This is a genomic window from Aeromonas schubertii (genome assembly GCF_000820105.1).
Lineage (GTDB): Bacteria > Pseudomonadota > Gammaproteobacteria > Enterobacterales > Aeromonadaceae > Aeromonas > Aeromonas schubertii.
On sequence record NZ_CDDB01000028.1, the window covers coordinates 110475 to 158632 of the forward strand.

The window sequence follows — 48158 nt, forward strand, 5'->3', positions numbered from 1 at the left end:
CCGTCACCGGGCTGTCGCGCTCGGGCAAGACGGCCTTCATCACCGCCCTGGTCAATCAACTCGAGCACGCCGCCCTCGATGCCCGCCTTCCCCAGTGGGAGGTGGCGCGCCAGGGGCGCTTGCTCGGGGCGCGCCGGGTGCCTCAAGTCAACCACCATATTCCCACCTTTCCCTACGAGCGGGGCATGCACTCCCTCTATGGCTCGCCCCCCGCCTGGCCACAGGCAACCCGGGGGGTGGCCGAGATCCGGCTCGAGCTGCGCTATCAGAGCCGTCATCTGCTGCGCCGCCAGCTGGCCGAGAGCAGTACTCTCTATCTGGAGATTGTCGACTATCCCGGCGAATGGCTGCTCGATCTCCCCCTGCTGGAGCAAAGCTTCGAGCAGTGGAGCGAGCAGGTTCGTCTCCAGCTCGAGGAGAGCGCCCTGCGTCAGCTGGCCGCCCCCTGGCTGGATACCCGCTGGCAGCCCGATGGGCCCCTCGACGAGGCGCAACTGGCCCAAGTGGCCGAGGCCTATACCCGGTGGCTGCATCGCTGCAAGGAGGAGCTGGGGCTGCACCTGATCCAGCCCGGCCGTTTCGTACTGCCGGGCGAATATGCCGGGGCCCCCATGCTGCAGTTTGTCCCCTGGGTGTGGCCTGCGCCCGCGGGGGAGTGTCCGGCAGGCTCTCTCTATCACACCCTGCGCGAGCGCTTCGAGCACTACAAGCAGCATCTGGTCAAGGGATTCTATGAGGAGCACTTCGCCGGCTTCGATCGTCAGATAGTGCTGGTCGACTGCCTGCAGCCCCTCAATGCCGGTCCCGGCAGCTTTGCCGACATGCAGCAGGCGCTCTCGCGCATCATGGAGAGCTTTACCTACGGCAAGAGTAACTGGTGGCGACGCCTCTTCTCCCCGCGCATCGACAAGCTGCTGCTGGTGGCCAGCAAGGCCGATCACGTCACCCCGGAGCAACATCCGGCGCTGCTCTCCCTGCTACAGTCCCTCATTCGTTCTGGCCGAGGTCAGGCGCGCTTCGAGGGGATCGAGACCGAGTGCATGGCGCTCGCCTCGGTGCGGGCCACCGAGGTGGGGCAGGGGCAGAGCCAGGGGCGTACCTTTCCTGCCCTCAAGGGAGAAGATCTGGAGGGGCATGCCCTGCTGCTCTTCCCCGGTGAGGTCCCCGCCACTCCCCCCTCTGCCGCCTGGTGGCAGAAGGGCAGTTTCGATTTTCACTCGTTTCGGCCCCTGCAGATGGATCCTCACAAGGCCATGCCCCATATTCGTCTCGATGCCGCGCTGGAGTATCTGCTCGGCGACAAGCTCACCTAAGGAGTCCCATGATCCAGGAAAAGCCCCGTGGCAAGATAGTCCTCGATACGTTATCTCCCGAGCCGGAGCCCGCCCGTCCGGCGCCCGCCACCCGGCTGGAGGAGGCGAGCTTCGCCCCTCTCGAGGAGGAGGTCGGGCAGACCCTTCGCCACCCGGTGCGTCCCCGTCGCCGTCACCGCTTGCTCGCCTGGGGCGCCGCCGGAATTGGACTCCTCTCGTTGGCCCAATATGGTCACTTCCTGTGGCAGCAATGGTTGAGCGAGCCCCTTTGGGGCGGCGCCTGGCTGATCGCATCCGGGCTGGTCTTATGCGGCGCCTCGCTGGCGCTGGGGCGCGAGTGGCGCCGCTTGCGGCGGCTGAAGAAGCGCCAGGACGTGCGCTCGCGTGCCGAGGATCTGCTGGCCCATCAGGGGGTTGGACAGGGCGCCACCCTCTGCGAGCAACTGGCCCGGGAGTCGGGTGAGCAGGGAAGCGAGGGGTATCGGCGCTTCTGTGATCAGCTGGAGGCCACTCACAGCGATCGGGAGGCGCTCACCCTCTACAGTCAGCTGGTGCTCGCCGAGCGGGATCGCCAGGCTCGGGGGCGGGTGGTCAAGTGGGCCGCCGAGGCGGCCGTCATGGTCGCCGTGAGCCCGCTGGCGGTGGTGGACATGGCCCTGATCCTGTGGCGTAACCTGCGCATGATCGACGATATTGCCGATGTCTACGGGATTGAACTCGGCTACTGGAGCCGCATTCGCCTCATCCGTCAGGTGCTGCGTAATCTAGTCTATGCGGGCGCCACCGAGTTGGTGACCGATGTGGGCATGGATGTGCTGGGGGCCGATCTGGCCGGTCGGCTCTCGGTGCGGGCGGCTCAGGGGGTGGGGGCCGGCCTGCTCACCGCCCGCCTTGGCATCAAGGTGATGGAGAGTTGCCGCCCCATCCCCTGGCTGGGAGAGGAGAGGCCTCGTCTGGCCAGTTATCGCAAGGCGTTGGTCGAGAAGGTGACGGGTTACCTGACCCGGCGCGGTGAAGCGCCAGAATAGCCCTGTAACAATTTGGTTACATCACGAAAGGGCAGCCACCGTCGACGGGTGGCTGCTTTTTTTTCGGTCGAATCGTTAACCTGACAACTAAGGGGGTGTCAGCCCCACAAGATCAGGATGATGTGATGAAAGGAACCCAGTACCACGCCAGGGAGAGTGGCCCGGATGGCCGCATCCCCTGGAGCGCAGAGGAAAATGCCACCTGGCATACCCTGATAACCCGCCAGAGCGAGGTGTTGCCGGGACGGGCGTGTGACGAGTATATCGCCGGCCTGACGCGCCTGGCGCTACCCACCGGGCGCATTCCCCAGCTCGGCGAGATAAGTCGGGTGCTGCGCGAGAGCACTGGTTGGTCGGTGGCGGCGGTGCCGGCGCTCATCTCGTTTGATCGCTTCTTCGCCCTGCTGGCGGATCGACACTTCCCGGTCGCCACCTTTATCCGCACCCCACAAGAGCTCGACTACCTGCAAGAGCCCGACATCTTTCACGAGATCTTCGGCCACTGCCCCTTGCTGACCAATCCGGCCTTCGCCCACTTCACCCATGTCTATGGGCGCCTCGGCATGGCGGCAAGCAAGGAGGAAAGAATCTTTCTGGCTCGCCTCTACTGGTTTACGGTGGAATTTGGCCTGCTACAGACCCAAGATGGTCCCCGGATCTACGGTGGCGGCATCCTCTCTTCCATCGGTGAGACCCGCTATGCCCTGAGCCCGACGCCGAGAGTCGAGCCTTTCGATCTGCTGGAGGTGCTGCGCACCCCGTATCGCATCGATATCATGCAACCTGTCTACTTCATGCTGGATCGGATCGAAACCCTGTTCGAGTTGGCCGACAGCGACATCATGGGGAGGGTGCGCGAGGCGATGCGTCTCGGGCTGCGTCCTCCCCTCTATCCCCCCAAGCCGGTAGAGACCGGTAACAAGGAGTTGAACCTATGAGTGAACTGGCTGCCGAGCGCTGTGAGGCGTGCCGTGCCGATGCCCCAAGGGTAAGCGATGCCGAGCTTGCCGAATTGATGGGAGGCATCCCCGACTGGCAACCCGTGGTGGAGCAGGGGGGGCTGATGCTCAGGCGCGAGTTTGCCTTTCGCAACTTCAAGGAAGCGCTCGCCTTTACCAACCGACTGGGAGAGCTGGCCGAGGCCGAGTTCCACCATCCGGCCATTCTCACCGAGTGGGGCAAGGTGACCGTCACCTGGTGGACTCACAAGATAGGGGGGCTGCATCGCAACGACTTCATCATGGCGGCGCGCACCGACGGCCTGCTTTAAGGCGTAAACGGTCAGGGCCTGACGGCAAATCGCCGTCGGGCCCGCATTTTTTCCGGTCAGGGCTCGCCCCGACAAGAGTGAGTCTGTATCATCCGCCGTTATTGAAAAGTCAGTAAGGAATTGACCCTCACATGCGTCTCGAAGTGAGTTGTGAAGACCGCCTGGGGCTGACCCGGGAGCTGCTTGACCGCCTGGTGGAGCGTAATATCGACCTGCGTGGCATCGAGATCGACACCTCCGGCATCATCTATCTCAACTTCCCCGAGCTGGAGTTCTCCGATTTTCAGCACCTGATGCCCGAGATCCGGCGCATCCCGGGTGTCTATGACGTCAAGACCATTCCCTATATGCCCTCCGAGCGGGAGCATCACGAGATCCAGGCCCTGCTCAAGGCCCTGCCCGATCTCATCTTCTCCCTGGACGTGCGCGGTCGTATCACCCAGGCCAACCAGGCGGCCCTGAGCGCCCTCGGCACCACCATAGAGGAGCTCAGGGGCGGTGCCCTCGGGCACCACATCAAGGGTTTTGCCTTCAGCCGTTGGTTGGAGTCGAGCGATCCCAGGGCCCAGACCTGCAAGCTGGGGCTGGGTGGAGAGGAGTACCTGGCCGATCTCATCCCTCTGTTTGTGGACGAGGAGAAGGGGCGCCAGGCCCTGGCCGGCGCCGTGGTGGTGCTCAAGTCCGCCCGTCGCGTCGGGCTGCACTTCAGTGCCCTGCATGCCGACGAGATCGGTGGCTTCGAGCACATTCAGGGCCAGAGCAGCCGTATGAAGCAGGTGCTGGTCGAGGCGGCCAAGCTGGCGATGCAGGATGCCCCCTTGCTTATCATGGGGGAAACGGGCACCGGCAAGGAGCTGCTGGCTCGCGCCTGTCATGGCGCCAGCCTGCGTTCGAGCCACCCCTTCATGGCGCTCAACTGCGCCGCCATGCCCGATAACGTGGCCGAGAGCGAGCTCTTTGGTTATGCCCCCGGCGCCTTTGGCAACAATACCGAGGGCAAGCGCGGCGTGCTGGAGCTGGCCAGTGGCGGCACCCTGATGCTCGACGAGATCGGCGACATGTCACCGCACCTGCAGACCAAGTTCTTGCGGGTGCTGCAGGACGGGGTGTTTCGCCGGGTGGGTGACGAGCAGGAGGTGCAGGTCAATGTGCGCTTCATCTGCACCACCCAGAAGAACCTGCGTGAGCTGGTGGCCGAGGGGCGGTTTCGCGAGGATCTCTTCTATCGCCTCGACGTGCTCACCCTGAACCTGCCCCCGTTGCGCGAGCGCAAGGCCGATATTCTGCCCCTGGCCCAGCACTTCGTGGCGCGTTTTGCCAGCGAGCAGCAACGCAGCCGGCCACGGCTGACCCGTAACCTGGGTGACGTGCTGCAGGCCTATCGCTGGCCGGGGAATGTGCGCCAGCTGCGTAACTGTCTCTATCGGGCCATGACCCTGCTGGAGGGAGACGAGCTGGGTCCCGAGCAGATCGAGTTGCCCACCGAGAGCGAGCCCATGCCCGTCATCGACGAGTGGTTCGAGGGGGATCTGGATGAAGCGGTGAAGCGTTTTGAGCGCCGCCTGCTCGAGCGGCTCTATCCCGCCTTCCCCTCCACCCGGCAACTGGCCAAGCGCCTTGGGGTCTCTCATACCGCCATCGCCAACAAGCTGCGGGACTATGGTCTCGGCAAGAAATAACCGCTTCGTGAGGGGCGCGGTTCTCGCGCTCCTCATGACCGGAGCTGTCCATGCCGAGGTGCCACTGAGCCAGGCCGAGCGCCGCGGCGTGGCAGTCTGTGATGTGGTGCTCGATATCCTCGCCTATACCCGCTGGCCCCGCTCTCATGACTCCTTGCGGCTGTGCGTCGCCGCTCCCACCGAATATGCCGATCCCCTGTTGGGGCTGCGTCAGCTGCGCGACGGCAGGCCCATGGTGACCCAACGCATGGGGCTCGATGAGCCCACCCTTGCCGCCGAGTGCGATGCCCTCTATCTCGGGGTCCTCGACGATGCGGCACGTCTGCGTCTCGCCACCCGCCTGGCGGGCTCGGCCGTACTCACCCTGGAGGAGAATAACCGGGAGTGTGTGGCCGGAGGGGCGTTTTGTTTGCAGGTCGGGGACGAAAGGGTGAGTTTCAGGGTCAATCTGGACGCACTGGCCCGCAGTGGCGTCAAGGTGCATCCCGGTGTGTTGAAGCTGGGACGCAAGGGGAGGGCCCCCTGATGCAGGTTAGACAAACCCTGCGCCAGATGCTCCATCGGGGTCATCTGGGGGGCATGTTGCTGGCGATCCTGCTATGCGGTACCGGACTGACTCTGTTTGCCATCTGGGCCCTGCGTGGTTATGCCATTCACAATGCCGAGCTGGTGGCCCGGGCCATCAGCTACACGGTCGAGGCTGCCGTCGTCTTCGATGATGAGGCGGCCGCTCGGGAGACTCTGGACTCGATCGCTCGTCATGAGGAGATCGCCATGGTCCGTATCCGCCTTCCTGACGGGCGCCTCTTCACCCGTTGGGAGCATGGCCAGTCACAGGGCGATCTCGGGATCGAGCGCTGGTTCTCCCGCAGGTTGATGCCCGAACTGATCCGGGTGCCGGTGGAGAGCAACGGACGGAGCATAGCGACCGTCGAGCTGACTGCCAATGGGCATACCCTGTTGCAGTTTGTGATGGGGGTCGTGTTGGCGGTCGTCGCCTGCCTGTTGCTGAGTCTGCAGGGGGCCTATTGGCTGACCCGCCACACCCTGAGCCGGATCATGACGCCGCTGCGCCATCTGGTCAGCGTGCTGCACCGGGTGCGGGTCGAGCAGGACTTTACCCCGCGTCTGCCCGGCAGCGAGATCGCCGAGCTCAATGCCCTCAACGAGGATGTCAACGCCCTGCTCGGCGAGCTGGAGCGCTGGCAGCAGTGGCACGAAGAGGTGCAGGCGGATCTGCGCCATCAGGCTACCCACGATCCCCTGACCGGGCTGGCCAACCGGGCGTTGTTCGAAGAGCGCCTGACCCAGAGCCTGCTTCTGTGTCAGCGTCAGCAGGCGCCTCTGGGGCTGCTCTATATCGACTGCAACCTGTTCAAGCCGATCAACGACACCTATGGTCACGCCGCCGGCGATGCCGTGCTGGTGGCCATCGCGGCTCGCCTTCGGGTCCAGCTGCCGCCTTCGGCACTGGCGTCGCGTCTCGGGGGCGACGAGTTTGCCCTCTTGCTCCCCTATTTTGACGAGGTGGCGCTCAAGCAGCGGATCAGGATGCTGCACAAGGGGATGGAGCAGCCTATTGCGCTGCCGGATGGCCAGACCCTGCTGGCGACCTTGAGCATTGGCCACAGCCACTGCCCGCCCTGGGATCTGGATGCCGAACGCCTGATGCAGCAGGCCGATGAGGAGATGTACCGGGCCAAACAGGAGGCCCGTGCTTTCGATGATGTCAATGAAGACGAGGTAAGACGATGAGACGATTTTCGGTTTTCCTGATGGGCATGTTTGCCCTGCTGCTGGCCGGTTGCCAGAGCCCGCCTGCCGGCCGCCTTAATGAGACCCAGATAGCCCTGCTCAAGGCCCGGGGATTTACCCAGGTCGAGGAGGGGTGGAGTCTGGGGCTGAGCGACAGGGTGCTCTTTGCCAACGAGTCGCGCACCCTCAACCCCGATAGCCGTGCCGTGGTGCAGAAAATTGCCCACTCTCTGCTCTCGGTCGGGATCGACTGGGCGCGTCTGGATGGACATACCGATTCAAACGGTGATGAGAGCTACAACCAGCAACTCTCCCGGCAGCGGGCCCAGTCGGTGGCTGACAGCCTGATCGACGCCGGAATGCCGGTCGCCAACCTGGAGGTGCGTGGTCTGGGTGAGCGCTATCCGGTGGCCAGCAACAAGACCCGGGAGGGGCGCAGCCAAAACCGCAGGGTGGCTATCGTCATCACGGATTAAGGGCCAGGGGGCGAGGTGTGTAAAACGGCAGGCAGGCACGCCTGCCGTTTCTCTTTGGGTTGCTTAGCCACGCCACTGGGCGGTCAGTCGCACCAGGGCTATCAGGGTCGCCACCGCCTTCTCCATGGAGGGGACGGGAATAAACTCGTGTTTGCCGTGGAAATTGTGGCCGCCAGTGAAGAGGTTGGGGCAGGGGAGGCCCATGAAGGAGAGGCGTGCACCGTCGGTGCCACCGCGGATCGGCTTGACTCTGGGGGTGACATCGGCCGCCGCCATCGCCGCCCTGGCCAGCTCGATAATATGCATATGGGGCTCTATCTGAGCGCGCATATTGCGGTAGCTATCCTGGATAGCCAGCGTGACTTTTGCCTCCGGGTGGGCCTGCTGCAGCTCCTCGGCGAGGCGGGCCATGATGGCCTTGCGGCTTTGGAAGGTTGCATCGTCAAAGTCACGGATGATGTACTCGAGCCGGCTCTGCTCCACCGAACCCTCGCTTAAGGCCAGGTGATAGAAGCCCTGATACCCTTCGGTGCACTCCGGGGTCTCATCGTCTGGCAGGCTGAGATGGAAGCGAGCGGCCAGGGTCTGGCTGTTGATCATGGCGCCCTTGGCGCTGCCCGGGTGGACGTTGTTGCCGGTGATGATCAGGGTGGCGCTGGCCGCATTGAAGTTCTCGTACTCCAGCTCGCCGAGCTCCCCCCCATCGACCGTGTAGGCCCAGCGCGCCTTGAAGCGATCCAGCGGGAAGTGATCGGCACCGCGACCTATCTCCTCGTCGGGGGTGAAGCCGATCCAGAGATCGCCGCGGGGGATCTCGGGGTGGGCGATGAGCTCTTCCACACAGGTGAGGATCTCGGCGATCCCCGCCTTGTCGTCGGCACCGAGCAAGGTGGTTCCGTCTGTGGTGATAAGATCCTGTCCCAAATAGTTTTTCAGGCAACGGAACTGGCGCAACGAGAGTACTTCATCCCCCTTGCCAAGGCAGATATCCCCCCCCTGATAGTTCTCCACCAGCTGGGGACGTACCTCGCAGGCTTCGTAATCGGCGGTATCCATGTGGGCGATAAGGCCGATGGCCGGCGCCTCGGGGCAGTTGCCCGGCAGGCGTGCAGTCAGATAGCCGTGCTCATCGAGCACGACCTCCTCGAGGCCCAGGCTCGTCAGCTCCTCTTTCAGGGCGCGGGCGAGCAGCCATTGCCCCGGTGTGCTGGGACAATCGGAGCTGGCCGCATCGGAGCGGGTATGAAAGGTAACGTAATGGAGAAAGCGATCGACAACGCGGGTCATAAGCTGGCTCGGAAAAAGGGTTGAGAGTCGGTCATTGTGAGCAGGGATAATCGGGAAAACCTTGTTCCAGAACAGGGTTTGTGACGTTTTTGGCGTATTCGTAACAAGTTGGCAAAGGCCGGATTTGATCCTCTCCTGCCGGGCGCCGTTCGCCATTATTCCCTGTTTAATGTGTGCCTTTTTTTGTTATGGTACGGTTTGGATGGAAATCAATATGCAAGGAGAGTGCATGAAATATTCAGAATTCAACCGGCAACTCCAGGACAATCACCTCGATGAGGTGGCGGCGCTGACCCTGATAGACTGGATTGGCGAGTGGTCCAGACACTCTCCCCAGAGTGCGGTCAACGACTCGCAATCCCTCTGTACGGTGGACTTTCACTGGCCCGAGCGACACGACAAACCTCTGCTTCAGGTGGATGGTTATGGACGCATCTGGTTCTATCACGAACGTATCTCCTCCTCGGCGCTGCAGCCCGAGCTGGAGGCCCACTTTGGCGATGTATTCGGAGAGCTGGAAACCGGTCCGGTCAGCTGCCTGCAACCCCTTTACTGGCAAGGGCGGCTGCAGGATTTGACCCACTTATTGAAACGCCATCTTTGAGCGTTATTTTTTATTGTCACTGAGCCGGCTCTATGTGTAAACTCCGCGCCGATCCTGCCCCCCAACGGGAGCGGGATCGAGCGCCTATAGGGCGAGGCATGCAGAAACGACAGACACTGCAAGGGTTTGGTTTCTTTTATACCGGTCAGGATCCGGTATCAGGGAGAACAACAGCGACACGATACATCCGATTGACCGAGTGAGCGACGCAGCTCAATCTTATCCCCTTGTCATGGGCGGTCAGTGGTCGTGACGTGTTCTGTGGTGTGTTGTCGTCAACCTCTCCGCCTGTGCGGAACGGCGCTTCGTCCCTCTCCTTTCGACCAACCCGTCTGACGGCTCTGCGGCCACCGGATGAGACGGCAGCGTGGCAACGAGCTGCCTCCATCAAAGCGTCGCGGAATACAGTTGTATCCCCCGCATACCGTTGAGCTTGATGTAAAGCCACCAGCCCCACATCAAGACTCGTTACTTCCCAAAATCCACCAGGCAGCCTTGGCTTGCCGCAAATGGTCTGGATGTGATCGAGGGTAACGAAGGCGGCGTCAAGCCGCTCATTAGCGAGGCATAGCCCATGACTAACTGGTCCAGCAAGGACTCTCTCAAGGTCTACAACGTCCCCTACTGGGGGGCCGGTTTCTTCGGCATCAATGAAGAGGGGCACGTCACCGTCGCTCCGGACAAGTCACGTCCTGACGCCAAAATCGTCATCTCTGAAGCCATCGAGCAGCTGCGTCAAGCCGGCCTGACCACCCCGGTACTCCTGCGCTTCCCCGATATCCTCAAGAGTCGGGTCGATGCCCTGTTCAACGCATTTGGACAGGCCATCGAGAAGTCAGGGTACGAGGGGGACTACCTGTGCGTTTACCCCATCAAGGTGAACCAGCAGCGTCGCGTCATCGAGACCATCAGCTCCGCCTATACCGACAAACCGCGTCTGGGTCTGGAAGCCGGCTCCAAGCCGGAGCTGCTGGCGGTGCTCTCTCACCACCACGAGCAAGGCTCCATCATCGTCTGCAACGGCTACAAGGATCGCGAGTATGTGCGTCACGCACTGCTCGGCAATCTGATGGGCCACCGGGTGGTGATCGTGGTTGAGAAGCCCTCAGAGCTCGATCTGGTACTCGAAGAGTCTGCCCGTCTCAACATCGAGCCCCATATCGGCGTGCGTGCCAAGCTGGCTTCCACCGGCTCCGGCATGTGGGAGTCGAGCGGCGGCGCCATGTCCAAGTTCGGTCTGAGCGCGACCCAGATCCTCAAGTTGGTGGACAAGCTCCGCCAGGTGGGCAAGCTCGACTGCCTCGAACTGCTGCACTTCCATCTGGGCTCCCAGATCGCCAACATCCGCGATATTCAGGGCGGTGTGCGCGAGTGCGGTCGCTTCTATGCCGAGCTGCGTCGTCTGGGTGCCAACGTCACCATCGTCGACGTGGGCGGCGGCCTGGGGGTGGACTACGAAGGGACCCGTTCCCAGAGCCACTGCTCGGCCAACTACAGCCTCTCCGAATATGCCAACAACGTGGTATGGGGCATCGGCGATGTCTGCCGCGAGTTCGACTTGCCGCATCCGACCATCATCAGCGAATCGGGCCGTGCCCTGACCGCTCACCACGCCGTGCTGGTCACCAATGTGATCGGTGCCGAAGGGGTACAGGTCAACGACATCCGGGCGCCCGGTGACGATGAGCCGACCCTGCTGCAGAACATGTGGCAGAGCTGGATGGACCTGGAAGGGGAAGATCCCTCCCTGCTGGAGATCTACCACGACTCCCAGGCCGACCTGTCGGACGTCAATGCCCAGTACACCATGGGCCTGCTCAACCTGGAGCAGCGCGCCTGGGCCGAGAGCCTGCACCAGAATGTCTGCCTCGCCATCAAGGAGCGTCTCAACCCGATCAACCGTAACCACCGGGATCTGGCTGATCAGCTGAGCGAGCGTCTGGCCGACAAGTGCTTCGTCAACTTCTCCCTGTTCCAGTCCCTGCCGGACGCCTGGGGGATTGGCCAGGTGTTCCCTGTGCTGCCGCTGACCGGTCTGGATCGCCCCCTGACCCGCCGTGGCATCCTGATGGACATCACCTGCGACTCCGACGGTCAGGTAGAGCACTATGTGGACGGCCTGGGTGTCGAGAGCACCCTGCCCATGCCTCACTACGGCGAGAACGAAGATTGCCACATCGGCTTCTTCCTGGTCGGTGCCTATCAGGAGATCCTGGGGGATCTGCACAACCTGTTCGGTGACACCCACTGCGCCGAGGTATGGCTCGATGACGAAGGCCAGATGGACATCCGCAACATAGTCCGCGGTGACACCGTCGATCAGCTGCTGCGCTACGTGAACATAGACCCCTCGGTCATTCGCGAGAACTACCAGCGCATCGCCAGCCATCCCTCCCTGGGGGATGACATGCGCAAGGCATTGCTCGACGAGCTGGAGCTGGGCCTGCAGGGTTATGCCTATCTGGAAGAGGAGTGATCCCCTTCCTTCGGTTGAAAAAGCGGTGCCATCAGGCGCTGCTTTTTTTATGGCCGTCGGGCCCGTGTTGCTCCGCTCGGAGAGGGCGTTAGAATGGGGGCCGGATTGACCAAAGGAGTTGGCATGTTTCGTCTCGGTTTGATCATCAACCCCGTCGCCGGGTTGGGGGGCAGCGTGGCCCTCAAGGGCTCTGATGGCGTCGTGGAGCAGGCGCGCCGGCTTGGGGCCGTTCCCCGCTCGGCCGAGCGGGCCCGGGCGGCCCTCGGTGAGCTTGCCGGGCTCGATTATGAGCTGGTGACGGTGGCGGGCCCCATGGGCGAAACCCTGGCCCGGGAGATGGGGATCCCTCATACCCTGATAAGTCATCACCCGGGGGCCGAGAGCCGTGCCGAGGATACCCGCAGCGCGGCGCACATCATGGCCGGGATGGGGCTCGATCTGCTGCTCTTCGCCGGCGGCGATGGCACGGCGCGAGACATTTGCGCCGCCGTCGGCGAGCGGGCTCATGTGCTCGGCATTCCCGCGGGCTGCAAGATCCACTCCGGGGTCTACGCCGTGACGCCCCAGGCGGCAGGGAGGGTGGCCGCCCGCATGATAGGGGGCGAGCTGCTGACCCTGGCGCAGGGGGAGGTGATGGATATCGACGAGGAGGCGTTTCGTGCCGGTCGGGTGCGAGCGCGTCACTTCGGCGAGTTGCTGGTGCCCCAGGATCTGCGTTTCGTGCAGGCGGTCAAGGCGGGGGGGAAAGAGTCCGAGCCCTTGGTGCTGGCCGATATCGCCGCCGAGGTGGTCTCCCGCATGGAGCCCGATACCCTCTACCTGATGGGCTCGGGTACAACGGTGGCGGCCTGCATGGAGGAGCTGGGTCTGGAAAATAGTCTGCTCGGTGTGGATCTGGTGGAAAATGGTCGTCTGATCGGGCAGGATCTGCGCGCCGACGAGATCCTTACCCGGATAGCGGGGCGCCCCTGCAGCCTGATCATCACCCCGATCGGTGGGCAGGGACATCTGTTCGGACGAGGCAACCAGCAGTTAAGCCCTGAGGTGCTTCGTGCTGTGGGTCTGGATCGCATCCTGGTGATCGCCACCAAGAGCAAGCTGGCTACCCTGGAGGGACGCCCCCTGCTGGTGGATACGGGTGACAGGACGCTGGATCAGGCCCTGCAAGGCTATCGGCGCATCGTCACCGGTTGGCGGGATCAGGTGATCTATCCGGTCGCCAACCCGGCCTAGGTCCGACGCTTAACATCATAACCCTGTGTGCCGGAGATCCCGGCCAAAGAGGCTGTTCCATGTCGATTCTCAATTCCCTGTCGATTCAAGAGTATGAACACAAGCTGCTGGGGCTGATTGACAGCCAGGTGGCGACCGCCACCGATGACGAGCTGTTTGCCGGCGGGTATCTCAGGGGACACATCTCCCTGGCGGTGGCCCGCGCCGAGCTGGAGGGGAAGACGCTGGTGCGTGATGTGAAGAGCTACGTGCTGCGCAGCCTCAACGAGGCGATCCTGCAGGGGGAGCTCTCCGATGAGGATCAGGCTCACGTGATGACCATGTGGCAGCGCCTGCAGGAGCAGGCTGAGTCCTAAGTCACATTTCAAACTGGAGTTTGAATTAATTCTTTTCTGAGCCTTTACATAGTGTTAATAATTGGGTGCCTAATGTTGCAGGGAATTAACCATGGCCACCCGTTCAAAGATTGCTCACAAGTTGCCGCTCGACATGCTCTATCACTGGGAGCGGCAATCTCCCGACAGGATCTATCTGCGTCAGACCATCAACCGCCAGTATGAGGACTACAGCTGGGCGAGGGTGGCCGACGAGGCGAGACGCATCACCGCGGCCTTGCGTGCCTTGGGACTGGTCCCGGGTGACAAGGTCGCTCTTCTCTCCAAAAACTGCGCCCACTGGTTTATTGCCGATCTGGCGATGCAGATGGGAGGCTATGTCAGCGTCCCCATCTATCCCACTGCCAACAGCGACACCATCGAATATGTGCTGCGCCACAGCGAGTCCAAGGCTATCTTCGTCGGCAAGCTCGACGACTGGAAGAGCCAGGAGCCCGGCGTCCCCGGCGAGCTGATGCGCATCGCCTTCCCGTATGAGACCATGCCGGCCCAGTACTACTGGGGTGATCTCATCAAGCGCCATGAGCCCATCGCCGAGAGCCCGGTGCAGGAGCCAGATAGCCTCTTGAGCCTGGTCTACACCTCGGGCAGTACCGGCAAGCCCAAGGGCGCCATGCTCTCGGTGGAGCGCTATGCCTGGTCCTGCGAGAAGCTGGTGGAGACGGTGGGGTTGTGCGATGAGGATCGTGGTTTCTCCTATCTGCCGCTCGCTCACATCACGGAGCGGGTTTATGTCTACGGGGGCAGCCTCTACAGCGGTGCCGTCATCGCCTTCCCCGAGTCTCTCGACACCTTCGTCGAGGATATCAAGCGTTGCCGTCCTACCGTGTTTATTTCGGTCCCCCGTCTGTGGGCCATGTTCCGCATCAAGATCTACGAAAAGCTTCCGCCCCAGAAGCTGGCTCTGTTGCTCAAGATCCCGCTCGTCTCCACCCTCATCAAGCGCAAACTGCGCGAAGGGTTGGGGCTGGATCAGGCCAGGGTGCTCGGCTGTGGCTCGGCACCGGTGGCACCCTCCCTGCTGCAGTGGTATCGCAGCATAGGGCTCAATATCACGGAGGCGTGGGGCATGACCGAAAACCACGCCTACTCGACCCTTAACTACCCCTTCCGGGCCGACAAGATAGGGACCGTCGGCAAGGCGGGGGTCGGGGTGAGCCTGCGCATCTCCGAAGAGGGGGAGATCCTCTGCCGCTGTGAGGGGATGATGGTGGGCTACTACAAGGATCCCGAGAGCAGCGCCAGTACCATAGATGCTGACGGCTGGCTGCACACCGGCGACATGGGCAAGCTGGATGGCGAGGGCTACCTGACCATCACAGGGCGCATGAAAGATGTCTTCAAGACCGCCAAGGGCAAGTATGTGGCCCCAGTTCCCATCGAGGGGATGTTGGGCCAGGAGCCTCTTATCGAGCAGCTTTGTGTCATCGGCTACGGTATGCCCCAGCCTATTGCCCTGGTTCAGTTGACCGAGAAGGCGATGCAGGAAGAGCATGGAGACATAGAGCGGGTGCTCGATCTGGCCCGGGAGCGGGTCAACCAGAAGCTGGAGGCCCACGCCAAGCTCAAGGGGCTGTTCGTGGTCAAGACGCCCTGGAATATTGAAAACGGGGTACTGACACCCACCATGAAGATCCGCCGCCACCTGCTCGAGCAGCGTTATGCTGATCTGGGCAATCAATGGCCCTCTCACAAGAGCGTGGTGTGGGAATCTTGATTGCAGAGTACTGAAATATGAATGGGGGGCAAATGGCCCCCTTTTTTATTTTTGATGGGGCAATATTGCACCGGGCGGAATATAAAAAAGGGGGGCCCTGGCGGGCCCCCAAAACACGTATCACACGCATACTTAGGTGCGGGAGGAATCATATCCGTCTACGCTAATAATTACAGTTGACGGATGTTGCTATTGACATGTGGTAACTGCGTGGTTAACCGACTGTGAGTGAATTGTTTTTAATTGTGCGTAAATTAGCCTCAACAAAGCTCTCTTTGTGTTTCATCGTGTTACACCCTGATGAACTGCATAGATATCTGAATAGCAGAGATATTAAACCGACTTATCTCCGTTGGCCCGGTCTAACTATGCAATATCGTTGAGATTGGAGGGAAGATATATAATCCCACTGGTCCAGTGGTTATTTATGTGAGAGTGAAAATAGACAAAAAAATAGCCCCCTGAGCGGGGGCTGATAGATATCAAATATTAAAGCCAGAAACTGATAATAAATGAACCGGCGAGGGTAAGCATGACGTTGGCCACCGCATAGGTTCCCGCATAGCCGAGGGCGGGGATCGAGCTGTTGGCCGCCTCGTTGACCACGTCCATGGCCGGTGCACAGGTTCGAGCCCCTGTGATGGCACCGAGCAGCAGTGCCGGGTTCATCTTCAATACCCAGACACCAAACAGATAACCGATAAGCACGGGCAGGGCGGTGACCACCATGCCGGAGAAGAGCACCACGGCCCCCACCTCGCTCAGGTGATCGAGAATGCCCCCCCCGGCCTTGAGTCCCGTACTCACCATGAAGACCGCAAGACCCAGATCCTTGGCCAGGCGCAGGGCGCCCGGTGGCACATAACCCACGGTGGGGTGGTTGGCTCTGAGATAACCCATCAGAATGCCGGCCAGCAGCAGACCTACCGCGTTACCGAGCCCAAACTCGATCTGACCGAAGACCAGAGAGACGGAGCCGATCAGCAGCCCCAGCACGAAGAAGGTGGTGAAGGCGACCAGGTCCGTGGTCTGGCTGTGGATGCTGATAAAGCCTATCTTGCCCGCCAGCTGCTTCACCCTCTGCTTCTCGCCACTTATCTGCAGCACGTCGCCTTTTTGCAGCATGATGTTGCGATCAAAGGGCATCTCTATCTGGGAGCGGACGATGCGGTTGAGAAAGCACCCCTTCTCGGTCAGGTTGAGCTCGGCCAGATGGCGCCCGACGATGGCATCGTTCTTGACCACTATCTCTTCGGTGACGATCTGCAGGTCCAGCAGATCCTTGTCGAAGACCTCTTTGCCGTTGCGATAGTTCACATCCAGCTTCTCGTGGCTGGTGGGGTACCCCACCAGGGCGATCTCGTCTCCCTCCTGGATCACCGCGTCCCCGTCGGGGCTGGCCAGGATGCCGTTGCGGCGGATCCGCTCCACGTAACAGCCGGTATGGGGGTAGATGCCGGTCTCGCGCAGGGTGCGCCCCCCCATCCAGGCGGCAAGCTCGGGGCCGACCCGGTAGGCGCGAATGATAGGGAGATAGGTTTTGCGATTCTCGTTGTCCGACAGGCCCCGCTCACGGGCTATCTTCTGTGCCTCGGTGGAGAGATCGAGCCGGGCCAGGGCCGGCAGGTAGCGCACCACCACCATGAGGCCCACCAGCCCCACCAGGTAGGTGAGGGCGTAGCCGATGCCCATGTTGTCGAGTACGGCCTGCATGTCGGTCTGATGAGGCAGGTTGAGCAAGCCGCTGCGCAGGGCATCCTGTGCCCCCACCAGGGCCGGGGTCGAGGTGAGAGAGCCTGCCAGTATGCCAGCAGCCAGGCCTGGGCCCAGATTAAAGACTTTGGCCAGCCCCACCGTCAGCAGCAGGGCCGAGAGCAGGATCACCAGGGTCAGGCTGATGTAGTGGATGCCATCGCGCAGGAAAACGCTGAAAAAATGGGGGCCTGCCTCTATGCCGACGCAGAAGATGAAGAGCATAAAGCCGACGTTTTCGGTCGAGGTGGTGAAGTGAAATCCCATCTGGCCGAACAGCAGGGCCGTGAACAGCACGCCTATGGTGTTGCCGATCTGGAAGGTACCGATCCTCACCTTGCCCAGTAGCAGGCCGAAGGCCAGCACCACAAACAGCAGCAGGGAGTCGCTTTGATGAAGCAGGGTCACAAAATCAATGGTCATGCCCGGTGTAACCGAGGAAAGTTGCAAGGGGGGAACAGTATGCCCTGAAGCAGACCAACAAAGAAGCCGCAGGCCAGGTTTTGTCCTGTGGCAAGGGGTGGATAGAGGCACTTGTGTCATCAAGTGGCAACATTGTTTTGCAAATGTTGCGCTGGCTCACTTCGGGACGGGGCAGGAAGATGCGACAATCTGGCCGCCCGAGTCTCGGGTGGCTTTTAGGGTGCGCCTCCCGCCTCACCGCCTGTTGCACACCAGCGTGGTGATCCCGGGTGGGAGAGTACGGAATAAAATCACAAACAATAAGGAAACAAGCATGTCAGGAAGGTACACACTGCTCGCCTCGGCGGTGGCCTTGGCATTGGCCGGTCAGGCCCATGCCGGGTTGCTCATCACCGAGTATCTGGAAGGGAGCAGCAATAACAAGGCGGTCGAGATAAGCAACCTGGGGTCGGCACCGGTTGAACTGGCCGACTACCGACTCGCCCTCTATGCCAACGGTCTGGCCATCGACAAGACCCCCACCTCCACACTCTCGCTGCAAGGCACGCTGGCTCCCGGCGCCTCGTTGGTGCTGGCACACAGCAGTGCGAACGCCGAGATCCAGGCCAAGGCCACCATCAAGAGCAGTTCGCTGAACTTCAACGGGGACGATGCCCTGGTGCTCTGGCGTGGCAGCGAGGTGGTCGACAGCGTCGGGCAGGTCGGTGTCGATCCGGGCACGGCCTGGGTGTCGGGCAGTGTCAGCACCCTCGATCAGACCCTGCGTCGCAAGGCGACGGTGAATCAGGGACGGGTGGATGCCAGCGCGCCCTTCGATCCCGCCGCAGAATTTGTCGCCTACCCCAAGGATGATGCCAGCGGCCTCGGCTGCAGCGGGGAGGGGGCCTGCTCCGATGTGCCGCCTCCGGTCACCTTCGTCTGCCCGGTGGACAACCTCACCCCGATCCCGGCCATTCAGGGCAGTGGCACGACCAGCCCCCTGGTGCCGGCCGGCAAGTTTGAAGCCGATGGTGTCACCGCTACCCGTGGCGTGGTGACCCAGGTGGTGGGCGGCCTCTACAAGGGCTTCTTCCTGCAAGATGCGCAAGGGGACGGGGATCCGGCCACCTCGGACGGGATCTTCGTCTACACCACCAAGAGCGACCCGGCCATTGGGGTGGGCGCCGAGGTGTGCGTCTCGGGCAAGGTCAGGGAGTACTTCAACCAGACCCAGCTCAGCGCCGACCAGTGGGCGGTGAGCCCCACCCCGGCCACCCCGATTGCCGCCACCCCCCTTGTCGCCGAGCCGGGCGAGACGCTCGCCTCCTTGCTCGAGCGTCACGAGGGGATGCGGGTTCGCCTGATGCCCGAGAGCAACCTGGTGGTGACCCGCAACTTCGGATTTGACTACGACGGCAAGCGCAACAACCTGGCCCTCGCCTACGGGGCTCCGCTCATCAAGTCGACCCAGAAGTTCCCGGCCATGAGCCAGGAAGCTGGCGACTGGCAGGCACGCAACCTTGCCAACCAGCTGGTGGTGGAGACTGATGCCAAGGCGCCGGATGGCGTGCTCCCCTGGTATCCCGCCTTCCACCCCGAGACCGGTTACCTGCGCGTTGGCGACAAGCTAAGCGGCCTCGAGGGGGCGCTCGGCTTCTCCTACAACCTGTTTCGTCTGGTGGCAGACAACACCATCACCCCGGACCAGGTGGATCATACCGGTTGGGATCGGGTCGAGACCCCCGAGCTGGCTCAGGCTGGCGATCTGCGGGTGGCGAGCTTCAACGTGCTCAACTTCTTCACGACCGTGGTCGGCGGCGACGCCAACCCCACCGGCTCCAACCGTGGTGCCCTGACGCTGCCTGAGTTCGAGTTGCAGCGCGCCAAGATCGTCAACGCCATCACCCGCCTCAACGCGGATGTGGTGGGGCTGATGGAGATAGAGAACAACGGCTACGGCCCCAACTCGGCCATCGCCAACCTGGTCGATGCCCTCAACGCCGGTCTGCCGGGCGAGCAGCACTACCGCTTCGTGAGCTCCCCCGACGGGCAACCCATCGGCAGCGATGCCATCACGGTCGGCCTGCTCTATCGTCCGGCCCGGGTGTCGCTCTCGGGCGGGGCCGAGCTTATCGAGATGCCCCAGCAGGTGGCCGATGCGGTGGACGCCAGCGGCAAGACGGTCAGCATCAAGCAGGGGATGCGCGAGTCCTTGTTGCAGCGCTTCATCTCGCCCAAGGGCGATGTGCCGCTCACCCTGGTGGTCAACCACCTCAAGTCCAAGGGCTCGGCCTGTTTTGAGGACTATCCGGACTACGCCAGCGCCGATCCTCTCGATCAACAGGGTCACTGCAACGCCCTGCGCGTCTCGGCAGCCCGGGTGCTGGGTGAGCGACTCAAGGGTGAAAGTGGCGATCTGCTGCTCATTGGCGACATGAACGCCTATGGCATGGAAGATCCCATCCGCGCCTTGACCGACTACGATCCGGCCAACACCCCGAGACCCATCGTCACCGCCTCTCACACCCTTCTGGGTGGCAACGACTATCAGGTGCAAGGGGAGCCTATCTCGCAAGGCGCGGGTCTGGTCAACCTCAACACCCGTTTCCACGGTAGCGACACCTTCTCCTACAGCTATGAGGGGGAGCTTGGCAACCTGGATCACGCCCTGGCCAATGCCAGCCTGGCCACCAAGGTGACCGGGGTGGAGGATTGGCACATCAACTCCACCGAGAGCAACCTGTTCGAGTACGGGGTCAAGTACAGCGGCAAGCTGGCCAAGTCCGACAATCCCTTCAGCGCCTCGGATCACGATCCGCTGCTTATCGCCATCACCTATCCCGAGCCGCCCCGTGGCACCCTGAGCCTGGAGCAGGGCGAGGCCGTGGTGAAGGAGGGCGACAGCCTGAGTCTGAGTGTGACCCGCCGTGATGGCAGCTTCGGTGAAGCCAGTGTCAACTGGCGCGTGGTGCCGGGTACGGCCGGGGCCGAGGATCTGGCCCTGACCAACGGGACCCTCAGCTGGGCCGACGGGGAGTCGGGTAGCAAGACCCTGGTGGTGCCCACCTATCCGGATGCCCTGAGCGAAGGGGACGAGACCTTCACGGTCGAGCTCACCGATGCCAGCGGCGCCGTGTTGGGCGAGACCAGGGTGACCCGTGCCACCCTGAGCGATGTGGCCGCGGTGGCCACCGTGCAGATGGGGGCGAGCGAGCTGACGACCCGTGAGGGACAGTGGTTCGTCGAGATCCCGGTTGCACGCAGTGGCGATCTCTCCAAGAGTGCGCAGGCCAAGGTGAGCTTTGCCTCTGGCTCGGCCAGCTGGCTGCTCGACTACCTGCCCTGGGGCAGCAGCACTGTGCACTGGGCCCCGGGTGAGGGCGGCGTCAAGACGGTGCGGGTGCTGGTGATCGACGACTGGTTCGTCGAGAGGGCCGAGACCTTCACCGCCAGGCTTGCCCAGGTGCGGGGTGCCAAGGCTGGCAGCCCAGCTGTCACCCGTATCACCATCGAAGATAACGACAAATCCTGGTGGCCCTTCTGGTAAGAGCATGAGGGGGCGCTGCGGCGCTCCCTTTTTTTCCTCCTTTCGGGTGCATTTTGATGGCCGATCGCTAGAATGGCCGCGATCACTCCCGACCGGATACGCCCCCTTGCTCGCCCAACGTTTTGCGCGTCTCGACGCCCTGCTTACCGCCACCGCCTCCTGGTGGCAGACCCAACCCTATCACCACACCCGTCTCTGCTTTGCCGATGAGGCTCCCGAGCTGGCGGCGGCCCTGCTCGCCATGGACGATGAGGCGGTGCAACGCCTGGATGCCGAGGGAGATGCCCTGTGCGACTTTCTCGCCCCCTGGATCCCCCAGGGGCACGAGCTGCATGCCCTGGCCCGTCTCTCCCCCCTGGTGGGGGTGCCCCCGGAGGTGGATCCCTTCCTGGCCCGTCATACGCCGGGGCGCAAGTGGTCGCAGATCCTCGCCTTCAGTGGCGCCCTGCCACCCCATGAGGGGCCCTGGCTGGAGTGGTGTGCCGGCAAGGGACACCTGGGACGTCTGGTCTCGCTTACCCGGCAACAAGCGGTCACCAGCCTGGAGTGGCAGGCCGCCCTGTGCGAGGAGGGGCGCCACCTGGCCGAGCGCGATGGCGCCCGCCAGCGCTTTGTCCAGGGGGATGCCTTCACGGCCCAGGCCGCCGACCTGATCCAGGCGGAGCATCACGCCATGGCCCTGCATGCCTGTGGCGAGTTGCACACCACCCTTATCGAGCAGGTGGCGAGCCGGCAGGCGCGCGGGCTGACCCTCTCCCCTTGCTGTTATCATCTGATCCGCGGCGATCACTATCGGCCGCTCAGTCGGGCGGGGCAGGGGAGTGCCCTGCGCCTGGGGAAATCGGATCTGCGTCTGCCCCTGCAGGAGACGGTCACCGCCGGTGCCCGGGTACGGCGCCTGCGCGAGCAGGAGGTGGTGTGGCGTCTGGCCTTCGACAGCCTGCAGCGTTGCGTGCGGGGGTGTGATGCCTACCTGCCGGTTCCCAATACCCAGAAGAGCCTGTTTAACGGTCGCTTCAGCGACTTCTGCCGCTGGGCCGCCGAGCTGCGCGGCGTGACTCTGCCGGATCGGATCGACGAGGAGCACTGGCTGGCCGTGGGGCGTGAGCGCTCCGCCCAGGTCCTTCGCATGGAGCTGGTGCGCCACCTGTTTCGTCGTCCCCTCGAGCTGTGGTTGGTGCTCGATCGCGCCCTGCGACTCGAAGAGGAGGGGTATAGGGTCGAGATCGGCGAGTTTTGCGAGCGTCCCCTGACGCCTCGCAACATACTGATCCGCGCCGTACGCCCCTGATATTTCGACCCCGGTTGAGGAGTTGGCGCGAGTCCTCTCCTTTGTTAGGCTCGAACTCCCTTGATAAGGATGCACTGACGCCCCGGTGGGACAGGGGATCCCGTCCCTGTGGCCACGACCGGGCGCCCCAAGAACCACTCAGGAAGAGCCATGACCGCCATCTCGTATCCCCACACTCGCCAAGGCGAGGAGCGTGACACCCATTTTGGCACGAGCGTGCCGGATCCCTATCGCTGGCTCGAGGATGACCGCAGCCCCGAGACCGCTGCCTGGGTGGCGGCGCAAAACGCCGTGACCTTCGATTATCTGGCCCGGATCCCCTATCGCTCGGCCCTGCGCGAGCGGTTGGCCAGCGCCTGGAACTACCCCCGCGAGGGAGCCCCCTTCAGCGAAGGGGGGGTGAGCTATTGCTTTAAAAACGACGGCTTGCAGAACCAGTCTGTGCTCTATCGGCAAGGGGAGTCGGGGGAAGAGATCTTCCTCGATCCCAATGGCTTCAGTCAGGATGGCACCAGCTCACTGGGGGAGCTCGGCTTCTCCCGCGACGGGCGGCTGCTCGCCTACTCGGTATCAAGAGGCGGCAGTGACTGGCGCACCGTGCGGATCATCGACACCCGCACCCGAGCACCGGTTGACGACCCCCTGAGCGACGTCAAGTTCAGTGCCATCAGCTGGTTCGGCAGCGAGGGTTTCTACTACTCGAGTTATGACAAGCCCGATGGTAGTGCCCTCTCGGCCAAGACCGATCGGCACAAGCTCTACTTCCACCGCCTCGGTACCCCCCAGCGGGAGGACAGGGTGGTGTTTGGCGCAGCCCCGGATGAGGGGCATCGCTATGTGGGCGCCCAGGTGACCGAGGACGATCGCTATCTGCTCATCTCGGCGGCCGAGGCCACCTCGGGCAACCGGCTCTATCTGCGCTCCCTCCATCGCCCCGATGCGCCGCTGGTGACGATACAGGCGAGCCTGGAGGCCGATACCCATCTGGTGGGCAGCGACGGCGATCGCCTGTTTCTGCTGACCAACCTCAATGCCCCCAACTACCGTCTGGTGGTGGCCGAGGCGAGCAACCCGTCGCCGGCGGCGTGGCGCGATCTCATTGCAGAGCGGGAGCAGGTGCTGAGCGTCACCTGTGGCGGCGGGTATCTGTTTGCCCATTATCTGTGTGATGCCATCTCCCGGGTCGAGCAGTTCGACTATCAGGGTCATTGGATCCGTGACGTGAGTCTGCCGGGACCTGGCTCGGTGGAGGGGTTTGAGGGCAAGCGGGGGGAGACGGCGCTCTACTACAGCTTCACCAACATGGTGACTCCGACCAGCATCTATCGCGTCGACCTTGCCACTGGTTTGTCGACACTCCACCGCCGCCCGGCTACCCGATTCAACCCCGATGACTATCTCTCGACTCAGGTGTTCTACCGCTCCAAAGATGGCACCCGGGTGCCCATGATCATCAGCCATCGCAAGGGGCTCAAACTCGATGGAAAGGCTCCGACCATTCTCTACGGCTATGGCGGCTTCAACGTCAGCCTCACCCCCGCCTTCAGTGTCGCCATTGCGGTCTGGATGGAGATGGGGGGCGTCTATGCGGTGGCCAACCTGCGTGGCGGCGGGGAGTATGGCAAGGCCTGGCACGAGGGCGGGATCCAGACCCGCAAACAGAATGTGTTCGATGACTTTATCGCCGCGGCCGAGACGTTGATCACCAAGGGTTATGCCACGCCCGATACCCTGGCCATTCGCGGTGGCTCCAACGGGGGCCTGTTGGTCGGGGCGGCACTGACCCAGCGTCCGGACCTGTTCCGGGTCGCGGTGCCGGCGGTCGGGGTGCTCGACATGCTGCGCTACCACACCTTCACCGCCGGAGCCGGCTGGGCTTATGACTATGGCACTGCCGAGCAGAGCCCGGAGATGTTTGCCTACCTCAAGGGTTACTCTCCCCTGCACAACGTGCGCGCCGGGGTGAACCATCCGGCCACACTCATCACCACCGCCGATCATGACGACAGAGTCGTCCCCGCCCACTCGTTCAAGTTTGCCGCCGAGCTGCAGGCCAAGGATGGTGGTGCATCGCCCCAGCTTATCCGTATCGATGTCAACGCCGGCCACGGCGCCGGTATGCCGGTGTCGATGCAGGTGGATCAGGCCGCCGATGTGCAGAGTTTTATCCTCTGGAACATGGGCGTGACGAGGCTCGCGACAGCGTAAACCCGGGCCGGTCACTGACCGGCCTTCTTATTGCGGCCCTCATCGCCTGTCGGGCTGGATATACTCAGGGAGGGACCACAAGGAGGGCGAGAAGATGGAGCGTTATCTGATATCGAGCGAAGATCTCACGCGCTTGGAGGGGATCCGCAAGACCCACTTCCTCAACCCCGAGGCCAGGCGGGTGAACAAGTCACTGGGCGATCTGACCGGGTTGACCACGCTCGGGATCCACCTGGTGGAGCTGGCTCCGGGAGCCCTCACCTCGGAGTATCACCGTCACCATATGGAAGATGAGGCCGTCTTCATCCTCGAGGGGGAAGGAGAGGCGCGCATCGGCGACGAGCGGGTGCATGTGGGGGCCGGGGACTTCATCGGTTATCGCGCCGGGGGCCTGGCTCATAACCTGCGTAACTGCGGGGAGGGGGTGCTGCGCTGCCTGGTGATGGGGGCCCGTCTGGGGAGCGATGTATGCGACTACCCCGACAAGCAGCAGCGGCTCTTTCGCCACTCCGGCCTGCCCTGGAATTTGGTCAACATGGCCGATATCGACGAGCCGGCCGCCGGTCGCAAGTAACGGTTATTGCTCCTCCTGGCTGCGGTTGCGCCCTTGTCGCTTGGCCATATAGAGGGCGGTATCGGCCCGGGTCAGCATCTTGTCGGCGTAATCTCCTTGATCGTGGTAGGCGCTGACGCCGATGCTGATGGTCATGGGGATGGCCAGCTCGGCAGTCAAGGAGTGAGGCCTGGACTCGACGGCGATCCGCAGCCGCTCGGCGGTGGCCATGGCGAGCTCCAGCGTCGTCTCGGGAAGCAGGATGATAAACTCCTCACCTCCCCAGCGCCCCAGCAGATCGACCTCTCGCAACTGCTCCTGAAGCCGCGTCACCAGGCTGATGAGTGCCACATCGCCCAGCTGGTGGCCATGGGTGTCGTTGATCAGCTTGAAGTGGTCGATATCGAGCAACAGCAGAGAGAGGGGATGCTTGAAGCGCTGTGCCCGATTGAGCTCCATGTTGACCTGTTCGTTGAAGCGGCGGCGATTGACGACACCGGTCAGTGGATCCGTGGTCGCCGCGACTTTCAGCTCTTCGACCAGCTTGGCCCGCTCAGAGATGTCACGCATGATGGCCGTCATCTCTGTGGTGTGCCCCAGGGTGATCTTGGCGATGGTCACCTCGAGAGGGAATTCGCTACCATCCCGGCGCAGCCCTACCACAGAGGCCCTGGCATGCATGGGGCGGGAGTTGATGGGGGAGTTGCTGAAGGCGTGAAAGTAGGTGTCATGGTGGCTGCGAAAGCGCTGGGGCATCAGGGTATCGAGACGCTTGCCGATCACATCCTGCCCCACCCCGAACATCTCGCAGGCCGCCGTATTAATGAGCTCGATGCGAGTCTCGCTATTGACGCTGAGAATGCCGTCATAGGCCGAATTGACGACCGCCTCAAACCGTTGGCGGCTCATCAGCAGAGCCTCTTCCAGCTGCTTTTTGCCGGTGATGTCGATGGCGGTGACCAGCACCCGCTCGATACGACCCTGAAGGGGAATGATGGGGGAGATGATGAGGCGCCACCAGTGGGTGCGTGCCATATGATCGATGGCTATCTCACTCTCGAGGCCGCGTTGTTGCTCGACGCACTCCTGCATCGGGGCCTCAATCTGGGTCAGCATGTAGCGGGGAAAGAGGTGGCTCAGGGGTTGTCCCTGCGCTCGCGCCATCTCCACATCAAATTCTTGAATAAAGGTGTCGTTGGCCGAAACCAGCAGAAACTTGCCCTGGCCATCGAGTTCGAAGAGGGCCACGGCGGTCCCGATGGCATCGAGTGATGACTTGATCTCTGCGTGAGAACCCAGTGCAAACATGGCGGTCCCTCTCTTTCCTGAGTAATCCCAGTATAGCGAGGGCAAGGGTGCGTCAGCCCGATTACTCCTCCACGTCGAGCAGTACCAACAGGGCGCTGTCGCCGCCCCATTCACGCGGTGCCTGATGGAAGGCGCGCACCCTGGGGTGCTGGGCCAGCCAGGCGGGGATGCGCTGTTTGAGGATGTGCTTGCCGATCCCGTGCATGACGCAGGCCACGTGCAAATTGTCTCGCTCACAAGCCGACAGCAGCGCCGAGAGCTCCGCCTTGGCCTGGGTCTGGCTCATGCCGTGCACGTCGAGCAGGATCTCCGGTGGATAGTCGCCGCGGCGCAGCTTCTTGAGTTCGAAGCGGGAGACGTCGGCGCGCACGAAACGCATGGGGCCGTCGCTCTCCAGATGGGGGTGAAACTCGTCGCTGAAATGGTGTTCAAGCCCCAGGTTTTCGCGCTCGAGGCGTAGCTGGCGTTTCTGCTTGACCGGCTTGAAGTCGGCACTTATGGTATCTTGCCTGATTTGACGGGTACCCTTGACCGCATCGCGAAACAACTGGCGTTCATCGTCGGTTAGCGGCGGCGTCTTCTTCATTAGTGTGCTCGTCTTTTGGCTCTGGTTAACAATCTGGGCCGGATATTACTCGACTTGGAGGTGGTTTTGGACAAGATCTTTATCGACGAGGTGGTTGCCGAGATGCACACCATCCAGGACATGTTGCGCTGGGCCATGAGTCGTTTCAACGACGCCGGTATTTTTTATGGCCACGGTACCGACAATGCCTGGGATGAAGCCGTGCAACTGGTACTGCCCGCCCTGCACCTGCCGCCGGACGTCGACCCCGAGATGCGTCACTCCCGACTCACCACCAGTGAGCGTCACCGGGTGGCCGAGCTCATCATCCGCCGGGTGCAAGAGCGCCTGCCGGCCGCTTATCTGACCAACAAGGCCTGGTATGCGGGGTGGGAGTTCTATGTGGACGAGCGGGTACTGGTGCCCCGTTCACCCATTGCCGAGCTCATCGCCAACCGCTTCGCCCCCTTCCTCAAGCATGAGCCGAGCCGGATCATGGATCTGTGCACCGGCTCCGGTTGCATCGCCATCGTCATGGCCCATGAGTTCCCGGATGCCGAGGTGGACGCCATCGACATCAGTGTCGATGCCCTCAACGTGGCCGAGCGCAACATCGCCGATCACGGCCTCGAGCAGCAGGTGATCCCCATTCGCTCCGATCTGTTCCGGGATCTGCCGCTTGGCGACAAATACGACGTCATCGTCTCCAACCCGCCCTACGTGGATGCCGAGGATATGTCGGATCTGCCGGAGGAGTTTCGCCACGAGCCGGAGCTGGCGCTCGCCTCGGGCTCCGACGGGCTCAAGCTCACCAAACGTATCCTCGCCAATGCGGCCGATTTCCTGACCGACGATGGCGTGCTCATCGTCGAGGTGGGCAACAGCATGGTGCACCTGGAGGCCCAGTTCCCCGAGATCCCCTTCACCTGGGTGGAGTTCGAGAACGGTGGCCACGGCGTCTTCGCCATGACCCGCGCCGAGCTGCTGCAGTATCAGGAACATTTCGCCATCTACAAGAGCTAATAAGGACGCATCATGGCAGGGAACACCATTGGCCAGCTCTTTCGTGTGACCACCTTCGGCGAGAGCCATGGCCTGGCGCTCGGCGCCATCGTCGATGGCTGTCCGCCGGGGCTTGAGATCACCGAGGCTGACTTGCAGCGCGATCTCGACCGGCGCAAGCCTGGTACCTCGCGCTACACCACGCAGCGCCGTGAGCCGGATGAGGTGAAGATCCTCTCAGGCGTGTTCGAGGGCAAGACCACGGGCACCTCCATCGGGCTGCTTATCGAGAACACGGATCAGCGCTCCAAGGACTACTCCGAGATCAAGGACTTGTTCCGCCCGGGCCACGCCGATTACACCTATCACCAGAAGTACGGTCTGCGCGATTATCGCGGCGGTGGCCGCTCCTCGGCCCGTGAGACCGCCATGCGGGTCGCGGCCGGCGCCATCGCCAAGAAGTACCTGGCACAGGTGCACGGCATCGAGATCGTCGGTTATCTCTCTCAGCTCGGCCCCATCAAGGCCGAGGCGTTTGATGCGGCGCAAATCGAGCAGAACCCCTTCTTCTTCCCCGACGCGGGCAAGCTCGATGCGCTCGACGAGTTTATGCGAGCACTCAAGAAAGAGGGGGACAGCATAGGCGCCAAGGTGCAGGTGGTGGCCCGCAACGTCCCGGTGGGGCTCGGTGAGCCGGTATTCGATCGCCTCGATGCGGACATCGCCCACGCCATGATGGGGATCAACGCCGTCAAGGGGGTCGAGATCGGTGACGGCTTCGCGGTAGTGGAGCAGAAGGGATCCCTGCATCGCGACGAGATGGGGCCACAAGGCTTTGCCAGCAACCACGCCGGTGGCGTTCTGGGTGGCATCTCCTCGGGGCAGGAGATAGTGGTGAGCATGGCGCTCAAGCCCACCTCCAGCATCACTGTGCCGGGCAAGACCATCACCACCGACGGAGAGGCGACCGAGATGATCACCCGCGGCCGCCACGACCCGTGCGTCGGCATTCGCGCCGTGCCCATCGCCGAGGCCATGCTGGCCCTGGTATTGATGGATCATCTGCTGCGCCACCGGGCACAGAATCTCGGGGTGCACACCGGCACCCCGCAGCTGCGCTGAGTTCACTCGTCGAGAGAGCAGAGGGAGGAGGTCTCATCTTCCTCCCTTATCTCCTCGATCAGACGGTTGATCTGTGCAAGGGCTTCTTCGCCCATTTTCCCCTTGGTAAAAATAAGATGGACCGGTGTGCGCTCAAGCAGCAGCTGGCAGTGGAGCTGGTCCCGTTGCTCTGGGCGTTCGCTGAGCAGGGACGCTGCGTTGTGCCGCTCTATTACAATGGCGTCGACCCGCCGTGAGAGCAGCAACTGCAATAACTTCTCGTCACTGTTCTCTTGTCTGAAGCCATCCAGAGCGGGGCAGGGGGCCTCACCAAATATCGTCACCCCTCTCAGCCTGGCGCCGCTCATCCCTGCCTGTTGGCAGACTCGTGGGCCATCGGTCAGAGAGCGCCATCTCTTCAGATCTTCGTGGTGCAGCAGGAGCACGAGCTCGCTGTAGCGATAGGATTTGCTGTAGTCAAAGAGTCGGGCCCGCTCGGGCAGATAGCGGGCCCCCATGGCCACATCTATTTCGGCATACTGCAGGGCATGGAGCGAACGGGCCCATGGCATGTTGACGAAGCGATACTCTCTGCCAAGCCCTTCCAGCACGGAGCGGGTCAACTCGATATCGATCCCCGTGAGCTGCTGTTTGTTATCTTGATATTGGTACGGGGGCCAGTGTGACCAGCCGATCTTGAGGGGAGCGGCCCAGCCACAGGGGAGGAGCAGGAGCAGCAAGAGGGTGATGCTCAGTCTCATAATGGTCTCATTGTGTTATCCCGTGATGGAAAAAGTATAGGGCAATGGCCTCGGCGCTATTTTTCCCTCGTCACGAGAGTTCAAAATCGTTACACTGCCCCTCCTTCATGCCCCATCAGCTCTGCATCCTGGCGGCAATCGAACACTCTCCCGATCCGGCCGGTCGTGCCCCGCAGAGAAGCCGACCCGACTGCCGTGTCGTCTCCATCAAGGAACTCCATGCAATTTGACTCCCTGGGCCTGTGCGCTCCGCTGCTGCGTGCCGTGGCCGATCAAGGCTATGACACTCCCTCCCCGATCCAGCAGAAGGCCATCCCGGTCGTGCTCGAGGGGCGCGATCTGATGGCTGCCGCCCAGACCGGTACCGGCAAGACCGCCGGCTTTACCCTGCCCATGCTGCAGCGCCTCTCCGAGAGTAAGCGCCGCGTCTCCCCCAACCAGGTGCGAGCCCTGGTGCTGGCTCCGACCCGCGAGCTGGCCGCCCAGGTGGGCGAGAGTGTGCGCGAATACGGCAAGTACCTGCCCATGCGCAGCCACGTGGTCTTCGGCGGCGTCAGCATTAATCCGCAGATGATGGCCATGCGCCGTGGTCTGGACGTGCTGGTGGCCTGCCCTGGCCGACTGCTCGATCTCTACAACCAGAACGCCGTCAAGTTCGACGAGCTGGAGATCCTGGTGCTGGACGAAGCGGACCGCATGCTGGACATGGGCTTTATCCGCGATATCCGCAAGATCCTGGCCCTGCTGCCCAAGAAGCGTCAGAACCTGCTCTTCTCCGCCACCTTCGCCGACGAGATCCGCGAGCTGGCCACCGGCCTGCTGCACGAGCCGGCCGTGGTGGAGGTGACCCCGCGCAACAGCACCGCCGAGCGTATCGAGCAGCTGGTGCACCCGGTCGACAAGGGCAACAAGATCCCCCTGCTGACCCACCTGGTCAAGGCCAACGACTGGCAGCAGGTGCTGGTCTTCACCCGCACCAAGCACATCGCCAACCGCGTGGCCGAGAAGCTGGAGAAGGAAGGGGTGACTGCCGCCGCCATCCACGGCAACAAGAGCCAGGGGGCCCGTACCCGCGCCCTCGCCGGTTTCAAGGAGGGCACCCTGCGGGTGCTGGTGGCCACCGACATCGCGGCCCGAGGCCTCGACATCGACAAGCTGCCCCAGGTGGTCAACTACGAGCTGCCGAATGTGGCGGAAGACTATGTGCACCGTATCGGTCGTACCGGTCGTGCCGGTGCCGCCGGTCATGCCATCTCCCTGGTGAGTGCCGACGAAGGCAAGCTCATCAAGGGGATCGAGCGTCTCATCAAGCAGACCATCGACAAACAGGCCGTGGCCGGCTTTGAGCCCTCCCGCGAGACCCTGGATGCCATTGCCAGGGGGATCGGCCAGCCGCCGCGCAAGGAGCCCCGTGAGCCGCACGAGCAGCGTCAGCCGCGCCGTGCTCCCCAAGGCCAACCCAAGGCGGCCAACGGTGCCCGCCCGCAATCCGCCGGCAAGCCCCAGGCCCGTGCTGCCGACGGCGAGAGCCGTGCCGCCAAGCCGGCTCGTCGTCGCCGCCCCCGTGGACCGCGTCCGGCGCAGGCCTGACGGTTCGTGTGACGCTATTGTGAGAGGCCACCTTCGGGTGGCCTTTTTGTTGATGGCCACTCATGGGGCTGGTGGTCAGAGAAATCGGGGGGGATCTTGCCTGCTGGGGCTGATGAGACTACGCCCTGTCTCGCACTGTGTCTCATGGGGACGGACCAGCATTTTCCTCTGTATCAGCTCTTCATGACAGAAAAAAGGCGCAACCTGGCCGGCTCTGGCCGAGGGGGGAGGGAGGGGTTTATTTTCTGCTGTGTTTCTCATTTTAATGGGGGTTAGTCAGATAAAAATGCTGATCCATGAGAAGTGCATCAGTTGGCGATTTCTTGCTCGTTTTTCGCGAGGTGGCCTCCTGTGGCTCGCCCAGCCATGTTGTGATCTTACTCACACATGGGGAGGGGTAGCAGGAAATCGTTTTTTCGGTTTCAAACGATGATTTTCGGGAGGGGAAGGGGGCAACCCGCACGGGATCTGGGCTCGCGCCAGTTACCCACAGAAACTGTGGATAACCCTGTTTATGAAAATTGAAAATCCGCCTGAACCCCGCATGAACACTGGCTTTTCAGGCCTGTTCAAAAAATAACGCACAAAAAAACTTGCTTTAATAAACAAAGACTTATGAGTATCAGAAGAAAATACTGAAGGAAGCGAAACGGGATAAAAAGGGGCGTGATGGCACGATTGTGCACATGTGCATTATTTCGATGATATCGAGACACCGAAGTGGATAAGTTGCACCGGAATGGTGAAAGAGAGGTGGCTCCCCCGACTGGACTCGAACCAGTGACATACGGATTAACAGTCCGCCGTTCTACCGACTGAACTACGGGGGAATAAATAGCAGGGAGGCAGATATTACAGAACGGGTCCTCTCGGGTCAAGCGCTGCATCACGGCAGGACTCAGTTAGCCAGGCTCTCCTTGCCCCCATAGGCACAGGGGGGCGGTTGGCGGTAGACTGTTGCGTCGTATCGTCATCGCGGAGTGCCCATGAGCAAGACCTTCTCCCTCTGTAGCCAGTTCCAGCCCTCGGGGGATCAGCCTGGGGCCATCGCCCGCTTGCTCGACGGGATAGAGAGCGGCCTGGCCCATCAGACCCTGCTCGGGGTGACCGGCTCGGGCAAGACCTTCACCATGGCCAACGTGATCGCGACCCTGGGGCGCCCCACCATGATCCTGGCCCCCAACAAGACCCTGGCGGCCCAGCTCTACGGGGAGATGAAGGAGTTCTTCCCCGATAACGCGGTGGAGTACTTCGTCTCCTACTACGACTACTACCAGCCCGAGGCCTACGTCCCCTCGACCGACACCTTCATCGAGAAGGATGCCAGCATCAACGATCACATCGAGCAGATGCGCCTGTCGGCCACCAAGGCGCTGCTGGAGCGGCGCGACGTGGTGATCGTCGCCTCGGTGTCGGCCATTTATGGCTTGGGGGATCCCCAGGCCTACCTGCAGATGATGCTGCACCTGAGAGTCGGTGACACCATCAACCAGCGTGACATGCTGCGCCGGCTCGCCGAGTTGCAATACACCCGTAACGAGATGGCCTTCGCCCGCGGCACCTTCCGGGTGCGCGGGGAGGTGATCGACATCTTCCCGGCCGAGTCGGACAAGCAGGCGGTGCGGGTCGAGCTGTTTGATGACGAGATAGAGCGCATCAGCCTGTTTGATCCCCTGACCGGTGCCGTCGAGCAGACGGTGGCGCGCTGGACCGTCTACCCCAAGACTCACTATGCCACCCCGCGTGAGACCATCCTCGGTGCCATCGACAAGATCAAAGAGGAGCTGCGTGAGCGCAAGAGCACGCTGATTTCCATGAACAAGCTGCTCGAGGAGCAGCGTATCAGCCAGCGCACCCAGTTTGACATCGAGATGATGCAGGAGCTTGGCTACTGCTCGGGGATCGAAAACTACAGCCGCTACCTGTCGGGCCGCGCCCCCGGCGAGCCGCCGCCGACCCTGTTTGACTACCTGCCGGGGGATGGGCTGCTCATCATCGACGAGTCCCACGTCACCGTGCCCCAGATAGGCGCCATGTACAAGGGAGACCGCTCGCGCAAGGAAACCCTGGTGGAGTATGGTTTCCGGCTGCCTTCGGCGTTGGATAACCGTCCCCTCAAGTTCGACGAGTTCGAAGCCCTGATGCCCCAGACCGTGTTTGTCTCGGCGACTCCGGGTCCTTATGAGCTCGGCAAATCCGCCGACGAGGTGGTGCAGCAGGTGGTGCGACCCACCGGCCTGCTCGACCCCGAGCTCGAGGTGCGCCCGGTCGGCACCCAGGTGGACGATCTGCTGTCGGAAATTCGCAAGCGGGTGGCGGTGGACGAGCGGGTGCTGGTCACCACCCTGACCAAGAAGATGGCTGAGGACCTGACCGAGTACCTTGCCGATCACGACGTCAGGGTGCGTTATCTGCACTCGGACATCGACACGGTGGAGCGGGTGGAGATCATCCGCGACCTGCGTCTGGGCAAGTTTGACGTGGTGGTGGGGATCAACCTGCTGCGCGAGGGGCTCGACATGCCGGAAGTCTCTCTGGTGGCGATCCTCGATGCAGACAAGGAGGGCTTCCTGCGCTCCACTCGCTCCCTTATCCAGACCATAGGGCGGGCGGCGCGCAACGTGAACGGCAAGGTGATCCTCTACGGCGACACCATCACAGAGTCGATGCGGGTGGCCATCGAGGAGACCGAGCGACGGCGCGCCCTGCAGCATGACTACAACATCCAGCACGGCATTGTGCCCAAGGGGCTCAACAAGAAGATCGTCGATATGATGGACACCGGGGGCGAGCTGCGCGATCGCCGCACCCGTCGGGTGGCCGAGCCCGAGCCTGAGCATCGGCCCCGCAGCGCCGCCGAGCTGGCCCGCGAGATCAAGCGCCTCGAGGAGCAGATGTTCGAGCACGCCAGAAACCTCGAGTTTGAGCAGGCGGCAGCCCTGCGTGATCAGGTGGCGCGCCTGCGCGCGGAGCTGATCGAATGAAGCGTCTGAGCTTGCTGCACCGTCTGTGGCGTGGCTTGCGTCATCCGGCCACGCCGCTCTGGTGCAAGGGGCTGGCGGTGCTACTGTTTCTGTATCTGATCTCCCCCTGGGATCTGCTGCCCGATGTCATTCCACTGCTGGGCTGGTGTGATGATGCCACCCTGGTACTGCTCTTTCTCTGGGGGTGGGAGCGACTGCTACCGCTCGATGTGAGGCAGGCCATAGGGGAGAGCGAATGAGACGACTCTTGGGGCTGTGGGTGTTTTGCACCACCCTGGCTCAGGCTCATCCTCTGGCCATTGCGGTGGGGGAGTCCATGCCCCCCTTCTTTATCGAGGGTGATCCCCCAAGCGGCCTCGAGCTCGACATCGTCAAAGGGGCGCTGGAGGGCTCTGGCCATCAACTCCAGCCCCTGTTTGTCCCCTATGGCCGCGCCGAGCGCCTCTACCTGGCGGGGCGGGTCGACGCCTATGCCACCACCGAGCGAAAGTCGGCAGGCTTTTACTCCCTGCCCCATATCACCTATGAGAATGTGGCCGTGACCCTCAAGTCGAACGCCCTGGCGCTGGGGAGCCTGGAACAGTTGGCGGGGATGCGGGTGCACGCCTTTCAACATGCCAGGGGTCTGCTCGGGGCCTCGTTTGCCGGCGTGGTCAAGAAGATGGCCAGCTATCAGGAGCGGGGGCGCCTGGAGGATAGCCTGCGCATGCTGGAGAAGGGACGGCTCGATGTGGTGGTGGTCGATATCAATATCCTGCGCTACCTGCAGCGCAAGGGGGTCGTGGGAGAGGGGTTGGCAGTGCATTTTCTCTTTCCGACCCTGCACTATCGCATCCTGTTTCGCGACAAGGGGGAGCGAGATGACTTCAACAAGGGGTTGGAGCGGCTCAGGCGTAGCGGAGACTACTATCGCCTGCAGGAGCGTTATCTCGGTAACTAGGCGTGAGCACAGAAAGAGAGGGTGGCGTCAGAGCCACCCTTTGCGTTTGAAGAAGAAGTAGGTGCCAAAGGCCGACATCAACATCAGGCCGATGGACATGGGGTAACCATACCCCATGGCCAACTCCGGCATATGGGCGAAGTTCATGCCGTAGATGCTGGCGATCAGGGTGGGGGGCAGGAAGACCACGGCGGCTACCGAGAAGATCTTGATCACCTTGTTCTGCTCCAGATTGGTCACCCCCATGGCGGCCTCCAGCTGGAAGTTGATCTTGTCGAACAGGAACTGGGTATGGGGCAGCAGGGATTCCACATCGTGCAGCATCTCGTCGATCCACTTGTTCTGCTCCCCGCTCATGGTCTGGCGCAGGCTGCGCTTCAAGAAGCGCAGGGCCCGGCGGGTATCGTGCAGGGAGAGGCGGATCTGGCCATTGGTCTCTTCCTGGGCGATTAATTCCTTGAGGATCGGGGTGAGCTGATCGGCTTCGAACACCTGATCGGCGGTCCCCTCCAGGGTCTTGTAGCCATCCTCGATCAGATCCGAGAGGTACTCCACCTTGAGGTTTTGCACCTCCAGCAGCACATCGAGGGCATTCTCCACCTCGAGGCGCTCCTGGCGCATATAGTGGCGCAGCAGGCGTACCAGCCCGATATCGTCTTCGCGAATGCTGATGAGCAGGTTGTTGCGCAGGGTGAAGGAGACATGCACCCCCTTGGTATCGCGACCGATCCGCTGGGGAAAGAGCGAGTGGATGTGCAGACCGTCCGTGTCCCAGTAGAAGCGGGCGGAGGCCTCGATGTCATCGAGCTCCTCCTTGTCCGGCACCTCTTCGAGGAAGAGTCCCGTCAACCACTCCCGCTCCTCCTCGTCGGGTTTGTAGACATCCAGCCAGATGGTGTTATCGGGCAGTATGTCCTGCGGCCCGAGGTTGTGGATGTCGAGTACCTGGTTATTGAGGATATAGGCGGTAATCATCTGGTCCCCCTTGATGCGGTTGGGTTTGCAGGGATGGTCACTCAGGTTTATGCGCGCCCGGAAGGACGACAGGAGAATGCAGGAAGACGCATAGGCCGAAAGAAAACCTGACTGCGGCGAACTATACAGAGGTCCGCCGCGCTTGTCAGGGGCTATTCAGCGAATATTCAACGACTTTGCCAAAAAAGGGACGAGGTCCGATCACATGTTGGGGTAGTTGGGTCCCGACCCTCCCTGCGGCGGCGTCCAGCGGATGTTCTGACTGGGGTCCTTGATGTCACAGGTCTTGCAATGAATACAGTTGGCCCCGTTGATCTGAAACGCGGGTTCCCCCTCCTGCTGCACCACCTCGAACACCCCGGCCGGGCAGTAACGCTGAGCCGGCTCGGCCCAATTGGCCAGATTGACCCTGAGCGGAACAGAGGGATCGGCCAGCTTGAGATGGCAGGGCTGATCCTCGTCGTGGCTGGTGTTGGCCAGATAGACAGAAGAGGGGCGATCGAAGCTCAGTTTTCCGTCCGGCCTGGGATAGGCGATGGGCTGGCAGCGATCCTGATGCTTGAGGCGGCGATAGTCGGGTTCGCTGTCACGAAGGCGCACGGGGAGACCCTTGGGAAAGAAGCGCTGCTCCAGCCAGTTGAAGGCTCCCCCGAGCCAGGGGCCGAAACGGTGCAGGGCGGCACCAAAGTGGCGGGCGCGGCGCAGGGAGTGGCCAAGCCAGCTCTGGGCGATGAGCTGGCCATAGTGGGCGAGATCTTCTCCACCAGAGCCCAGGGCAGCGCTCACCGCCTCGGCGGCCAGCATCCCCGACTTCATGGCGGTGTGGATCCCCTTGATGCGTGAAAAGTCGAGGGTGCCGGCATCGCACCCCAGCAGCAGGGCGCCGGGCACATGCATGCGGGGCAGGGCGTTCCATCCCCCCTTGGTGATGGCCCGGGCCCCGTAGCTGACCCGCTCTCCCCCCTCCAGCACGGAGGCGATGAGCGGGTGGTGCTTGAAGCGCTGGAACTCCTCGAAGGGGCTGAGCCAGGGATTTTGGTAGTTGAGATCGACGATGAGGCCGACCGCCACCTGATCCCCCTCCTGGTGATAGAGGAAAAAGCCGCCGTGGCTATCTTTACCCAGGGGCCAGCCGCTGCCGTGCAGCACAGTGCCGGGGCTGGTGCGACCGGCCGGGAGCTGCCACAACTCCTTGAAGCCGATGGCGTAGTGCTGGGCCTGGCGACCCTCGGCCAGAGCAAATTGTTCGATGAGCCCCTTGCCCAGATGGCCGCGCGCCCCCTCGGCCAGCAGGGTGTAGCGACCGAGCAGGGCCATGCCGGGCACATGATCCGCCTTGGGATTGCCCTCCCTGTCGAGCCCCAGATCTCCGGTCAGTACCCCCTTGACCACGCCCTCTTCGATGATGAGCTCACTCGCGGCAAAGCCGGGATAGATCTCGACCCCGAGTGCCTCGGCTTCTTTGGCGAGCCAGCGGCAGAGATTGCCCAGGCTGATGATACGGGCTCCCTCGTTGTGCATGGAGGGGGGGATGGCCCAATGGGGCAGCCGCAGGCTGTGCTTGTCGCTTTGCAGCAGATGCACCTGATCGTCGCTCACCGCCACACCGAGTGGCGCCTCCTGCCAGCGTTCGGGAAAGAGCTCTTGCAGGGCCCGGGTATCGAGCAGGGCGCCGGAGAGGAGATGGGCACCCACCTCGGAGCCCTTCTCGAGCAGGCAGACGGAGCAGTCGGGAGCCCGCTGCTTGAGGGCGATCGCGGCTGCGAGGCCAGAGGGACCTGCTCCGACCACCACCACATCGAATTCCATTACGTCGCGTTCCATCTTGCCCCTGCTCCTGAGTTGTCATAGGTTAGTAAATGAAGTTTACGTAAACGTAAACTTGAATTCAAAAGCTGGTCGAGTCTCTCATGCTGGTCGGGGCAGTTGCCGACAAGGCGAGTCGACCTTTGTTTCTCTCTATCAAGGAGTGATCATGAAGCTGCTGGTCCCTATCAAGCGGGTCATCGATTACAACGTGAAGGTACGCGTCAAGGGAGATGGCTCCGACGTGGATCTTGCCAACGTTAAAATGGGGATCAACCCCTTCTGTGAGATCGCCGTGGAAGAGGCGGTGCGCCTGCGTGAACAGGGGATTGCCCAAGAGGTAGTGGTGGTCACCCTGGGGCCGGAGGCGGCGGCCGAGCAGTTGCGCCATGCCCTGGCGCTGGGGGCCGATCGGGCGCTGCACTATGTCACCGACGAGCGGCTGCAACCGCTGGCGGTGGCCCGCGCCCTGGCCCGGGTGTGTGAGAGCGAGCAGCCGGATCTGGTGCTGCTTGGCAAGCAGTCTATCGACAGCGACAACGGCCAGGTGCCTGCCATGCTGGGCACCCTGCTGGAGTGGCCGGTGGCCCTCTACGCCTCGGCCCTCAAACCCGAGGGTGGCGAGCTGCTGGTGACCCGTGAAGTGGATGGTGGTCTCGAGACGGTGGCCCTGGGCCTGCCGGCCGTGGTGAGTGTGGATCTGCGCCTCAACGAGCCCCGTTTTGCCTCCCTGCCCAACATCATGAAGGCCAAGCGCAAGCCCCTTGAGAGCCAGCCTCTGGCGACCCTCGGCGCAGGCGCCGGGAGCGCCATCGTTCCCCTCGGGGTGACGCCGCCACCCCAGCGTAGCGGTGGCGTGCTGGTCGGCTCGGTCGATGAGCTGCTGGTCAAACTCAAACAAGAGGCCAAGGTGATCTCATGAGCAGTACACTGACGAACGTTCTGATCATTGCCGAGCAGACTCAGGGGCAACTGGCCCCCTCGGTGCCCCGACTGGTCGCGGCGGCTCTTTGCTGTGCCAGCCGGTGCGAACTCTTGCTGCTGGGGGAGGGGGCCGAGAAGGCAGCTGCGAGCGCGGCCGAACTGGCCGGGGTGAGCGCCGTGAAGGTGGCCACCGGGCTTCCCCAGAGCGCCCTGCTCGGTATCGACAAGGCTCTGCATCCCCTGGTGGCGCCATATCCGCTCTGCCTGATGGCCGCAGGCACCCTGGGGCGGGATCTCATCCCAAGGCTCGCCGCCCGACTCGGTGTCGAGCCCCTGAGCGATGTGATCGCCATCGAGGATGGGGAGACCTTCGTGCGTCCCATCTATGCGGGCAATGCCCTGGCGCGGGTACGCCTGGCCTCGCCCCAGCGCCTGATGACGGTGCGCTCCACCGCCTTTGTGCCGGTCGCCAGCCAGCCGGCCGCCCCGATTGAGCATCTGGCTCTCGAGCCCGCCCCGGTGCGGGCCCGCATCACGGGCTGCGAGACCCGCGTCTCGGTGCGCCCCGAGCTTACCGCCGCCCGGGTGGTGGTCTCGGGGGGAAGGGGGCTGGGCTCTCGCGAGCAGTTTGCCCTGGTCGAGGCCCTGGCCGACAAGCTGGGAGCCGCCGTGGGGGCCTCTCGCGCTGCGGTCGATGCCGGCTTCGTGGGCAACGATCTGCAGGTGGGTCAGACCGGCAAGGTGGTCGCCCCCGAGCTCTATATTGCCGTCGGGATATCGGGGGCCATCCAGCATCTGGCCGGCATGAAGGAGTCCCGGATCATCGTCGCCATCAACAAGGATCCGGAGGCGCCCATCTTCCAGATCGCCGACTATGGCCTGGTGGGGGATCTCTTCACCCTGCTCCCCGAGCTCACCGCCAAGTTGTGATGCTCAGACGGGCGAGCCGACGGTTGGCGACCCGCCCGTCTCTTTCTCATTTGTGTGATCGCCTGCGCAAAAAGCCTTTGCTCACCGGCGCCGGTTCGGTGTAAAAGCATGATTCTCATGGATCACGCCACGGAACTGTCATGAACCAAGCGATTTACAATTTCTGCGCCGGCCCGGCCATGCTGCCGGTGCCTGTCATGGCGCGCGCACAGCGCGAATTTTGCAATTTTCAGGGGATAGGGGCCTCCGTCATGGAGCTCTCCCATCGCGGCAAGGAGTTCATGGCGGTGGCCGAGAAGGCCGAGCAAGACCTGCGCGATCTGTTGGCCGTGCCCGACAACTACAAGGTGCTCTTCATGCACGGAGGCGGTCGCGGCCAATTTGCCGCCGTTCCTCTCAACCTGCTCGGTGGCGATAATCGCAAGGCCGACTATCTGCTGACCGGTGTCTGGTCCCGGGGCGCCCTCAAGGAGGGCGTCAAGTTTGGGGAGATGCTGGGTCATGAGGGGGCCAGCTCGGAGGGGGGGATCACCCGTCTGTTGCCGACGCCGGCGTTCCGTCCCGATGCGGCCTATGTACACTACTGCCCGAATGAAACCATCGAGGGGATTGAGATGTTCGACATCCCCGATACCGGCGACATCCCCCTGGTGGCGGATCTCTCCTCCACCATTCTCTCGCGCCCTCTGGATGTGAGTCGTTTCGGCGTCATCTATGCCGGCGCCCAGAAGAATATCGGCCCCTCTGGCCTTGCCATCGCCATCGTGCGCGACGATCTGTTGAATCAGGGGCGCGGCGATGTGCCGGCCATCCTCGACTATCGCCTCACCGCCGAGCATGACTCCATGTTCAACACGCCGCCCACCTATGCCTGGTATCTGGCCGGCCTGGTGTTCGAGTGGCTCAAGGAGATCGGTGGGCTCGAGCAGATGGAGTGTCTCAACAAGGCCAAGGCCGACCTGCTCTATGGCTACATCGACAGCAGCGCGTTTTACAGCAACCGGGTCGACCCGGCCTGCCGCTCACGGATGAACGTGCCGTTTCAGCTCAAGAACCCCGAGCTTGACACGCGCTTCCTGGCCGACGCCAAGGAGGCCGGGCTGCTCGCCCTCAAGGGGCACAAGCTGGTGGGAGGGATGCGAGCGAGCATCTACAACGCCATGCCCATCGAAGGGGTGCAGGCCCTGGTGGCGTTTATGGAGCGTTTTGCCAAGCAGCACGGTTAAATACCGGTCGCACGATGGCGCCGGGTCTCCCCCGGCGCCATTTTTTATCCATTCAGGCAAGATCCTTGCCGATACCTGCCCGGGCTGTTAACGTCCGAAGCAGGTCAAGTTTTAGGTACCAGGAACAGGATGTCTATGAAGTCGTTATCCCTCGAGCCCATCACCCGGGTTGCCGGCACCGTCAATCTGCCAGGCTCCAAAAGTGTCTCTAACCGTGCCCTGCTGCTCGCCGCTCTGGCCCGCGGCACCACCCGTCTGACCAATCTGCTCGACAGCGATGACATCCGTCACATGCTCGACGCCCTGACCCAGCTCGGGGTGCGCTATCAACTCTCGGCCGACAAGACCGAATGTACCGTTCATGGTCTGGGTCGCAGCTTTGCCGCCAAGGAGACGGTGCGCCTCTTCCTCGGCAATGCCGGCACCGCCATGCGTCCCCTGTGCGCCGCCCTCTGCCTTGGCAGCGGTGAATACCTGCTAACCGGCGAGCCGCGCATGGAAGAGCGCCCCATCGGCCATCTGGTCGACGCCTTGCGTGAGGCGGGGGCCCATATCCAGTACCTCAAGCAGGAGGGCTTCCCCCCCCTGGCCATCGACGCCAAGGGGTTGTGGGGCGGTGATGTGCACGTGGACGGCTCCGTCTCCAGCCAGTTTCTCACCGCGTTTCTGATGGCCGCGCCCATGGCGGCCGGGGATACCCGCATCCACATCATGGGAGAGCTGGTCTCCAAGCCCTACATCGACATCACCTTGCACATCATGAAACAGTTTGGCGTGGTGGTGGAGCACGACAACTACCAGTGTTTCTACATCAAGGGCAACCAGACCTACGTCAGTCCCGGGGATTTTCTGGTGGAGGGAGACGCCTCGAGCGCCTCTTACTTCCTCGCCGCCGGCGCCATCAAGGGCAAGGTACGGGTCACCGGGATCGGCAAACAGAGCATCCAGGGAGACATCCATTTTGCCGACGTATTGGAGAAGATGGGGGCCCGCATCACCTGGGGGGACGACTTCATCGAGGCAGAGCAAGGGGCGCTTGAGGGGATCGACATGGACATGAACCATATTCCCGATGCGGCCATGACCATCGCCACCACGGCCCTGTTTGCCAAGGGGCCGACCACTATCCGCAACATCTACAACTGGCGGGTGAAGGAGACCGATCGCCTGCATGCCATGGCGACCGAGCTGCGCAAGGTGGGGGCCCTGGTGGAGGAGGGGCAGGACTATATTCGCGTCACTCCGGTGCCCCGACTGACCCATGCGGCCATCGATACCTATAACGATCACCGTATCGCCATGTGCTTCTCGCTGGTGGCCCTCTCCGACACGCCGGTGACCATCAACGACCCGGGATGCACCTCCAAGACCTTCCCCGACTTCTTCGCCAAACTGGATGCCATCAGCCAGCGCGATTGATCCTCAGGCCCGCCTTTCGGCGGGCCTTTAGCATTCTTTCTGTAAGTTGCAAGGCTCTTAAGTTCCACTCTCTAATTTTAAATGTAATTTTCTATTTACACGCCGCCGCGTCGAGGCTAGATTGGAATTTCTCCGTTGTATGCAATCACGCAGGAAAGCCCTATGCAGCACCAAACCGACGACGTTCGTATCAAGGAAATTAAAGAGTTACTGCCCCCTGTCGCGGTGCTGGAGAAGTTTCCGGCTACCGAGACTGCCAGCCAGACCGTCTATGAGAGCCGTCAGGCCATCCATCGCATCCTGGCGGGTGAAGATGACCGCCTGTTGGTGGTGATCGGCCCCTGCTCCATCCACGACCCGGTCGCCGCCGTCGAGTACGGCAAGCGTCTGCTGGCCTTGCGCGAGGAGCTCAAGGGGGAGCTGGAGGTCGTGATGCGGGTCTACTTCGAGAAGCCGCGTACCACTGTCGGCTGGAAGGGGCTCATCAATGACCCTTACCTCGATGGCAGCTTCCGCATCAACGATGGCTTGCGGATCGGGCGCAAGCTGCTGCTCGATCTCAACGATCTCGGCATGCCGACCGCTTCCGAATTCCTCGACATGATCACCCCTCAGTACGTGGCGGATCTGATGAGCTGGGGAGCCATCGGTGCCCGCACCACCGAGTCCCAGGTGCACCGTGAGCTGGCTTCCGGCCTCTCCTGCCCGGTGGGCTTCAAAAATGGTACCGACGGCACCATCAAGGTGGCCATCGATGCCATCGGTGCCGCCAGCGCCCCGCACCACTTCCTGTCGGTGACCAAGTATGGCCACTCCGCCATCGTCTCCACCGCCGGTAATCCGGACTGTCACATCATCTTGCGTGGTGGTCGCGAGCCCAACTACAGCGCGGCCCATGTGGCCGAGGTGTGTGGCGGTCTTGCGAAGGCGGGCCTGCCGCAGAAGGTGATGGTGGACTTCAGCCACGCCAACAGCAGCAAGCAGTTCAAGAACCAGATGTTGGTGGCCGAAGACGTGGCAGCCCAGTTGGCCGGTGGCAGCCAGGCCGTATTCGGCGTCATGGTGGAGAGCCATCTGGTGGAGGGGCGCCAGGATCTGAAAGAAGGGTGCGAGCTCACCGTCGGCCAGAGCATCACAGATGCCTGTATCGGCTGGGAAGATACCGAGACCCTGCTGCGGCGTCTCTCGGCGGCTATCCAGGCCCGCCGCGGTTAATCTTGCCACCTGTGAAGAGGGCTGCCCGGGCAGCCCTCTTTGTTTTGTGGCCGACGGGAAGGTAAGGTGGGACCAGAGCGGCAACCAAGAGGGAGAGTGATGGACAAGGAGAGACTGGCCCAATGGCTTGCAACACTGGGTATTCATCTTGAGGGGCGGGATCATGCGCCCGTCTACACCTGTGAGCAGGCGTCGGCCCTGGTGGGGGATCTGCCGGGCATGCGGGTGAAAAACCTCCTGCTCAGGGAGAGCCGGCGCGATCGCCTGATCCTGCTGGTGGCCGATGAGCGCTCGCCGGTAGATCTCAAGCAACTTGCCACAGCGCTGGGCTGCCGACGCCTCTCCTTCGCCTCGGCCGAGCTGCTCGAGCGCCACCTGGGGGTGAGTCCGGGCGCCGTCACGCCACTGGCCCTGGTCAATGACGCCGAGCGGCAGGTGGAGCTGGTGATGGAGCGCCGGGTGTGGGAGGCCGATGCCCTGCAGTGCCACCCCCTGGTCAACACAGCGACCTGGGTGTTACCCCGGGCGGCGTTGCGGCAACTGCTCGAGGCGCTCTCCCGTCGTGTGGCGCTGGTTGAGCTCTAGCCAAGAAGATGAGGGGCCATTGGCCCCTCGTGTTTATTCGTCGTCCTCTTGCAGCAGCTGGCGGCTTTGGCGGCGTACCGGCATAAAGCCTACCTCGTCGCCACCGGTATCGGCTGGCTTGCTCTTGGGGGCCGGTTTCGCGGCCTTGGCCGGCTTGGCACCCTTGGGGGCGGCCGGTTTGCCAGCGCTCTTGCCCTTGCGCGGCGGGTTTTGCACCGGCTTGCTGCCGGGCAGGGTCTGGCGGGTCGGCTTGCCGCTTGGCTCGAAGCCCAGGATCACCTCGCAGGTGAGTGGCTCGCCGAGGAAACGCTCCAGCGCCTTGAGCTGGGCTTGCTCCTCGGGGCAGACCAGGGAGAGGGCGACACCACCACGGCCGGCACGGCCAGTGCGGCCCACCCGGTGGATATAGTCCTCGGGGGATTGGGGCAGCTCGAAGTTCACCACGTGCTCGAGGCGATCGATGTCGAGGCCGCGTGCCGCCACGTCGGTGGCGACCAGCAGGCGCACCTTGCCTTCACGAAAATCGGACAGGGCCTGGTTACGCACTCCCTGACTCTTCTCACCGTGGATGGCGATGGCGTCGTGGCCGTCGCTCTGGAGCTGGCGGGCGAGGCGATCGGCAATGTGGCGGGTGCGCACGAAAATCAGCCCCTGTTCCCATTGCTCTTCATTGATGAGGTGCGAGAGCAGCTCGCGTTTGCGCTCCCGATCGACCCTGATGAGACGCTGACGCACCTTCTCGGCCGTGGTGTTGGCAGGATCAACCTCGATGAGCTGGGGGTCATTGAGCAGCTCGTCGGCCAGGCGCTTCACCTCGTCGTTGAAGGTGGCGGAGAAGAGCAGGGTCTGGCGCTCGCTCGGCAATGTACGCAGGATACGCTCTATGTCCCGGATAAAGCCCATGTCCAGCATGCGGTCCGCCTCGTCCAGCACCAGCACCTCGAGACGTTCGAAGTTGAGGGCGCGCTGGGTCAGCAGATCCAGCACCCGACCCGGGGTGGCGATCAGCAGATCGACCCCCTTCTTGAGGGCCTCGATGTCGGGCTTGATGATCACGCCGCCATAGACGGTGAGGGGACGCAGGGGGAGATGACGGGCATAGTCGGTCACCTGCTGACCTACCTGGGCGGCCAGCTCCCGGGTGGGCGTGAGGATCAGGGCCCGCACCGTGCGCTGACCGCGACCGTGGTTGTCGAGCAGCCGGTGCAGCAGGGGCAGGGCGAAGCCTGCGGTCTTGCCAGACCCGGTCTGCGCCCCGCCCAGCACGTCCTTGCCCGCCAGCACGGCAGGGATTGCCGCTTGCTGGATGGGGGTCGGGCTGGTGTAACCCAGCTCGTCGATGGCGCGCAGCAGATGGGGGGAAAGACCGAGTTCGTTGAAGGTCATGCAGACTCCGGGTTGGCAGGCCGGCACCCGGGTGCCGGCACATCACAGTTCAGGGGGGCGAACTATAGCAGAAGGCGAGGCAAGCCTCTACTCGCCCTGAGCCAGCAGGGTCTCGATATCGGGGAGCAGGCTCTCGGGCTTGGTGGTGGGGGCGTAGCGGGCCACCGGCTCCCCTTCGCGGTCGAACAGAAACTTGGTGAAGTTCCACTTGATGGCCTCCAGCCCCAGCAGCCCGGGGCAGCGCTGCTTGGCCCACTCGTAGAGGGGGTGGGCATCGGGGCCATTCACGTCACCCTTGGCCAGCAGGGGAAAGCTGACCGGATAGGTGGTGGAGCAGAACTCGGCGATCTCCTCGGCGTCGCCGGGCTCCTGCTGACCAAACTGGTTGCAGGGAAAACCGAGTACCACTAGTCCCTTATCCCGGAAACGTTGCCACAGGGACTCGAGATCCCGGTATTGGGGGGTAAAGCCGCAGCGGCTGGCCACATTGACCAGCAGCACCACCTTGCCATCGAGGCTCTCTGCGGGGAAGGGGGTGCCGTCGAGGGCGGTCAGTTCGAATTCGCTGATATGAGGCATGGTTCAACTCCCTTTTACATGACTAAACAAGCTGGTGAAGAGAAGAAGAATGGTTTGTCATCCTGCCTTGGGGGCGCTGGAATGCGCACTCCTCTCTCAATGGATTCGACATCTTGGATCTTCTTCCTCTCATGGATGCCATCGCTACCCGGGGCTGGGTAGTGGTGGATGATTTTCTCGAGCCGGCTCTGGTGGCCGGATTACGTGACGCACTCCCCGAGGTATGGCAACCGGCAGGCATAGGCCGCGCCGCCTTGCACCAGACCAACAGCGAGGTACGTCGCGACCAGATCCACTGGCTCGATGCATCGCTCGGGGCCCCGGTCGCCGACTACCTGGGTATGATGGAGCAACTTCGCCTCTGTGCCAATCGAGAACTTATGTTGGGGCTCTTCGATTACGAGGCCCACTTCGCCCGCTATCGGGAGGGGGACTTCTACGGACGCCATCGGGATGCCTTCGCCAGACGCTCCAATCGCCGTCTCACCACGGTCTGCTACCTCAATGAGGGGTGGCAGGAGGCCGACGGTGGTCTTCTGCGTCTCTATGGGGATGACGAACAGTTTCTGACGGACATCGCCCCCCGGGCGGGACGCCTGGTGGTCTTTCTCTCCGAGACCTTTCCCCACGAGGTGTTGCCGGCCCGGGCCGAGCGATTCAGCATCGCCGGCTGGTTCAGGGTGAACGGTCATGGGGTGGGGCGACTCGATCCCCCGCGCTGAGCGCATGGACGAACAGGGCTCTGTGGGCTGACAAGCCTTTGCCGACCTTGCTACACTGCCCCCCATCTTGCGCCGGTGGCCGATTGCAGCCCCGGCCACTTCTCCCAAAGGGATCGCGAACGATGAAAAACATGCATGTATTGCTGCTGTGCGGTGGCGGTGGCGCCGAGCACCAAGTCTCCCTCGTCAGTGCCAACTATCTGGAGAGCAAGCTCACGGCTCTGCCCGGGGTCGAGGTGACCCGGGTCGAGATGCTCAAAGATCGCTGGATCTCCGCCGACGGACGCGAGTGCAAGCTGGGGCTCGATCGCCTGCTCTCCTTTGCCAGCGTCGCGCGTCCGGTCGACTTCGTGGTCCCCTGCATCCACGGCTATCCGGGTGAGACCGGCGATCTGCAATCCTTCCTCGAGCTGGCCGGCTTGCCCTATCTGGGGTGCGGTGCCGAGGCGAGCAAGATCTGCTTTAACAAGATCACCACCAAGCTGTGGCTGACGGCCCTCGGTATCCCCAACACCCCGTACCGCTTCCTGACCGAAAACAGTGCCCAGAGCCTGGAAGAGGCCCGAGCAGCCCTGGCCGAGTGGGGTTCCCTCTTCGTCAAGGCCGCCTGTCAGGGCTCTTCGGTGGGTTGCTACAAGGTGACCGACGAGGCGTCCCTGGCCGCTGCCATCGACGGTGCCTTCGGTTACTCGGATCAGGTATTGCTGGAGAAGGCGGTCAAGCCTCGCGAGCTGGAGGTGGCCGTCTACCAATACGGGGATGAGCTGGTTGCGACCGTGCCGGGGGAGATCTGCGCCCCGACCGACCATTTCTACTCTTATGAAGAGAAGTACAGCAGCACCAGCCATACCACCACCAGCCTGCGAGCCGAGGGGCTCAGCGATCAGCAGATCGAGACCATCCGTGCCTATGCGCTCAAGGCCTTCCGCCAGCTTGGTCTGACTCACCTCTCCCGGGTCGACTTCTTCCTGACCGAGGAGGGGGAGATCCTGCTCAACGAGATCAACACCTTCCCGGGCATGACCCCCATCTCCATGTTCCCCAAGATGCTGGAGCACCATGGCCACGAGGTGGGCCGTTTCCTCGAGCAGATCCTGGACAAAGCCAGGAGCTGACCGTGAAAAAGGGCGCCGATGGCGTAATGCCAGTCAGTT

At 62.7% G+C, this 48158-nt stretch carries 40 protein-coding genes and 1 tRNA gene (1 of these 41 only partly in view); 31 read left to right on the forward strand and 10 right to left on the reverse strand.

The annotated features are described in order from the left end of the window. The 8 genes from BN1133_RS05715 to BN1133_RS05750 form a co-directional block, all read left to right on the forward strand. A protein-coding gene (locus tag BN1133_RS05715; RefSeq protein WP_050665581.1) for a YcjX family GTP-binding protein crosses the window boundary here: on the forward strand, positions 1-1313 show its 3' portion. It extends 85 nt beyond the left edge of the window; the window shows 1313 of its 1398 coding nt (coding positions 86-1398); the start codon falls outside the window, past its left edge; its stop codon occupies positions 1311-1313. Positions 1314-1321: 8 nt separating this feature from the next. Then, complete coding sequence (locus BN1133_RS05720) at positions 1322-2341, forward strand: YcjF family protein (protein ID WP_050665582.1); 1020 nt, start codon at positions 1322-1324, stop codon at positions 2339-2341. Between the two features lie 125 nt (positions 2342-2466). Then, entirely contained in the window at positions 2467-3279 is an 813-nt protein-coding gene (gene phhA / locus BN1133_RS05725; protein WP_153006657.1) for a phenylalanine 4-monooxygenase, read from the forward strand. Continuing rightward, complete coding sequence (locus BN1133_RS05730) at positions 3276-3611, forward strand: 4a-hydroxytetrahydrobiopterin dehydratase (protein WP_050665584.1); 336 nt, start codon at positions 3276-3278, stop codon at positions 3609-3611. Before phhA ends, BN1133_RS05730 begins: the two co-directional genes overlap by 4 nt. 131 nt (positions 3612-3742) lie before the next feature. After that, complete coding sequence (gene tyrR, locus BN1133_RS05735) at positions 3743-5290, forward strand: transcriptional regulator TyrR (protein WP_050665585.1); 1548 nt, start codon at positions 3743-3745, stop codon at positions 5288-5290. 34 nt (positions 5291-5324) lie between these two features. Further along, positions 5325-5816 carry a regulatory sequestration protein YfiR gene (locus tag BN1133_RS05740; RefSeq protein ID WP_224160887.1) on the forward strand — a complete coding sequence of 164 codons (492 nt, stop codon included), beginning with the start codon at positions 5325-5327 and terminating at the stop codon, positions 5814-5816. Next, positions 5816-7045, forward strand: a complete 1230-nt coding sequence (locus BN1133_RS05745; RefSeq protein ID WP_050665587.1) for a diguanylate cyclase DgcN/YfiN — start codon at positions 5816-5818, stop codon at positions 7043-7045. The genes BN1133_RS05740 and BN1133_RS05745 overlap by 1 nt, the downstream gene beginning before the upstream one ends. Beyond that, positions 7042-7521 (forward strand): outer membrane lipoprotein YfiB, encoded by a 480-nt coding sequence (locus BN1133_RS05750; RefSeq protein WP_050665588.1) that lies wholly within the window; start codon positions 7042-7044, stop codon positions 7519-7521. The genes BN1133_RS05745 and BN1133_RS05750 overlap by 4 nt, the downstream gene beginning before the upstream one ends. Before the next feature lie 63 nt (positions 7522-7584). Here BN1133_RS05750 and pepT read toward each other — a convergent pair whose 3' ends face one another. Further along, positions 7585-8808, reverse strand: a complete 1224-nt coding sequence (gene pepT, locus BN1133_RS05755; RefSeq protein WP_050665589.1) for a peptidase T — start codon at positions 8806-8808, stop codon at positions 7585-7587. A gap of 229 nt (positions 8809-9037) precedes the next feature. On the opposite strand from pepT, the gene BN1133_RS05760 reads away from it, so the two are divergent. The 5 genes from BN1133_RS05760 to BN1133_RS05780 all read left to right on the forward strand — a co-directional run bounded on the left by BN1133_RS05760 (position 9038) and on the right by BN1133_RS05780 (position 15233). Further along, positions 9038-9412 carry a hypothetical protein gene (locus BN1133_RS05760; RefSeq protein ID WP_050665590.1) on the forward strand — a complete coding sequence of 125 codons (375 nt, stop codon included), beginning with the start codon at positions 9038-9040 and terminating at the stop codon, positions 9410-9412. 574 nt (positions 9413-9986) lie between these two features. Next, entirely contained in the window at positions 9987-11888 is a 1902-nt protein-coding gene (gene speA / locus BN1133_RS05765; protein WP_050665591.1) for a biosynthetic arginine decarboxylase, read from the forward strand. Positions 11889-12011: 123 nt separating this feature from the next. Continuing rightward, positions 12012-13121: an ATP-NAD kinase family protein gene (locus BN1133_RS05770; protein ID WP_050665592.1), complete on the forward strand. Its 1110-nt coding sequence runs from the start codon at positions 12012-12014 to the stop codon at positions 13119-13121. A gap of 77 nt (positions 13122-13198) precedes the next feature. Next, positions 13199-13477: a YfcL family protein gene (locus BN1133_RS05775; protein ID WP_050665624.1), complete on the forward strand. Its 279-nt coding sequence runs from the start codon at positions 13199-13201 to the stop codon at positions 13475-13477. A 91-nt stretch (positions 13478-13568) separates the two neighbouring features. After that, positions 13569-15233: an AMP-binding protein gene (locus BN1133_RS05780; protein ID WP_050665593.1), complete on the forward strand. Its 1665-nt coding sequence runs from the start codon at positions 13569-13571 to the stop codon at positions 15231-15233. A gap of 489 nt (positions 15234-15722) precedes the next feature. Here the strand turns inward: BN1133_RS05780 and BN1133_RS05785 are convergent, their stop codons facing one another. Continuing rightward, positions 15723-17408: an aspartate:alanine antiporter gene (locus BN1133_RS05785; RefSeq protein ID WP_050665594.1), complete on the reverse strand. Its 1686-nt coding sequence runs from the start codon at positions 17406-17408 to the stop codon at positions 15723-15725. A gap of 313 nt (positions 17409-17721) precedes the next feature. Between BN1133_RS05785 and BN1133_RS05790 the strand changes: the two genes are divergently transcribed. From BN1133_RS05790 to BN1133_RS05805, 4 genes are all read left to right on the forward strand, one after another. Continuing rightward, positions 17722-20934, forward strand: a complete 3213-nt coding sequence (locus BN1133_RS05790; protein WP_050665595.1) for an ExeM/NucH family extracellular endonuclease — start codon at positions 17722-17724, stop codon at positions 20932-20934. Between the two features lie 4 nt (positions 20935-20938). Beyond that, positions 20939-22225 carry a methyltransferase gene (locus tag BN1133_RS05795; RefSeq protein ID WP_082177916.1) on the forward strand — a complete coding sequence of 429 codons (1287 nt, stop codon included), beginning with the start codon at positions 20939-20941 and terminating at the stop codon, positions 22223-22225. A 150-nt stretch (positions 22226-22375) separates the two neighbouring features. After that, positions 22376-24433 carry a prolyl oligopeptidase family serine peptidase gene (locus tag BN1133_RS05800; protein ID WP_082177917.1) on the forward strand — a complete coding sequence of 686 codons (2058 nt, stop codon included), beginning with the start codon at positions 22376-22378 and terminating at the stop codon, positions 24431-24433. Positions 24434-24527: 94 nt separating this feature from the next. Continuing rightward, the gene (locus tag BN1133_RS05805; RefSeq protein WP_050665597.1) at positions 24528-25007 is read left to right on the forward strand and encodes a cupin domain-containing protein; all 480 of its coding nucleotides are present in this window, start codon (positions 24528-24530) and stop codon (positions 25005-25007) included. A gap of 3 nt (positions 25008-25010) precedes the next feature. On the opposite strand, the gene BN1133_RS05810 is transcribed toward BN1133_RS05805, so the two are convergent. Continuing rightward, the gene (locus BN1133_RS05810; RefSeq protein WP_050665598.1) at positions 25011-26294 is read right to left on the reverse strand and encodes a sensor domain-containing diguanylate cyclase; all 1284 of its coding nucleotides are present in this window, start codon (positions 26292-26294) and stop codon (positions 25011-25013) included. A 61-nt stretch (positions 26295-26355) separates the two neighbouring features. Continuing rightward, positions 26356-26880, reverse strand: a complete 525-nt coding sequence (gene smrB, locus BN1133_RS05815) for an endonuclease SmrB (RefSeq protein WP_050665599.1) — start codon at positions 26878-26880, stop codon at positions 26356-26358. Positions 26881-26946: 66 nt separating this feature from the next. On the opposite strand from smrB, the gene prmB reads away from it, so the two are divergent. Together prmB and aroC are read left to right on the forward strand one after the other, a co-directional pair. Then, positions 26947-27882 (forward strand): 50S ribosomal protein L3 N(5)-glutamine methyltransferase, encoded by a 936-nt coding sequence (gene prmB / locus BN1133_RS05820; RefSeq protein WP_050665600.1) that lies wholly within the window; start codon positions 26947-26949, stop codon positions 27880-27882. 12 nt (positions 27883-27894) lie between these two features. Then, positions 27895-28983: a chorismate synthase gene (aroC, locus tag BN1133_RS05825; protein WP_050665601.1), complete on the forward strand. Its 1089-nt coding sequence runs from the start codon at positions 27895-27897 to the stop codon at positions 28981-28983. Positions 28984-28985: 2 nt separating this feature from the next. Here aroC and BN1133_RS05830 read toward each other — a convergent pair whose 3' ends face one another. Further along, positions 28986-29723, reverse strand: a complete 738-nt coding sequence (locus tag BN1133_RS05830; protein WP_050665602.1) for a substrate-binding periplasmic protein — start codon at positions 29721-29723, stop codon at positions 28986-28988. Positions 29724-29942: 219 nt separating this feature from the next. On the opposite strand from BN1133_RS05830, the gene BN1133_RS05835 reads away from it, so the two are divergent. Next, positions 29943-31313 (forward strand): DEAD/DEAH box helicase, encoded by a 1371-nt coding sequence (locus tag BN1133_RS05835; protein ID WP_050665603.1) that lies wholly within the window; start codon positions 29943-29945, stop codon positions 31311-31313. Positions 31314-32067: 754 nt separating this feature from the next. Here the strand turns inward: BN1133_RS05835 and BN1133_RS05840 are convergent. Beyond that, positions 32068-32143: transfer RNA gene (locus tag BN1133_RS05840), tRNA-Asn, on the reverse strand. A 156-nt stretch (positions 32144-32299) separates the two neighbouring features. Here BN1133_RS05840 and uvrB point away from each other — a divergent pair. Genes uvrB through BN1133_RS05855 form a run of 3 tightly spaced genes read left to right on the forward strand, consistent with a single transcriptional unit; the run spans position 32300 to position 35237 of the window. Then, on the forward strand, positions 32300-34297 hold the full coding sequence (gene uvrB, locus BN1133_RS05845) for an excinuclease ABC subunit UvrB (RefSeq protein WP_050665604.1): 1998 nt from the start codon (positions 32300-32302) through the stop codon (positions 34295-34297). Beyond that, positions 34294-34536: a YkvA family protein gene (locus tag BN1133_RS05850; protein WP_050665605.1), complete on the forward strand. Its 243-nt coding sequence runs from the start codon at positions 34294-34296 to the stop codon at positions 34534-34536. The genes uvrB and BN1133_RS05850 overlap by 4 nt, the downstream gene beginning before the upstream one ends. Further along, entirely contained in the window at positions 34533-35237 is a 705-nt protein-coding gene (locus BN1133_RS05855; protein WP_082177918.1) for a substrate-binding periplasmic protein, read from the forward strand. Before BN1133_RS05850 ends, BN1133_RS05855 begins: the two co-directional genes overlap by 4 nt. A gap of 27 nt (positions 35238-35264) precedes the next feature. On the opposite strand, the gene corA is transcribed toward BN1133_RS05855, so the two are convergent. Together corA and BN1133_RS05865 are read right to left on the reverse strand one after the other, a co-directional pair. Next, complete coding sequence (gene corA / locus BN1133_RS05860) at positions 35265-36212, reverse strand: magnesium/cobalt transporter CorA (protein ID WP_050665607.1); 948 nt, start codon at positions 36210-36212, stop codon at positions 35265-35267. A gap of 201 nt (positions 36213-36413) precedes the next feature. Further along, on the reverse strand, positions 36414-38036 hold the full coding sequence (locus BN1133_RS05865) for an electron transfer flavoprotein-ubiquinone oxidoreductase (RefSeq protein ID WP_050665608.1): 1623 nt from the start codon (positions 38034-38036) through the stop codon (positions 36414-36416). A gap of 151 nt (positions 38037-38187) precedes the next feature. Between BN1133_RS05865 and BN1133_RS05870 the strand changes: the two genes are divergently transcribed. The 6 genes from BN1133_RS05870 to BN1133_RS05895 all read left to right on the forward strand — a co-directional run bounded on the left by BN1133_RS05870 (position 38188) and on the right by BN1133_RS05895 (position 44317). Next, on the forward strand, positions 38188-38940 hold the full coding sequence (locus BN1133_RS05870) for an electron transfer flavoprotein subunit beta/FixA family protein (protein WP_050665609.1): 753 nt from the start codon (positions 38188-38190) through the stop codon (positions 38938-38940). After that, positions 38937-39872: an electron transfer flavoprotein subunit alpha/FixB family protein gene (locus tag BN1133_RS05875; RefSeq protein WP_050665610.1), complete on the forward strand. Its 936-nt coding sequence runs from the start codon at positions 38937-38939 to the stop codon at positions 39870-39872. Before BN1133_RS05870 ends, BN1133_RS05875 begins: the two co-directional genes overlap by 4 nt. Positions 39873-40012: 140 nt before the next feature. Further along, a complete protein-coding gene (gene serC / locus BN1133_RS05880; protein ID WP_050665611.1) occupies positions 40013-41098 on the forward strand; it encodes a 3-phosphoserine/phosphohydroxythreonine transaminase in 1086 nt (361 codons plus the stop codon). Between the two features lie 135 nt (positions 41099-41233). Next, the gene (gene aroA, locus BN1133_RS05885) at positions 41234-42517 is read left to right on the forward strand and encodes a 3-phosphoshikimate 1-carboxyvinyltransferase (RefSeq protein WP_050665612.1); all 1284 of its coding nucleotides are present in this window, start codon (positions 41234-41236) and stop codon (positions 42515-42517) included. A 162-nt stretch (positions 42518-42679) separates the two neighbouring features. Beyond that, the gene (gene aroG, locus BN1133_RS05890; protein WP_050665613.1) at positions 42680-43732 is read left to right on the forward strand and encodes a 3-deoxy-7-phosphoheptulonate synthase AroG; all 1053 of its coding nucleotides are present in this window, start codon (positions 42680-42682) and stop codon (positions 43730-43732) included. 99 nt (positions 43733-43831) lie between these two features. Continuing rightward, a complete protein-coding gene (locus tag BN1133_RS05895) occupies positions 43832-44317 on the forward strand; it encodes a prolyl-tRNA synthetase associated domain-containing protein (RefSeq protein WP_050665614.1) in 486 nt (161 codons plus the stop codon). A gap of 33 nt (positions 44318-44350) precedes the next feature. On the opposite strand, the gene BN1133_RS05900 is transcribed toward BN1133_RS05895, so the two are convergent. Then, complete coding sequence (locus tag BN1133_RS05900; RefSeq protein WP_050665615.1) at positions 44351-45703, reverse strand: DEAD/DEAH box helicase; 1353 nt, start codon at positions 45701-45703, stop codon at positions 44351-44353. Positions 45704-45790: 87 nt separating this feature from the next. Beyond that, complete coding sequence (locus tag BN1133_RS05905) at positions 45791-46282, reverse strand: glutathione peroxidase (RefSeq protein WP_050665616.1); 492 nt, start codon at positions 46280-46282, stop codon at positions 45791-45793. A 131-nt stretch (positions 46283-46413) separates the two neighbouring features. Here BN1133_RS05905 and BN1133_RS05910 point away from each other — a divergent pair, with 131 nt between their 5' ends. Together BN1133_RS05910 and BN1133_RS05915 are read left to right on the forward strand one after the other, a co-directional pair. Continuing rightward, complete coding sequence (locus BN1133_RS05910) at positions 46414-47004, forward strand: 2OG-Fe(II) oxygenase (RefSeq protein ID WP_050665617.1); 591 nt, start codon at positions 46414-46416, stop codon at positions 47002-47004. Positions 47005-47126: 122 nt separating this feature from the next. Further along, positions 47127-48119, forward strand: coding sequence for a D-alanine--D-alanine ligase (locus tag BN1133_RS05915; protein WP_050665618.1), 993 nt, complete (start codon positions 47127-47129; stop codon positions 48117-48119). Positions 48120-48158 lie beyond the last annotated feature (39 nt).

Excerpts from the sequence above, each read along its gene's own strand:
- BN1133_RS05895 (WP_050665614.1), top strand. The coding sequence starts at position 43,832 with ATGGACAAGGAGAGACTGGCCCAATGGCTTGCAACACTGGGTATTCAT.
- BN1133_RS05915 (WP_050665618.1), top strand. The coding sequence starts at position 47,127 with ATGAAAAACATGCATGTATTGCTGCTGTGCGGTGGCGGTGGCGCCGAG.
- BN1133_RS05780 (WP_050665593.1), top strand. The coding sequence starts at position 13,569 with ATGGCCACCCGTTCAAAGATTGCTCACAAGTTGCCGCTCGACATGCTC.
- BN1133_RS05805 (WP_050665597.1), top strand. The coding sequence starts at position 24,528 with ATGGAGCGTTATCTGATATCGAGCGAAGATCTCACGCGCTTGGAGGGG.
- BN1133_RS05910 (WP_050665617.1), top strand. The coding sequence starts at position 46,414 with ATGGATGCCATCGCTACCCGGGGCTGGGTAGTGGTGGATGATTTTCTC.
- BN1133_RS05835 (WP_050665603.1), top strand. The coding sequence starts at position 29,943 with ATGCAATTTGACTCCCTGGGCCTGTGCGCTCCGCTGCTGCGTGCCGTG.
- BN1133_RS05750 (WP_050665588.1), top strand. The coding sequence starts at position 7,042 with ATGAGACGATTTTCGGTTTTCCTGATGGGCATGTTTGCCCTGCTGCTG.
- BN1133_RS05865 (WP_050665608.1), bottom strand. The coding sequence starts at position 38,036 with ATGGAACGCGACGTAATGGAATTCGATGTGGTGGTGGTCGGAGCAGGT.
- pepT (WP_050665589.1), bottom strand. The coding sequence starts at position 8,808 with ATGACCCGCGTTGTCGATCGCTTTCTCCATTACGTTACCTTTCATACC.
- serC (WP_050665611.1), top strand. The coding sequence starts at position 40,013 with ATGAACCAAGCGATTTACAATTTCTGCGCCGGCCCGGCCATGCTGCCG.
- BN1133_RS05770 (WP_050665592.1), top strand. The coding sequence starts at position 12,012 with ATGTTTCGTCTCGGTTTGATCATCAACCCCGTCGCCGGGTTGGGGGGC.
- BN1133_RS05745 (WP_050665587.1), top strand. The coding sequence starts at position 5,816 with ATGCAGGTTAGACAAACCCTGCGCCAGATGCTCCATCGGGGTCATCTG.
- smrB (WP_050665599.1), bottom strand. The coding sequence starts at position 26,880 with ATGAAGAAGACGCCGCCGCTAACCGACGATGAACGCCAGTTGTTTCGC.
- BN1133_RS05855 (WP_082177918.1), top strand. The coding sequence starts at position 34,533 with ATGAGACGACTCTTGGGGCTGTGGGTGTTTTGCACCACCCTGGCTCAG.
- BN1133_RS05760 (WP_050665590.1), top strand. The coding sequence starts at position 9,038 with ATGAAATATTCAGAATTCAACCGGCAACTCCAGGACAATCACCTCGAT.
- BN1133_RS05800 (WP_082177917.1), top strand. The coding sequence starts at position 22,376 with ATGACCGCCATCTCGTATCCCCACACTCGCCAAGGCGAGGAGCGTGAC.
- BN1133_RS05830 (WP_050665602.1), bottom strand. The coding sequence starts at position 29,723 with ATGAGACTGAGCATCACCCTCTTGCTGCTCCTGCTCCTCCCCTGTGGC.
- BN1133_RS05740 (WP_224160887.1), top strand. The coding sequence starts at position 5,325 with ATGACCGGAGCTGTCCATGCCGAGGTGCCACTGAGCCAGGCCGAGCGC.
- BN1133_RS05905 (WP_050665616.1), bottom strand. The coding sequence starts at position 46,282 with ATGCCTCATATCAGCGAATTCGAACTGACCGCCCTCGACGGCACCCCC.
- corA (WP_050665607.1), bottom strand. The coding sequence starts at position 36,212 with ATGATTACCGCCTATATCCTCAATAACCAGGTACTCGACATCCACAAC.
- BN1133_RS05790 (WP_050665595.1), top strand. The coding sequence starts at position 17,722 with ATGTCAGGAAGGTACACACTGCTCGCCTCGGCGGTGGCCTTGGCATTG.
- tyrR (WP_050665585.1), top strand. The coding sequence starts at position 3,743 with ATGCGTCTCGAAGTGAGTTGTGAAGACCGCCTGGGGCTGACCCGGGAG.
- BN1133_RS05785 (WP_050665594.1), bottom strand. The coding sequence starts at position 17,408 with ATGACCATTGATTTTGTGACCCTGCTTCATCAAAGCGACTCCCTGCTG.
- BN1133_RS05850 (WP_050665605.1), top strand. The coding sequence starts at position 34,294 with ATGAAGCGTCTGAGCTTGCTGCACCGTCTGTGGCGTGGCTTGCGTCAT.
- aroG (WP_050665613.1), top strand. The coding sequence starts at position 42,680 with ATGCAGCACCAAACCGACGACGTTCGTATCAAGGAAATTAAAGAGTTA.
- BN1133_RS05795 (WP_082177916.1), top strand. The coding sequence starts at position 20,939 with ATGAGGGGGCGCTGCGGCGCTCCCTTTTTTTCCTCCTTTCGGGTGCAT.
- phhA (WP_153006657.1), top strand. The coding sequence starts at position 2,467 with ATGAAAGGAACCCAGTACCACGCCAGGGAGAGTGGCCCGGATGGCCGC.
- aroA (WP_050665612.1), top strand. The coding sequence starts at position 41,234 with ATGAAGTCGTTATCCCTCGAGCCCATCACCCGGGTTGCCGGCACCGTC.
- uvrB (WP_050665604.1), top strand. The coding sequence starts at position 32,300 with ATGAGCAAGACCTTCTCCCTCTGTAGCCAGTTCCAGCCCTCGGGGGAT.
- BN1133_RS05720 (WP_050665582.1), top strand. The coding sequence starts at position 1,322 with ATGATCCAGGAAAAGCCCCGTGGCAAGATAGTCCTCGATACGTTATCT.
- speA (WP_050665591.1), top strand. The coding sequence starts at position 9,987 with ATGACTAACTGGTCCAGCAAGGACTCTCTCAAGGTCTACAACGTCCCC.
- BN1133_RS05875 (WP_050665610.1), top strand. The coding sequence starts at position 38,937 with ATGAGCAGTACACTGACGAACGTTCTGATCATTGCCGAGCAGACTCAG.
- BN1133_RS05900 (WP_050665615.1), bottom strand. The coding sequence starts at position 45,703 with ATGACCTTCAACGAACTCGGTCTTTCCCCCCATCTGCTGCGCGCCATC.
- BN1133_RS05810 (WP_050665598.1), bottom strand. The coding sequence starts at position 26,294 with ATGTTTGCACTGGGTTCTCACGCAGAGATCAAGTCATCACTCGATGCC.
- aroC (WP_050665601.1), top strand. The coding sequence starts at position 27,895 with ATGGCAGGGAACACCATTGGCCAGCTCTTTCGTGTGACCACCTTCGGC.
- BN1133_RS05730 (WP_050665584.1), top strand. The coding sequence starts at position 3,276 with ATGAGTGAACTGGCTGCCGAGCGCTGTGAGGCGTGCCGTGCCGATGCC.
- BN1133_RS05870 (WP_050665609.1), top strand. The coding sequence starts at position 38,188 with ATGAAGCTGCTGGTCCCTATCAAGCGGGTCATCGATTACAACGTGAAG.